This window comes from Amycolatopsis stemonae, from assembly GCF_054781455.1.
Map to the genome: position 1 here is coordinate 54,569 of NZ_BAAGUJ010000019.1, position 55,617 is coordinate 110,185.

The window sequence follows — 55,617 nt, forward strand, 5'->3', positions numbered from 1 at the left end:
ACAAACCAGGCGGGCGGCAACCACCCCGGCGTTCCCGCGCACCATTCGCGGGACAAATCAAGCGGGCGGCCACCGACCCGGCATGGGCGTCAGGGCGTCAGGGCGTCAGCGGGCGCACGTCCCAAACCCACACCCCGCCGACGAACTCCGCCGGCTTGCGGAGCAGCAGCTCCACAGTGGACTTGAGCGCTTCCTGGTTCTGCCGCGGGCCGACCACCAGCACGTCGGCGTTCCAGTACCGCAGGTCCGCCAAGGCCTGCGTGCGATCGGCTTCCGTGACCTCCGCGGCCTGGCCCGTCTTCTCCACCTCGGCGAACAGGTCCGAGGTCGGGCGCGGCACGGCGCCGTAGCGGCCGCGGCGGTCGTCCGGGGAGGTCGGGCCGACGAAGTAGCCCTCCGGCATCGGGTAGCCGAGGCCGGCGTCGACCTGCCAGTGCAGGGGCTCGGCCTCACCCGTGCTCGGGAGCGGCACCGGCACCAGCGAGCCGCCCGGGGCGACGTACTGGCGCCAGATGCCGTCGGCGAAAAACGGCGGCGAGAGCGGGCGTTCGTGCGTCACCAGGGCGGTCGGCGCGATCGGGAGGAGCACCGCCACCACCGCGCCGATCCAGATCATGCGCAGCGGGAAGCGTTGCTTGCCTTCGAGGAGCTCCGGCTGCTCGGCCGCCGCCGTCCAGACGCGGTGCGTCGCGATCGCCAGGAGCCCGCCCACCACCGGGATGCAGCCCATCGCGAGCCGGGACTCGAGCAACGAGTCCAGCAGCGGCAGCTGCCCGAGCCACTTCCACGGCCCCGGGATGCCGGTGTCGTCGTGCGCCACCGTGATTTCGATGCCCAGCGAAAGGAGCGCCATCACGTACATCGTGATCGCCAGCGCTCGCGAGACGACGTCGCGCCAGAGCCAGATCGTGAGCATCACCATCAGCACGATCAGCGGCCAGCCGAAGAACGCGTTCTCCTCCGTGCGGTTCATCGACACGTCGGCGGCCGCCTCGGGCGAGCCGGCGATCGACTGCGTCGCGAAGCGCGTGAACGCCGCCGTGTCGTTGCCCGCCGAGCCGTGCAGCAGCGAGTGGAAGCTCTGCGGGCCGAAGAACTGCCAGTACAGCGGGAACCCGGCGATCAGCAGAGCGACGACCGCACCGACGCCGACCCCCTTGGCCAGCGGCGCCAGCATGCCGCGGATCTCGGCGCGGTGCGGGATCAGGTAGGCGATCGCGAAGACGAGGAACGTCAGCGCGAAGATCGCCAGCGGCTCTTCCCCGAGGAGGATCTGCCACGCGACGAGCACGCCGAGCACGATGCCGTTGCGCACCGGGCGCTCGCCGTGCGCGATCTGGATCGTCTTCAGCGCGATGAACGGCAGCACGAACAGCACGACGAAGTTCGGGTGCGCGTTGCCGTGCGAGATCATCGGCGGCGCGAAGCCGCAGAACGCGCCGCCGATCGCGGCCGCCGTGCGGTTGGGCACCAGGTGGCGGGAGAACACCCAGTACCAGCCGGTCGCGGTGCCCGCGAGGCCCGCGGTGAGCACGATGGCCCAGGTCAGCGTCGCGCCGAAGGTCAGCGTGATCGGCGCGAGCGGGATGTTCAGGCCGAACATCGCCGCGTTCGCCGCCATGTTCACGCCGAGTGGGTAGTTCTGCAGGTCCGTCGTGAACGGGTTCTGGAAGTGCAGGACGGCCTTCGCGACGACCGTCGAGTACCACTCCCACTGGCTCTGGTCGGAGGCGCCGTTCCAGAGGTAGCCGCGCTTGAGGTCGAACCACAGCCCGTTGTAGAGCAGGATCGTGAACAGCAGGAACCCGCCGGTGATCGCGGAGTCCTGCCACGCCCAGCGCTTCGGGCCTTCGGGTGGTTCGGGGGCGGGCGGCACCAGTTCGGGAATCGCTTCGGACTTCAAGCTCACGGTTCGACCACCCTGGCGACGAAGTGGAGGGCCCCGGTGCCGGCGTGCCGGACCAGCAGCAGGAACGGCCGGTCGACCGTGACGGTGACCGGTTCGTCGATGACCATCGAGGTGAGGCGCATGGTCAGCGCGGTCGCCGCGGCGCCCTCGAAGCCCTGCTCGTCCACCCGCAGCACGGCCTGGTGCAGCACCTCGGACACGGTGAGCCGCGGGTCCGGGGAGAGCCCGCTCAGGTCGGCCTCGTCGGTGAACATCGTGGTGACGCCGAGGCCGCGCAGCACGCCGGTGAGCGAGCTCGGGACGTCGAGCGAAATCTTGGGCAGCGCGAGCTCCACGGCTTTCGCGCCGATCCCGTCGAGCAGGCTCGTCAGCGCGGCCTGGTCGAGGGCCGCCTCGGCGTCGGCGAGGTCGCCGTCGGGCAGCAGCACGACGGCCTGCAGCCCGCCCGCCGCGACGAGCTGCACGGCCTGCCAGCCCGCGGCGTGCGCGTAGCCGACGCGCTCGCTGAGCCACATCGTCGGGACGTCCCGGGTCCCGGACGGCGCGTGGAACGGCGCGTCGGCGGTGTTGGCCTCGCGGAAGGGCAGCTTCCACGCCGCCTTGAGGTAGAGCGCGTTGACCAGCACGGCCGCGACGTCCGGGTCGATCGAGCCGGACGGCAGCAGCTCGGGGATGAGCCCGCGCGTGGTGCGCTCGACGTCCTCGTTGATCAGGGTGCGGGCGGCTTCGGGATCCTTCTCGAAGGGCGCGCTCGCGACGGCCGCGCCGGGCCACTCGGCCAGCTCGGTCTTGAAGGAGTCTTCGAGCGGGAGCCGGTCGTCGGCCCAGAGCGTGTTGGCGACGGCGAGCTCGGCTTGTTCGCCCCGGCCCTCTTCGACGAGCTGCGCGGCGTCCCGGAGCAGGGTGGTCTGCTCGTCGGGGTCACCGAGCAGGGCGACGAGCTCCTCGCGGGTCCGTCCCCGGGCGGCCCGCGCGGCCAGGGTCAGCGCACTGGCCACCGAATAAGGCGAGAAACAGGAGTTCGCGCCCCCGGCGCCGAGGGCCGCGTGGACGGCGAGGGCGAACCGGAGGTGGCTGTCCGTGGCCATGCGGGCGAGAGTACCGGAACGGTTCACCCCGCCGGGCGGCCACGCGGAACTCCGCCCACGGGTGACAAATCCCCCACCGCACAGCCCACCACCGAATGCCAGAACCACCACACAACCAGGTCCGCCCCGATCACCTCCCCACGACGGTCGGCCCGCGTGTCTGGAGAGGCATCACCCGTGATTGAGCGGGCATCACGCGTGATCAGCGGGGCATCAAGCGTGATTGAGCGGGCATCACCGCGATGCCCCTCCAGACACGCGTGATGCCCCTCCAATCACGGGTGATGCCCCCACGCACGCGAGAAGACGGGGTTAGCCGTGGTGGAGGCGGGTTACGTGCCAGGAGTACCAGACGTGGGCCTGTGCGTCGGTGAGGGAAGCCACCTGGTCGACCACCACGCGGAGCAGGCCGGCGTCGTCGGGGGCGGTGTTCCAGGCCGGGACGAACAGCGGGTCCAGGGACTCCGGGGCCCGGCGGGCCAGCGCGTGCACCAGCTCCACCAGCAGCTCCCGCTGGCCCTCCTGCATCGCCAGGCGGCGGCGGTCGCTCATCACGTACCGCAGTGCCAGCGCCTTCAGCAGCGCCACCTCGGCCGCGACCTGCTCCGGCACGCACAGCCGGGCCCGGTAGCGCCCCAGCGGGCCCTCGCCGAACTCCGCGCGCGTGCCCGTGACCGCCGCCGTCGTGAAGCGGCCCACCAGCTCGCTCGTCAGGCGCTTCAGCGCGACCTGGGCGCCCGGTGAGCCGTCGGGCTCCGCCGACGCCAGCTCCGCCACCACCGGCAGGGCCAGCAGCTCCTTCGCCGCATCCTCCAATGTGGACACCGACTGGGCCGAGAAGTGCTTGGCCGCCGCCTCGGCGACGGCGGCGCGCTCGTCCGCGTGGGCGAGCACGCGCAGCTTGATCCGGCCGGCCAGCACGCCGTCCTCGACGTCGTGCACCGAATAGGCGACGTCGTCCGCCCAGTCCATGATCTGCGCTTCCAGGCAGATCTGCTCCGCCGGTGCGCCCTCGCGGAACCACGCGAAGACCTCCGCGTCGTCGGGGTAGACGCCGTACTTGGCCATACCGGGCTTGCGCGGCCACGGGTACTTGGTGGTCGCGTCGAGGCACGCGCGGGTCAGGTTGAGCCCGCCGGTCTCGCCGCCGGGACCGAGGAGCTTCGGCTCGAGCCGGGTGAGGATGCGCAACGTCTGCGCGTTGCCCTCGAACCCGCCGCACGCGGCCGCCACCGAGTCGAGCGCGCGTTCGCCGTTGTGCCCGAACGGCGGGTGCCCGATGTCGTGCGCCAGCCCCGCGGTGTCGGCCAGGTCCGGGTCGGCGCCCAGCTCCTCGGCGATGCCACGGCCGATCTGCGCGACCTCCAGGGAGTGCGTCAGCCGGGTGCGCGGGACGCCGGTGACCTCGGCGCCTTCCCCCGGCCCGACCACCTGGGTCTTGCCGGCGAGCCGCCGCAGCGCGGCCGAATGCAGCACACGGGCCCGGTCGCGCGAGAAGGCGCTTCGCCCGTCTTCGCGCGTGCCGGGCAGCGCCGCGCCCTTCGCCGGTTCCGGCAGCAGGCGGGCGGTGTCGTGCTCGGTGTAGTCCACCCGACCAGCCTAAACGCCGCCACTGACAAAAAACTCAACCCAGGAAGGTGGCGAACAGGTCGTCGGCCGGGGTCTTCGTCACCCGGTAGAACAGCAGGGCGCCCGTCTCGCGGACGATGTAGCGGATCTGGGTGACGCGCTCCTGCACGATCGGCCCGCTGTGCGTCGGCGCGGTCCAGGCGTCGAGGCCCAGGTCGTCGGCCATGGTCCGGGCGCGGAAGGAGTGCCACGGGTCGCTGACCAGCACCGCGGTGTGCCAGCTGCGCGCTTCCACCTGCTCGGCGACCGCGCGGAGGCTGCGCAGCGTGTCGCTGCCTTCCCCGACCGCCAAGGTCGCCGACGCCGGCACGCCGTGCCGGGTCAGCCACAGCTGGCCGGCCCGCGCCTCGGTGAAGTTGTCCTCGGCCTTCTTGCCGCCCGTGGTGACGATCGTCTTCGCGACGCCCGAGTCGTAGAGCTGCTTCGCCTTGACCAGCCGCGCCGCGTAGATGTCCGACGGCTTGCCGTTGTACTGGGCCGCGCCGAGCACCACGATCACGTCCGCGTGCGTGCGGTCGTTCACCCGCGCGACCTGCCAGACGCGGAACGCGGTGCCGCCGACGAGCGCGAGCACCATGAGGACCGTGCCGAAGGCGATGCGACGCGCCCAGTTCGCGCGCGTCGGCTTCCTGCGTTCAGCGGTACCCACGGCGCCCATTCTGTCAGAGCCAGCCGCGCTCCTCCGCGACGCGCACGGCTTCGGCGCGCGTCCGGGCGCCGGTCTTGCCGATCGCGGCGGACAGGTGGTTGCGCACGGTGCCCTCGGAAAGGTGCAACGCGCGCGCGACGTCGGCCACCGTGCTGCCGTCCTTGGCCTCCCGCAACACGTCCCGTTCGCGCCCGGTGAGCGGGCTGGCCCCGGTGGCCAGCGACTCGGCGGCCAGCGCCGGGTCCACCACCCGGAGTCCACTGTGGACTCGGCGGACGGCTTCGACGAGCTGCTCGGGCGGGGCGTCCTTGACGACGAACCCGGCCGCGCCGGCCGCCATCGCGCGGGCCAGGTAGCCGGGCCGCCCGAACGTGGTGCAGATGATCACCCGGCACGACGGGAGCGCGGCCCGCAGGTCGGCGGCGGCTTCCAGGCCGTCCTTGCCCGGCATCTGGACGTCGAGCAGGGCGACGTCCGGCTTGGTCTCACGCGCGGCGGCCATCACCTCGTCGCCCGAGCCGACCTGCCCGACGACCTCGATGTCCGGTTCGAGGCCGAGCACGGTGGCCAGCGCGCCGCGCACCATGGCCTGGTCGTCGGCCAGCAACACCCGGATCAAGCGAGTCCTCCCGCGGGTTCGGCGCGCACGGCCGGGGCGGCCGCGCGGGGTTCCGGCAGCGGGATCTCCGCCCGCACCAGCAATCCTCCCCCGGGCCGGGCCGACGCCCGCAGGGTGCCCCCGACCGCGTCCAGCCGCTCGGTGAGCCCGCGCAGGCCGTTGCCCGGGACGACCCCGGTGGCCGTGCCGTCGTCCTCGATCTCCAGCCAGGTGTCGCCCAGCTTGACCGTCACCTGCTTGGCCCCGGAGTGGCGCAGCACGTTCGTCACGGCCTCGCGCAGGACGTATCCGAAGACGCTCTGGAACTCCGGCCGCACGTTGTCGACCGCGTGCGGCAGGTCGGCGTCGATCTCCGCCGCCCGCAACGCCGCCCGCGCGCCGGCGACCTCGGCCGACAGCGACACCTCGCGGTACTCCGAGACGGTGGCGCGGACGTCGGACAGCGCGCTGCGGGTGAGGCTTTCGATCTCGCGGATCTCCTCGACCGTGCGCGGGATGTCGCCCGAGCTCTCCAGCACCCGCCGGGCCAGCCCCGCCTTGACGGTGATCGTGGTGAGGCTGTGCCCGAGCAGGTCGTGCAGATCGCGGGCGACGCGCTGGCGCTCGTTGGTGACGGCGAGGGTGGCGATCTCCTTGTTGGCCAGCTCCAGCCGCCGGATGGCGCGGATGAGGTTGGCCATGAAGAACATCGCCAGCGTCACCGAAGCGACGGTGATCAGGTCGCCGTAGTCGTCCAGGAACTTGCCTTCGACGAGCAGCAGCACCGCCCCGACGAGCAGCGTCGCGACGTCGACGATCACCGCCCACGCGGCCGGGGTCAGGAAGACCATCACCGCGGTGCCGTAGAGCAGGATGAACGGGCTCGCCGAAGTCGCCGCGACCACGCCGAGCCCCAGGACGTTCATCCCGATCCCGAACGCCAGCTTCGCGGTCCGCGGCCGACGGAAGGCGAACGGGAACAGCAGGTAGCAGAGCGCGTAGGCGTAGACCAGCACCCAGATGAGCACCACCCCGGCGTCCAGCTCGGGCCGGGCGGCCAGCGACTTCGTGACCGGGATCAGGAAGGGCAGGAGGAACACCACGCCGGCGATCGGCCAGCGCGTACGGTCCGGGCCGCCGCTGTCCGGGTCGGAGAGCGGGTCCTCCCACCAGGCTTCCTTGCTGTTCAGCCCGAACCGGCGCTGCTCCGACTCCGCCATCCCTCGTCCCCTCCGGCCCTCAAACGCGGGCGCTGTCCTTACGGTAACGCCTGATCACCAGCGCCCCCAGCACGACCGTCCACGCCGCGAGCACGCCCACGGCCGTCGGCAGCGAGACCACCATGTCGGTCGTCACCGCGGGCCGCGCCACCTGCAGCACCCAGTACGTCGGCATGATCTGCGCGACGTCGTGCATCCAGGCCGGCATGCCTTCGAGCGGGATCCACAGACCGCCGAGGAAGCCCATACCGAGGGTGACGATCATGCTGATCGGCTGCATCGTCTCGGGGGTGCCGAACTGCCCGATCAGCAGGCCGAGCAGGACCAGGGGGATGGTGCCGAGCCAGACGCCGGCGAAGATCCGGAACCAGCCCGCCGCGTCGAGGTGCACGCCTTCGACGGTGATGGCCAGCAGCGGCACGAGGACGAGCGCGGGCAGCCCGACGAGCATGCCGGAGATGCCCTTGCCCGCCAGGTAGCCGGTGCCGGTGAGCGGCGTCAGACGCAGCTGCCGCTGCCAGCCGAGCGCGCGTTCCAGGGCGAGCCGGCCGCCGCTGGTGTTGGCCGCGGCGAACGTCCCGAACGTCATCATGTTGATCATGATCACCGCGGCGATCGCGGCGTGGTCCGGCGCGTCCGCCTTGGTGAAGACGTTGGCCTGCAACAGGAACATCAGCACCGGGAACGCGACGACGAAGACCAGGAACCGCGGCTGCCGGAAGTTGCGGCGGATCTCGGTGAACAGGTAGGTGGTCATCGCACGGTCTCCGCGGGCTCGTCGGCGGTCAGGGACAGGAAGGCGCCTTCGAGACCGACAGCGCCGATTTCGACGTCGTGCACGCCCGGGACGGCGGCCTTGAGCGCCCACAGCGTCGCGTCGGAGTCGCCGCTGGAGATGGCGACGCGATCGCCGCGCAGCTCGAACTCCTTGACGCCGGGCAGGGCCGCGATCACGGCTTCGGTGGCGCCCGGGACGGCGGCGCGCAGCGTGCGGCCCCCGGCCAGCGCCCGGACCTCGGCGACCGAACCGTCGGCGACGACGTGCCCCCGCCGCATCAGCACGACGCGGTCGGCGAACTCCTCGGCCTCTTCGAGGTAGTGCGTGGCGAACAGGACCGTGCGGCCGGACTCGGTGAACGAGTACATCGACTGCCAGAACTCGCGCCGCGTCCCGACGTCCATCGCGGCGGTCGGCTCGTCGAGGACCAGCAGGTCGGGGTTGCTGACCAGGGCGACGGCGAAGCGCACGCGCTGCTTCTGGCCCCCGGAGAGCTTGTTCGCGCGACGGCCGGCCAGCTCCTCGACGCCCGCGGCGCGCAGGGCCTGCGCCAGGGGCATCGGCTTGCGGTGCAGGGCCGCGACCATGCCGACGGTCTCCGCGACCGTCAGGTCGTCCATCAGCGCGCCGCCCTGCAGCATCGCGCCGATCAGGCCGGCGCGGACGGCGTCGATCGGCTTCCGCCCGAACACGCGGACGTCGCCGGCGTCGGGCTTGGTCAGCCCGAGGATCATGTCGACGGTGGTGGACTTGCCGGCGCCGTTCGGGCCGAGCAGGGCGACCACCTCGCCCGGGGCGATCGTGAGGTCGACGCCGTCGACCGCGGCCACGTCGCCGTAGTGCTTGCGCAGGCCGGTGAGGTGGACCGCGGCCCCCGCCGCCACCGCCTGGGAGTCTGTTTCTCGCATGCCCCCAGGCTGCCGCCCCGGCGGCCCGGATCCCCAGACCGTGCGTCACCACCTGACCGTGACAGGTGTCAGGGGTATCCGGGCCCCGGGGTGTTCAGCAGCCGATCAGGCGCGCGGCCAGGTACGACTCCAGCTTGTCGATCGCGATGCGCTCCTGCGACATCGAGTCGCGCTCGCGCACCGTCACGGCCTGGTCCTCGAGCGAATCGAAGTCCACCGTGACGCAGTACGGCGTGCCGATCTCGTCCTGGCGGCGGTAGCGGCGGCCGATCGCCTGGGCGTCGTCGAAGTCGACGTTCCAGTGCTTGCGCAGCGTCGCCGCGACGTCCTTCGCCTTCGGGGTCAGGTCGGCGTTGCGCGAGAGCGGCAGCACCGCGACCTTGAACGGCGAAAGCCGCGGGTCGAGCTTAAGCACCACGCGGGTCTCGACCGTGCCCTTGGCCGTCGGCGCCTCTTCCTCGTGGTAGGCGTCGACGAGGAAGGCCATCATCGACCGGCCGACACCCGCCGCGGGCTCGATCACGAACGGGCGGTAGCGCTGCCCGGCCGCCTGGTCGAAGTACGACAGGTCCACGCCCGAGTGGTTCGAGTGCGTCGTCAGGTCGAAGTCGGTCCGGTTGGCGATGCCTTCCAGCTCGCCCCACTCCTGGCCCGCGTTGAACGCGAACCGGTACTCGATGTCGACGGTGCGCTTCGAGTAGTGGGAGAGCTTCTCCTTCGGGTGCTCGTAGTGGCGCAGGTTCTCGGCCTTGATGCCGAGGTCCGTGTACCACTCCGTGCGCTGGTCGATCCAGTACTGGTGCCAGGTCTCGTCCTCGCCCGGCTCGACGAAGAACTCCATCTCCATCTGCTCGAACTCGCGCGTCCGGAAGATGAAGTTGCCCGGCGTGATCTCGTTGCGGAACGACTTGCCGATCTGGCCGATACCGAACGGCGGCTTCTTCCGCGACGTCGTCTGGACGTTGAGGAAGTTCACGAAGATGCCCTGCGCCGTCTCCGGGCGGAGGTAGGCCAGGCCCTCTTCGGACTCCACCGGGCCGAGGTAGGTCTTCAGCATCATGTTGAAGTCCCGCGGCTCGGTGTACTTGCCGCGCGTGCCGCAGTTCGGGCAGGGGACGTCGGACAGGTCGTCCTCGGTCGTCTGCTTGCCGCTGCGCGCTTCGTACTCCTCGGCCAGCTGGTCGGCGCGGAAGCGCTTGTGGCACGACAGGCACTCGATCAGCGGGTCGGTGAACACGTTGACGTGCCCCGAAGCCACCCACACCTGGCGCGGCAGGATCACCGACGAGTCGAGGCCGACGACGTCGTCCCGGCCCTGCACGACCGTCTTCCACCACTGGCGCTTGATGTTGTCCTTGAGTTCGACCCCGAGCGGCCCGTAGTCCCACGCCGAGCGGGTACCGCCGTAGATCTCCCCGCTGGGGAAGACGAAACCACGGCGCTTGCACAGGCTGACTACGGTATCGATGGTGTTCGTGGGCACTCCACGCTCCGGAAGCATGCGGGGACGGTTATCGGACTAGAACCTCAAGGGTATCCGCCGGTGCCCACGTCTTTTCGCGCAGGTTACGGCCGGGACACCAGCGACGCCGTGACGACCCGGTTGTCCTCGTAGCCCTCGCTGCCGCCGACGTACTCGCCACCGCAGGTGACCAGGAGCAGCTTGTGCGGCCCGTCCGGGTCGAACAGCTGCGCCGAGCGCCCGGCCAGCTCCGACTTGTGGATCGTCTCCGTCGCGTCGACGCGGTAGACCCAGGCGCCGCCCGCGGCGTCGGTCAGCTTGACCTCCTGCCCCTGCTTGACCTGCCAAAGCTCGGTGAACGGGCCCTTCTTGCCCTTCCAGTTCACGTGCCCGGACAGCAGCGCGACGCCGTGGTCCGCGCCGAGCTTCGCACCCCACCAGGCGGCCTCGTCGAGGCCTTCGGGGATCTTGAGCGCGCCGGCCTGGTCGAGGTCCTCCTGGACCAGCTCGGCGGTGCCGCCGCCGGGCAGGCTCAGCCGCACGGGCGCCTGCCCGGTGTCCTGCCGCGCCGGCCGGTCCGCGGCGGCGACGGGCGTGGTCGTGCCGTTCGCGACCGCGGGTTCATCCTTTCCGGTGAAGATGAGCAGCGTCGCGACGATCGCCGCGACCACGAACGCGCCGGCGACCCCGACGATCCACCAGCGGCCGGAGCCCTTCTTCCGCTCCGCCGGGTTCCGCTCCTGCATGCGCCTGTGCTCCTTCGCTGGTCGTGCCGTTGCGAAGACAGACATGCGGCGGCGGGCGCGGGAGGTTGCACCGAACCCGGCGCCGCGGCTGGTTCAGGCGGTGGGGCGGGTCACCAGCTTCGCGGTGACCAGGCGGTTCTCGTCGTAGCCCTCGGTGCCGCCGACGTAGTCGCCGCCGCAGGTCACCAGGACCAGGCGGTGCGGGCCGTCCTGGCCGAACCACTTCGCGGCCTGCGCCGGCAGCGCCTCCTTCGGCAGCGTCACGACGTCGTACACGCGGTAGAGCCAGCGGCCGCCGCGCGCGTCGACCACGCTGATGTCGTCGCCGTCGCGCATGCGCCAGAGCTCGTCGAACGGCCCTCGGCGCCCTTCCCAGTTCACGTGCCCCGACAGCAGCGACGCCCCGTGCGCCGCGCCCAGCTTGGCGCCCCACCAGGCGGCGTCGCCGAGGCCGCGCGGGATCGGCAGCACGCCCTGGTCGGTCAGCTCGGTGCGGACCAGGCGGGCGGTGGCGCCGTCGGGCAGCCGGACCGTGCCCGGACGCTGCTGCGCGGCCGATTCGCTGTCCGCGGGCAGCACGGCCGGGGCCGCGTTCTCCCCCGGCAGCGAACCGGGCGCCGGGGCCGCGAGCGACGGCTGCTTGGGCGGCAGCCAGGTCAGCAGGATGACGCCGGCCGAGAAGGCGGCCACGGCCAGCGCCGCCGCGACAGCGGCCAGCCCGGTGCGCAGCACCTAGTCCGTCCCGGACTTGCGCCGCCTGCCGAGCAGCAGCGCGACGGCGGCGAAGAACACCCCGCCGAACAGCAGGCCGATGCCGAGCGGGACGCGCGAGCCGTCACTGCCGGTGTCGGGCTCGGCCGCGCCGAGGTAGCCGGCCGGGACCTGCGTCGGCACCGCGGCCTGCGTCGCGCTCGTGCCGCCGCCGGTGCCGCCGGCGGCCTTCGCGACGAAGCCCTTCGGGATCGAGCAGCTGACCCCGCCGAGCACGATGTTCGTCACGACGTCCTGCAGCGCGGTGCCCGCCGCGTCCTTGACGTGCGTGGTGATCTCGACGTGCCAGCCGGCGACGGCGGTGTAGTCGCCGCCGCGCCAGCCGTCCTGGCGGATCAGCTGGTCGAACGCGGAGACGCGGGTCAGCCTGAGGTCGGACACCGAGGTGTCCTTGGACGCGTTCGTGATGTCGCCGGGCGGCCCCAGGCGCAGGTTCTTCAGCTCCAGGCCCGCGGTGCCGCCGGGCATCGGGACGATGCCGAGGCCGCCGCCCTGGCGCACCCACAGCCGGGTCACCGTCGAGGTACCCGTGAGCTTCGACGGCGCGGTGCAGTCGACCGACGTCTTCGCGCCCTCGAGCACGAGCACGGTGTTGTCGATCGCGTTCGCCCCGCCGCGCGAGTTGTCGCGCAGCGCGTAGTTCGTCTCGGCGACGGCGGTGGGCACAGTGGTCGCCTGCAGCGCGGCGACGACGTTGTGGTCACGGATCGCGACGCCCGGCGGGTATGGGTTCCCGTTGGTGTAGTGGCCGAGGTCGATCTGGTAGTGCCCGCCGAAGGTGGCGCGCTCGCCGTCGTCCTTGGGAACCGAGACGCGGTCCGCGCCGAGCTTCGACTGGCCGGGCAGCAGCGGCGAGCGTTGCGTCTCGGTGATCAGGGCCCCGCCGGGCTGGCCCGCGCTCGAGATCCGGACGGACGCGACGTTCGCGAACGAAACCGGTCCGGTCTTCTCGTCGACCCCTTGCGCTTGGGCACCGGCCACCCCGGCTCCGACCAGCGGGAACAGCACGGCCGTCAGGACAGCCGCCTTCGTCACGAAACGGGTCATGTCTCCCCACTGCTCTGCTCGGGCGGGTCGTCAGCGTACGAGAAGCGACGAAACGCTCCGCGACAACCTTGCACCGTCGGCCACGACATGCGAAGCCGAAGAGGCAATTCCCCACGAACTCACCCGAATGGAGTAATACGACCGGCCGTAGCCCGTAGCCCCGGTGACGGAGCGGGGCGCGTCCCGGGGGAACACTAGGATGGGTGGCGCCGTTATCGGCAATGACTACGGAATTCATGTCGCGGCGACGAGGGTGGAGGCGGGTATGGCGACGGTGACCGGGGGCGGCGCCCAGCCGGGTCTCGCGGAGTGCGCGCCGGCGGTGGCCGCGGCACCGGCCCACCCGCCGTCGGCGGTCCTGAGCGACGCCGGCGACCTGCTGCGCGCGCTGGCGGCGCCGGTCCGGATCGCGATCGTGCTGCAGCTGCGCGCGGCCGACCGGTGCGTGCACGAGCTGGTGGACGCCCTCGACGTCGCGCAGCCGCTGATCTCCCAGCACCTGCGGGTGCTGAAGACGGCCGGCGTGGTCCAGGGCGAGCGGCGCGGCCGCGAGGTCGTCTACCGGCTCGCCGACGACCACCTGGCGCACATCGTCGTCGACGCCGTCGCCCACGTGCAGGAAGGAAAGTGATGACCCCCGCCGCCCAGCCCGCCGCACACCGCGGCCAGGCCCCGGTGCCCGGGCGCCGATCGACCCGCCAGCGGGCCGCGGTCGTCGAGCTGCTGAGCACCGTCGACGACTTCCGGTCGGCCCAGGAGCTGCACGACGAGCTGCGCAAGCGCGGCGACGGCATCGGCCTGACGACGGTGTACCGCACGCTGCAGTCCCTCTCGGAGGCCGGCGAAATCGACGTCCTGCGCACGGATTCGGGCGAAGCGATCTACCGCCGCTGCTCCGCGCACCACCACCATCACCTGGTGTGCCGCGTGTGCGGCCGCACGGTGGAGGTCGAGGGGCCCGCGGTCGAGCGGTGGGCCGAGAAGATCGCCGCCGAGAACGGCTTTTCGCAGATCTCGCACACGGTGGAGATCACCGGGACCTGCGCCGAGCACTGAGCCGCGGAGGCTCAGTATTCGTAAGGGTCCTTCGGCGTGGGGACCGTCTCGATCGAAGACAGCGTGAAGTCCGGCGTGTAGCTGTTGTTCCTCGTCGCCGTTCCCGGCACCACCTGGCCGGTCACCTGGATCCACGCGTCGGTCGCCAAGTGGTCGGCTTCGCCGCCGCGGAGGTGGACCGTCACCGGGAACGCGTCCGCCGCGCAGCAGCTGATCACCAAGCGCGCCAACAACGTTGTGCCGTTCGTGTGCACGACGAAGCCGGTCAGGGAGATCGTGCGGCCGTTGAGCGTGCCCGCCGCGTCCCAGCCCGCGCGCGTGACGAACTCGTTGACCGACAGCGGCACCACGGCGCCCGCCGGCAGCGGCGGGAAGGCCGCCGCGTTGGCCGCCGCCGCGCTCGCCGGGACCCGGGCCTCGGTGCGGATCACCGAGTCCGCGCCCAGCGCGGGCGGGGCCACCAGGAACACCGCCAGCACCGGCACCAGCAGCAGCCACGCGGGCCGGGCCGAGTGCGAGTGGCCGTGGTCCGGCCCGTCCGGCGCCGTCCCCGGCTCCGCCCCCGCCGCGACCTTCGCCCGCGCCGCCCGCAGGTCACGCGCGATCGCCACCACACCCAGCACCACCATCACCGCGCCACCCGCGATGACCCACGGCTGCTGCGCGGGCTTGACGTAGCGCAGGTAGTCGCCGTTCACCGCGATCTTGACCAGCGCGCCGCCGAGCAGGACCAGCAGGATGTTCTGCGTCTCGCGCCTCATACCAGCCCCACCACGAGCCCGGCCGCCACCGCGCACACCGCCGCCACCACGAAGGTCACCGGGGCGAACCGGATCGCGAACGACCGGCCGAACGTGCCCGCCTGCAACGCGAACAGCTTCACGTCCACCGCCGGCCCCACCACCAGGAACACCAGCTTCGGCAGCAGCGGCAACGCCGTCAGCGACGCCGCCACGAACGCGTCCGCCTCGCTGCACAGCGCCAGCACCACCGCGAGCACCGCCATCACCACGATGCCCAGCACCAGCTGGTCGCCGAGGACGCCGAACCAGCGCGCCGGCACCAGCACGTTCAGCGCCGACGAGATCAGCGCCCCCAGCACCAGGAAACCGCCTGCCTCCACCAGATCCGTGCGGGCCGTCTCCGCGAAGACGCGCCAGCGGTGGCCGTCGGAAACGTCCGGCAAGCGCCGCAGCGCGCGCTCGGTGATCCACTCGAGCTTGCCCCACCGGGCCCACAGCCAGCCCATCACCATCGCCGTCGCGAGCGAACCCGCGAAGCGCGCCACGACCATCTCCGGCTTGCCCGGGAACGCCACCGCCGTGGCCACCAGCACCACCGGGTTCACCGCCGGCGCCGCCAGCAGGAACGTCAGCGCCGCCGCCGGGGCCACACCCTGGCCCATCAGCCGCCGCGCCACCGGCACCGAAGCGCATTCGCAGCCCGGCAACGCGACGCCGGCCAGCCCGGCGACGCCGACCGCCGCCCCGGCCCGCCGCGGCAGCACCTTCTCCAGCACGCGGGCCGGCACGAACGCCGCGATCGCGCCGCTGATCAGCACGCCCAGCACCAGGAAGGGCAGCGCCTGCACGCAGACGGCGACGAACACGGTCGAGCCGGTGCGCAGCGCGGGCACGTCGAACGCCTGCTGCAGCCAGCCCTGGCCGAGGATCGCGACCAGCAGGATCGCGCACAGCACCTCGACCGAGCTGACCCGGAACCGCCGGGTCCGCCGCGGGTTGTCGGAAACGATGTTCACGACGGCGATGATGCCAGCCGGGTCCGACAGCGAGAGCACCGCACAGCCGCGAACGGTCGAAAAGCGCCGGATTCCGGCGGGAATTCGCCGTTCGCGGCGAACAGGACAGCCCGTGTGGGTTACTCGGCGGGGGCGATTCCGGGCAGATCGGTCCGCAGCTGCGACGCCGTCGACACCACGAGCATCAGCAACGTGCCGAGCGCCGCCTCGTCCAGCCCGGCCGCGGGGAAGGCGTACCGCAGCGTCACGTCGAGGCCGTTGTCCGAGTGGCCCACCCCGAGCGTGCCGAAGAGCCCCTGGCCCGCGCGCTCGGCGACCGCGACCGACAGCTCCGGGCGGTCCGGCAGGTCCCAGCCGACCACGCAGGTCAGCGAGAGCACGGTGAGCCCCTCCCCGAGCCGGGTGGCCTGGATGACGCACGGGACGTCGCCGTGCGAGAACGTCAGCGCACCGTCGTCGTCGACGCGTACTTCAAGGTAACGCTCGAGAGCGTCCTTCGCCTGCGTCAGCAGCTCCGCGGTCTCGGCCGCTTCGGTCGCGCTCATGACGACGCCTGGTCGACAGCGCCGCCGAAGCGGCGGTCCCGCTTCGCGAACTCCAGGCAGGCGCGCCACAGGTGCGTCCGGTCGAAGTCCGGGAACAGCGTGTCCTGGTAGACCATCTCGGCGTAGGCCGACTGCCACAGCAGGAAGTTCGACGTCCGCTGCTCGCCGGAGGGCCGCAGGAACAGGTCCACGTCCGGCATTTCGGGCTGGTACAGGTACTTCCCGATGGTCTTCTCGGTGACCTTGCCGGGATCGAGCTTGCCGTCGGCGACGTCCCGCGCGATCCGCTGCATCGCGTCGCCCAGCTCGGCGCGGCCGCCGTAGTTGACGCACATCGTCATGTTCAGGGCGGTGTTGTGCTTGGTCTTCTCTTCGGCCGCCTGCAGTTCCTTGATCACCGACGCCCACAGCTTCGGCCGCCGCCCGGCCCAGCGGATGCGGACGCCGATCGAGCCCAGGTAGTCGACCTGACGGCGGATCGTGTCGCGGTTGAAGCCCATCAGGAACCGCACCTCTTCGGGGCTGCGCTTCCAGTTCTCGGTCGAGAACGCGTACACCGAGAGCCACTTGACGCCCAGCTCCACGGCGCCGCTCGCGACGTCGATCATCACCGCTTCGCCGCGCTTGTGGCCTTCGATCCGCGGCAGGCCGCGCTGGTTGGCCCAGCGGCCGTTGCCGTCCATGACCAGCGCGACGTGCTTCGGGACCAGCTCTCGCGGGATCTCCGGGGGCTTCGCGCCCGAGGGATGCGGATCCGGGGCCCGCAGCTCGTATCGCGACGCCTTGTTCTCGCGTCCCCTGCGCAGCACTGGGCGCCTCCCTGGGTGGTTGACCGATCAGGCCGACCCTACTGCCCGGGCTGCACCGCTTCCCGGGCGCGTCGCTCGACCAGAGGAAGCGAGCGGAGCTGGCGCTCCAGATGCCACTGCAGGTGGGCCGCGACCAGGCCGCTCGCGTCGCGGCGGGTGCCGGCCAGGGTCGCCTCGGCCAGCGGCCATTCGCCGTGCAGGAGGGCGGTGAGCAGGTCCAGGACCTCGGGGGCGGGGTGCACGCAGCCGGGCACGCGGCAGTCCTGGCACATCGAGCCGCCGGCGGCGACGCTGAACGCGTTGTGCGGGCCGGGCAGGCCGCAGCGGGCGCATTCGGTGAGCGCGGGCGCCCAGCCGGCGTAGGACATCGCGCGGAGGAAGAAGGCGTCGAGCACCAGGGAGGAGTCGCGCTCCCCCGCGGCGAGCGCGCGCAGCGCCCCGACGACGAGGAGGTACAGCTTGAGCACCGGCTCGCCCTCTTCGGCCGAGAGCCGGTCCGCGGTTTCGGCGATCGCGCTGGCCGCGGTGTAGGCCTGGTAGTCGGCGACCAGCGGCAGCTGGAACGCGTCGACGGTCTCGACCTGGGTGATGACGTCGAGCGTGCGGCCGGTGTAGAACTGCACGTCGACGTGGCCGAACGGCTCCAGCCGGGCCCCGAAGCGCGACGACGTGCGCCGCACGCCCTTCGCCACGGCACGGACCTTGCCGTGCCGCCGCGTGAGGAGGGTGACGATCCGGTCGGCCTCACCCAGTTTGTGCGTCCGCAGCACCACGCCGGTGTCGCGGTAGAGGTTCACCACCCCGACATCGTCCCACTCTCGGGCGATGCCGGGGTGGAGCGCCCCGCGGAACCGCGAGGATCAGCAGTAGTACCCGGAGCAGTAGCTGACGCTCGAGGCCGCCACGACCGCGATGATGATCCAGATGATCGCGAACACGCAGCCGAGCGCGCCGATGATGGAGGCGATGAGGCAGAGCGTCTTGGTCGTCTTCGACGCCTGCTCCGCCATCATGTAGTTGCCCTGCATCTTGTACGTCTGGACCTCGTTGGACTTCATGATCGCGAAGATCGCGAGGATCCAGCAGAGGAAGATGCAGCCGATCGCCCAGCCCTTGTAGTCCTTGATGGCGTTGATGTCGCCGCCACCACCGGGCATGCCGTAGCCCGGGGAGCCGAAGCCACCGGTGGCCGGCTGGCCGTACGGCGCGGGCTGGCCGTAGGGCGCGGGCATGCCGCCGGACGGCGTGCCGTAGCCGGGCTGCTGCGGCTGCTGGAAACCGCCGGACTGCGGCTGCTGGCCGTAAGGCGGCTGCTGCTGGCCGTAGGGATTGGTCATGAACTTGTACCCCAACTATTCGTGAACGTCCGCCGGGTCACCCGGCGGTGGTGCGCGGAAACGGCTTACTGCTGGTGCGGCGGCTGGTCGTTCGGCGGCTGACCGAACTGGCCCGGCTGGATCTTCTGGGTCGCACCGGCGTCGCCCTGGCCTTCGGGACGCAGCATCTGGGTGCGCTCGGCCTGCTCGTCGAACGCGGACCCGCCCCCGGCGGGGGCGTCCGGGCGGAGCATCTGGGTGCGCTCGACCTCGTCGAAGGGCGACCCGCCCGGCGGCGGGGCGAGCGGCTGGCCCGGCTGCTGGCCGAACCCGCCCGGCTGCGGCGGCTGACCCCCGGCCGGCGGCTGGCCGAAGCCCTGCGGCTGCTGCGGGAAGCCACCCGGCGCGGGCTGGCCGAACCCGCCGGACTGCGGCTGCTGCTGCGGGAAACCACCGGACGGCGGCTGGCCGAACTGGCCGGGCTGCTGCCCCGGCGGCGGGTAGCCGCCGGGCTGGCCGAACGGCGCCTGGCCGGGCACCGGCGAGGCTTCGCCGACCACGACGACCGAGTTGACGATCTTGTCGGCGAAGGTCTGGCTCTTGTCGTCCCACAGCGGCCACAGGTAGCCGATGTAGCAGGGCAGGCCGTCGACGATGTGGCAGATGTCGCGCAGGATGGCCGTGCCGACGCCGACCGGCTGCCCGGTCTGCTCGGCGACGAGCTTGATCCCGACGACGCGCTTGCCGAGCGACTGGCCGGTGTTGCCCTGCTGGATCCACCGGTTGTAGATGGTCCAGCCGAGGCCGACCAGGCCGCCGAGCCCGTAGAGGAGGAAGCCGATGCCCCGCGCGCCGGTGAACATGAGGATCACCGCGAGGAGGTAGATGACGAGCACCGGTGCCTGGTCGATGATCAGGGCGCCGGCGCGCTGGCCCCAGTTCGCGTAGTTCTGCGGTGCGCCGAAGGGAGTGCCAGGCTGGCCGAACGGAGCCGGCTGCCCGAACGGCGCGGGCTGCCCGTACGGGGGCGGCGCCTGGCCCGGCTGCGGCTGTCCGAACGGCTGCTGGCCACCGGGCGGCTGCCCGAAGGACTGCTGGCCGTAGGGATCGGTCATGTGGGTCTCCCCCTCGCTGGTCACTTCCCCGACGTCGCGGAACGGATCCGCCCTCATCGGTCCGGTCCGCGGGAGCGTACTCGCTCCGGTGACGGTCGCGCCTCCCAGGCATCCGCTGTCCGGGTGACCCGACCGCGGGTCCGACGCGAGGGGCGCGTTTCCGGTTCCCCTGCGTGATCGTTCAGACGCGCAGACCGGTGAACGGCGCGAACGGCAGGTTGCGGATGACGAACCAGACGACGAACACGACCGAAAACGCCAGCGGCGTCCAGCGCCAGTGCAGCCAGCTCGCGACGGCCCGGCCGCGCAGGCGTCCGACGGTCCACGCCGCGATGCTCCACACGAACAGGAGCACGACGACGAAGGACACGGCGTTGTAGTGGACGGCCGCGGGGATGTCGCCGTGCATCAGGCTGTAGGCCATCCGCAGGCCGCCGCAGCCCGGGCAGTCGATGCCGAGCAGGGCCTTGGTCGGGCAGACCGGCAGGAACCCGCCCGGCGTGGTCGGGTCGCCCGCCCAGACGACCGCGCAGCACACGCCGAGCCCGGCCACCACGGCGAGCGGCGGGCCCAGCGCCCGCAGCTTCGCCTTGGTGCCGTGCGCGGGGAATCCCGTGTAGACGGTCGTCGCCGTCACGGCGTGATCCGATCGGCGCTGACCCCGACGACCACGAGCATGACCACGATGAAGATGACGTAGAGCAGCAGGAGGATCCCGATCGAGATGGCCGACCACATCGCCCACTTGCGGGCGTCGTCCGCGGCCTTCTGCGCCTCGGCGTGGTAGCCCTGGAACCACAGCGAGCTCACCTGGCTGGACTTCACGATGGCGACGATGCCCAGCGGCAGGCAGCAGAGCACCGTGCTCAGGATCGCCCACACCATGTTGTTGTCCGGGGGCGGCCCGTAGTTCGGCGGTCCATAGCCGTAGCCGTAGCCGTAACCGGGAGGCGGCGGCCCGCCCGGGGGCGGGTACGGCGGCGGGTACTGGTCGGTCACCGGAATCCTCCTGCTGCTCGGCTACGTCAGTATGACGACGTGCTGAAGCCGAAGGTGAAGGCCCCGGCGACCACCAGGATGATGTACAGCACGCTGAGCGCGACACCCACGATCGCCGAGATGATCGCCCACTTCTTGGCGGCTTCGGACGCTTCCTGCGCGGCGGCCGTCTGCCCCTGCGCCCACAGGCTGTTGACCTGGGTCGACTTCACGATCGACACGATGCCGAACGGGAGGCAGCAGAAGATCGTGGTGAGGATGGCCCACACGAGGTAGTTGCTGGGCGGCGGGCCCGGCTGGTAGCCACCCGGCTGGCCGCCGGGGTAGTTCGGCTGCCCACCGGGGTAGTTCGGCTGGCCGCCGGGCTGGTTCGGCTGGTCGCCGGGGTAGTTGGGCATGCCCTGGCTGTCGGTCATGGTCGGTCGTTCCCCTTCGTCGTGCTCCCTGGACGACCACCGGGTTCGCCGCCGCCCCGATCGGCTGCGGTGTGGTCGAAGCCGCGACTGTAGGGGGCCGGAACGTCGCGTGCCCGGCGTTTGCTCCCGCCGCGACCGAATCGAGACCAGGAATTCGGCTGACGCTCCCCGGCCGGGGTCAGAAACCCAGCCGGCGCAGCTGGCGCGGGTCGCGCTGCCAGTCCTTGGCCACCTTGACGTGCAGGTCGAGATACACCTTCGAGCCGAGCAGCCGCTCGATGTGCCCGCGCGCGGTGGCGCCGACCTCGCGCAGCCGTTCGCCCTTGTGCCCGAGGATGATCCCCTTCTGGCTGGGGCGTTCGACGTAGAGGAAGGCGTGCACGTCGATGAGGTCGTCGCGGCCTTCGCGGGGCAGCATCTCCTCGACGGTGACGGCGATCGAGTGCGGCAGCTCGTCGCGGACGCCTTCCAGCGCCGCCTCGCGGATCAGCTCCGCGACCAGGGTCTGCTCGGGTTCGTCGGTGAGCTCGCCGCCCGGGTAGAGCTGCGGGCCCTCGGGCAGCCGCTCGACGAGCAGCTTCGCCAGCGTGTCGACCTGGAAACCGTCCACTGCGGACACCGGGACGAGCTCGGCGAAGTCCATCACTTGCTGCAGGGCAAGCAACTGTTCGGCGACCTGCTGCGGCTGCACGAGGTCCGTCTTCGTGACGATGCCGACGACGGGGGTGCGCTTCGCGATCTTCTGCAGCTCGGCGGCGATGAACCTGTCGCCGGGGCCGATCTTTTCGTTCGCCGGCACGCAGAGCCCGATGACGTCCACTTCGGACCACGTGGCGTGCACGACGTCGTTGAGCCGCTCGCCGAGCAGCGTGCGCGGGCGGTGCAGGCCGGGGGTGTCGATGAGGACGAGCTGGGCGTCCTCGCGGTGCACGATGCCGCGGATGGCGTGGCGCGTGGTCTGCGGCTTGCTGGAGGTGATCGCGACCTTGGTGCCGACGAGGGCGTTGGTCAGCGTCGACTTGCCCGCGTTGGGACGGCCGACGAAGCAGGCGAAGCCGGAGCGGTGCTCGGTCATCGCTCGAGCACCTTGAGGACTTCGCCGTCCGGGGCGGCGAGGATGATCGGCGCGTACTTCGCGATGTCGCGAACGGCGTGCACCGACGCCTCCTTGAGCAGGCCCTCCTCGGAGACGACGGCGGCGGCCTCGATGCCTTCGGCACCGCTGGAGAGCGCGGCGGCGACCGCGGCCTGGAGCGCGGTGAGCTTGAACGACGGCTGGTCGACCGTGCCCGCGGCGTAGGTGCGGCCGTCGGTGTCGCGGACCGCGGCGCCCTCGGGGGCCTGGATGCGGGCGCGCGAGGACCGCGCGAGGGTGACCAGCTTCTGGTCCTCCGCCTCGAGGTCAGGCATGTTCGACGCTCCTGTCGCGTTCGTCGGGGTGGGGCGGGCGCGTGCGGCGGCGCGCGGTCCGGTCGGCCGGGTCGGTCATCGCCTCGGCGTCGGCCGGGTGCACGACCACGGACGTGATCCGCATGCGGCCCCGCCGGTCCTTGCCCCCTTCGGCGAACAGCCGAAGGCCGGCGACCTCGGCTTCGGCCCCCGGTAGCGGGACCCTACCCAGTCGTTCCGCGAGCAGCCCGCCCACGGTCTCCACGTCGTGGTCTTCGAGGTCGAGGCCGAACAGTTCGCCCAGGTCGTCGACGCTCATCCGGGACGAGACGCGGACCGCGCCGTCGTCGAGCTCCTCGACCTCGGGGCGCTCGTCGGCGTCGGACTCGTCGGTGATCTCGCCGACGATCTCCTCGAGCACGTCCTCGATGGTGAGCAGGCCCGCGGTGCCGCCGTACTCGTCGACGGCGATCGCCATGTGGTTGTGCGAGCGCTGCATTTCCTTGAGCAGCTCGTCGAGGCGCTTCGAGTCGGGGACGAAGGACGCCTCGTTCATCAGCGTGTCGACGATCGTGCTCGACCCGTCCGGGTCCATGTACGCCGACATCAGGTCCTTGATGTTGACGACGCCGACGATGTCGTCGACGGACTCGTCGATCACCGGGAGCCGGGTGAAGCCGGTGCGCAGGGCGAGCGCGAGGGCCTGCCGGACGGTCTTGGTGCGCTCGATCCAGACGATCTCGGTGCGCGGCACCATGACCTCGCGGGCGACGGTGTCGCCGAGCTCGAACACCGAGTGGATCATCTCGCGCTCGGAGTCCTCGACGACGCCGCGTTCCTGGGCGAGGTCGACGAGCTCCCGCAGCTCGACTTCGGAGGTGAACGGGCCTTCGCGGAAGCCCTGGCCGGGCGTGATCGCGTTACCGATCAGGATCAGCAGCCGGGACAGCGGGCCGAGGACCGAGCCGAGGACGCGGACGGGCCCGGCGACGTAGCGGCCGATGCGGTACGGGTGCTGGCGGCCGAGGGTGCGGGGGCCGACGCCGATGAGGACGTAGCTGACCACGACCATGACGACCGCGGCGACCAGCACGGCGAGCCCGAGGGGCCGGATGCGGGTGCCGAGGGCCACGGTGACGAGCACCGTCGCGGTGAGCTCGCAGCCGAGGCGCAGCAGGAGCAGCAGGTTGATGTGCCGCCGTCGTTCGGCGACGACGGCGGAAAGGTGGCGCGCGCCGGGCAGCCCGAGCCGGGCGAGGCCGTCGGCCCGGGCCTGCGAGACGGTGCTGATGGCGGCGTCGGCCGCGGCGAACACGCCCGCGAGGAGCACGAGCGCGATCGCGAAGAGGAGCTGGACCATGGCTCGCGCCTAAGGCGTTTCCCCGGCGGGTGGTTGTTCGCCGGCGTCGAGCCCGGCGAAGCCGAGGACACGGTCGTCGGAGCTGCGCTGGGCGTCGCGCTTCTGCAGGGCCGCGACGGCTTCCTGGTACTCGCCGAGGATCCGCTTCTGGAGGGCGAACATCTCGCGTTCCTCGGCGGGCTCGGCGTGGTCGTAGCCGAGGAGGTGAAGGCAGCCGTGCACGGTGAGCAGGTGCAGCTCGTCGATCAGGGCGTGACCCGCGGTCTTGGCCTGGTCCTTGGCGAACGCCGGGCAGAGCACGATGTCCCCGAGCAGCGCGGGCGACGCGTCGGGCGCGTCCGGGCGGCGGGAGGAGTCGAGCTCGTCCATCGGGAAGGCCATGACGTCGGTGGGGCCGGGCAGGTCCATCCAGCGTTCGTGGAGGTCTTCCATGACGTCGAGCGTGACGAGCAGGATGGACAGCTCGGCGAGCGGGCTGACCTCCATCTTGTCGAGGGCGTAGCGGGCGGCCGAGACGATGGACGTCTCGTCGACGTTGACGCCGGACTCGTTGGCGATCTCGATGCTCACCGCCGGTTGCCCTTCCAGCCGTTGCCCTGCTGTTGCTGCGCGTCCTGCACGGCCTGCCACTTCTCGTAGGCGTCGACGATGTCGCCGACGAGCTTGTGCCGGACGACGTCCTGGCTGGTCAGCTCGGCGAAGTGGAGGTCCTCGACGCCGTGGAGGATGTCGCGGACGACCCGGAGGCCGCTGCGCTGCCCGCTGGGCAGGTCGACCTGGGTGATGTCGCCGGTGACGACGATCTTGGAGCCGAAGCCGAGGCGGGTGAGGAACATCTTCATCTGCTCGGGCGTGGTGTTCTGCGCCTCGTCGAGGATGATGAAGGCGTCATTGAGCGTACGGCCGCGCATGTAGGCGAGCGGCGCGATCTCGATGGTGCCGGCCTGCATGAGCCGCGGGATGGACTCGGGTTCGACCATGTCGTGCAGCGCGTCGTAGAGCGGCCGCAGGTAGGGGTCGATCTTCTCGTTGAGCGTGCCGGGCAGGTAGCCGAGGCGCTCGCCGGCTTCGACGGCCGGGCGGGTCAGCACGATGCGGGTGACCTGCTTGGCCTGCAGCGCCTGGACGGCCTTGGCCATCGCGAGGTACGTCTTGCCGGTGCCGGCGGGGCCGATGCCGAAGACGACGGTGTGCTTGTCGATGGCGTCGACGTAGCGCTTCTGGTTGAGCGTCTTGGGCCGGATGGTCTTGCCGCGGCGGGAGACGATGTTGAGGCTGAGCACCTCGGCCGGGGACGCGTCTCCGCTGGAGAGCATGGAGACGGTGCGGCGGACGGTGTCGGGCCCGACCTGCTGCCCGCCCCCGGCGAGCTGGACGAGCTCGGCGAAGACGCGCTCGGCGAACGCGACGTCGGCGGGGGTGCCGGTGAGGGTGACCTCGTTGCCGCGCACGTGCACGTCGGCGGCCAGGAGCTCTTCGGCGACGCGCAGGTTCTCGTCGCGGGACCCGAGCAGGCTCAGGGCGGCGGCGTCGGGAATGGGGAACCGGGACTGCGCGGCCTGGGTGGCGGCATCCTCGGTCTTCGGGACGTCCCCGGGGACGTCGGGTCGGGCGGCTCCACCCGGTACGGTTCCGGCCACGTGGCCTCGGCCCTGCTTTCTGCATGAGGGACTGCGGACCCCTCCGATGCTACTGGCACCCCCCGACAGAACGCAGGCCGGTTTACCGGTCAGCCGCCGTGCGCGCCGAAGAACCCCAGCTGTTCCCCGCCCAGCACATGGGCATGAACGTGAAACACGGTCTGCCCGGCATCCCCATCAGTGTTGAAGACCACGCGATACCCACTCTCAAGGATCCCCTCAAGCTCGGCAACCTTACGAGCAGTGGCAACAAGATCACTCAGCAGCTGCGGGTCGGCTGCGGCAAGCTCTCCGACGTTCCGATACCGCTTCTTGGGCACGACAAGCACATGAACCTTCGCCTGCGGCCGAATATCCCGAAAGGCGAAGGTGGAGTCATCCTGGTAGACGACATCGGCAGGAATCTCCCCACCGATGATCCGCTCGAAGAGAGTCTCGGCATCACTGTCGCTCATAGGAGCACCCTAGCGACAGCAAGCAAGCCGCCATCGCCCCCAACCACACCCGCCAACGCCCCCCAACCACACGAGAACCCACGCGGGGGTCCGGGGCTCGCCCCGGCGGGGGCCTGGGGGTCCGACCCCCAGAAAACACAACGAACGCAAAGCGGCCCCCGACCGAGCGAAGCGAGGAAGGGGGCCGCGGCGCGGTAGACCCTGGGGGTCGATCTACCGCAGCCGCGGCGGCCGCCGGACCGAGGGGGGAGGTGCCCGGCGGGGTCTGTGCTTTCCCAGTGGCGCGCCGAAACGGTGGGTGGCGCGTTAGTAAACGAGAGTAACGGGTCGGAGTGTGATCGCGCCATAACTGGGCGCAAAATCGGGGGGCTTTTTTCCGGTGATCTTTTCACCGCCACCGGGTGGTGAGGGCGCCGAGCGCGCCGAGGGCGACGGCCGCGGCGGTGGAGGTGCGCAGGACGGTCGTGCCGAGGCGAACGGCCTGAGCACCGGCTTCGCACAGGGTGCGAAGCTCGGCGTCGGTGATGCCGCCCTCGGGGCCGACCACGAGGAGGATGTCGCCGGTGTCGGGGAGGGCGAGGTCGGTGAGGCGGGCCGGGGTGCCGGATTCGAGCACGATCGCGAGGCTCGTGGTGGCGACCAGCTCGGCGAGCTCGCCGGTGGTGACGGGTTCGGTGACGTCGGGGACGTGGGCGCGGCGGGCTTGTTTGGCGGCCGCGCGGGCGGTGGCGCGCCAGCGGGCGAGGGCCTTGCCGCCGCGGTTGCCGTCTTCCCACTTGGCGACGCTGCGGGCGGCGCGCCAGGGCACGACGGCGTCGACGCCGGCCTCGGTGGCCAGCTCGACCGCCAGCTCGCCGCGGTCGCCTTTGGCGAGGGCCTGGGCGACCACGACGCGCAGGGCGGGTGGTTCCTCGGTCCAGTGTTCCTCGACCGACAGCGTGACCGCGGCGTCGCGGCCCGGCTGGACGGCCTCGACGACGCAGCGGGCCATCGCGCCGGCGCCGTCGGAGAGCACCAGCCGCTCCCCCGCGCGCAGGCGGCGGACCGTGGCCGCGTGCCGGGCTTCCTCGCCGTCGAGGACCGTGCGCCCGGAGGCGGGCACGGACGCGGCGAGGAAGACCGGCAGGGTGGTGTCGGGCACGGGTCAGCGGTGGTTCTTGGCGCGCAGCTTGGAGAACAGGCCGCCGTGCTTGTTCCCGTTGGACGACAGCGTCGGAGCTTCTTCGCCGCGCTGTTGGGCCAGCTCGACCAGCAGGTCGCGCTGGGCTTCGTCGAGCTTGGTCGGCACCTGGACGTCGATGTGGACGTGCAGGTCGCCGCGGCCGTCGACGCGGCCGGAGGACCGCAGCCGCGGCATGCCCTTGCCGGTGAGGACGAGCTCGGCGTTGGGCTGGGTGCCGGGCTCGATGTCGAGCTCGTAGTCGCCGTCGACGAGCGTCGCGATGGGCACGGTGGCGCCGAGGGCGGCGGTGGTCATCGGGATGCGGAAGTTGCAGTGGAGGTCGTGGCCCTGCCGGACGAAGACCTCGTGCGGGGTCTCGTCGATCTCGACGTACAGGTCGCCCGCCGGGCCGCCGCCGGGGCCGACCTCGCCCTGGCCGGACAGCCGGATGCGCATGCCGTCGCCGACGCCCGGCGGGATCTTGGCCGTGACGTTGCGGCGGGCGCGGATGCGGCCGTCGCCGCCGCACTGGCGGCAGGGGTCGGGGATGACCTCGCCGAAGCCGCGGCAGACCGGGCACGGGCGGGCCGTGACGACCTGGCCGAGGAAGGACCGCTGGACGGACTGGACCTCGCCGGCGCCACCGCAGGTGTCGCAGGTCTTGACCGAGGTGCCTTCCGACGTGCCGGCGCCGCGGCAGAGGTCGCAGACGATCGCGGTGTCGACGGCGATCTCCTTGTCGACACCGGTGGCGCACTCCTCCAGGCTCAGGCCGAGCCGGATGAGGGCGTCGGAGCCGGGCTGGACCCGGCTGCGAGGCCCGCGGCCCCGCCCGCCACCGCCGCCGGCCGCGCCGAAGAAGGCGTCCATGATGTCGCCGAGGCCGCCGAACCCGGCGAACGGGTCGCCGCCCCCGCCGCGCCCGGCCCCGTTGTCCATGGGGTCGCCGCCGAGGTCGACGATCTTGCGCTTCTGCGGGTCGGACAGCACCTCGTAGGCCGTGGTGACCTCGCCGAAGCGGTGCTGCGCGTCCTCCGACGGGTTGACGTCGGGGTGCAGCTCCCGGGCCAGCTTCCGGTACGCGCGCTTGATGTCCTGATCGCTCGCGTTCTTCGCCACCCCGAGGATGCCGTAGTAGTCCCTCGCCACCGTCTCTGCTTCTCCTTCTGCTCTGCCCGGCTCAGCGGCCGGCCAGGATCTGCCCCACGTAGTTGGCGACCGCGCGCACCGCGGCGATCGTGCCGGGGTAGTCCATCCGGGTCGGTCCGACCACCCCCATGCCGCCGAGCACCACGTCGTCGCGGCCGTAGCCGATCGAGACGACCGAGGTGCTGCGCATCTGCTCGTCTTCATTTTCCTCACCGATGCGCACCGTGATCGCACCGGGGTTGCGCGCGGCGGCCAGCAGCTTGAGCACGACGACCTGCTCCTCGAGGGCTTCGAGGACCTGGCGCAGGGAGCCGGGGAAGTCGGCGACGTTGCGGGTGAGGTTGGCGGTACCGCCCAGGACCAGGCGTTCCTCGGGGTGTTCGGCCAGGGACTCGACCAGGACCGTCGAGACGCGGATGAGCGCGTCCCGCAGCTCGCCGGGCGCCTTGTCGGGCAGCTCGGCGACGCGGGCGGCGGCCTCGTTGAGCCGCCGTCCGGCCATGGCCGTGTTGAGCACGGTCCGGAGCCGGGCCACGTCCTCCTCGGTGACGACGTCGCCGAGGTCGACCGTGCGCTGGTCGACGCGCCCGGAGTCGGTGATCAGCACGAGCATGAGCCGCGCCGGGGTGAGCGGCACCACTTCGAGGTGCCGCACGGCGGCGTTGGTCAGCATCGGGTACTGGACGACGGCGACCTGCCGGGTCAGCTGCGCGAGCAGCCGGACCGAGCGGCGGAGGACGTCGTCGAGGTCGGTGCCGCTGTCGAGGAAGGTGGTGATGGCCTTGCGTTCGGCCGTGGAGAGCGGCTTGATCTCCGAGAGCCGGTCGACGAAGAGGCGGTAGCCCTTGTCGGTCGGCACGCGGCCGGCGCTGGTGTGCGGCTGGGTGATGTAGCCCTCTTCTTCGAGGGTCGCCATGTCGTTGCGCACGGTCGCGCTGGAAACGCCCAGGTTGTGCCGCTCGACGATCGCCTTGGACCCGACGGGCTCCTGGTTGGACACGTAGTCGGCCACGATCGCGCGCAGCACGTCGAAGCGGCGCTCATCCGCGTTGGCCACCGGTTCCTCACCTACCTCGCTCGCTGCTCACCCCGAGTTTACGGAAGCCTGAGCCGGTCGTGCTCAACCCCGGCCCGCCCGGCGGCGGGCCACGTCCGGGTAAAGGCCCGACAAACGAATTCCCATGCATTCTTCCCGAAATAATTTCCCGGGTTGTCGGGGGAACCGAAAAGCGGTTTGCTGCCTCTGATCCGCATGCCCTTCCCCGACTTCCGAGGTCGCCGTGAACCCCACTGAACCCGCTTCGGCCGGAATGCCCGACATCGCCCGGCGGGCGGCGGAGGCGAAGGCGCGCCTCGAGCACATCGCCGCGACCGCCACGAGTGCCGACGGTGCCGTCACCGTCACCGTCAACACCGGCGGTGCGCTGCAGGAACTCTCCTTCGGCCCGCGTGCGGACGAGCTGTCGCGCACCCGGCTGGCGGCCGAGATCCTGGCGACGGCCAAGCGCGCCCAGGTCGACGCCGCCCAGCAGCTGACCGCCGTGATGGCGCCCGTCATCGGCGCCGACAGCGACGCGATGAAATTCCTGCAGGAACAGATCCCGGCGCCCGAACTGCCGGAAGAAGAAGCGGCGCCGCCGCGCTGGGAATTCGCCGAGAAGCCGCAGGAAAATCCGCCGCCCCCGCGCCCGGCCCGGCCGTCGCGCCCGGACGACGACGAAGACTTCGGCGGCCCGATCCTGCGCCGGGGGCTGTGATGGCGGGCGAAGGGATGAAGGTCGACTTCGACGTCCTCGGCGGGCACGAGGACGAGATCCGCGAGATCGCCGACCGCGTGCAGCAGGCGGTCGACGCCGCGGGCACCGCACAGGCGCTCGACTTCGACGCGTTCGGGCTGGTCGGGCAGGTGTTCGCGATCCCGATCCAGGTGTGGCTGACCACCGCCGACGGCTTCCTGAACGCGGCCGTCGAGGCCGGGCACGACGTGGCCGACCGCGTGAAGAAGGCGCACACGGCCTTCCGCGAGCACGAAGAGAACACGAAGTGCCTGCTCGAAGGCATCGGCAAGGAGCTGCCCGCATGACCGAGAACTCCCTGGTCGCGACGGCCGAGTCGCCCGGCGGCCTCACCACCGGCATGGGCGACCCGGCCAAGGGCGAGCTGGACAACCTCAACGCCCAGACCGGCGGCGCCGGCATCTTCAGCGACGCCGCGTCCACGCTCACCGACGCCCGCAACGGCGACTGGGGCAACCTCGCGATGGACGTCGGCACCGACGCCCTCGACCTGCTCGGCGCGGCGATGGACCCGCTCGGCACGCTCGCCGGCGCCGGAGTCGGCTGGCTGATCGAGCACATCAGCTTCCTCAAGGACGGGCTCGACAAGCTCGCGGGCAAGCCCGAGGCGATCACGGCCAAGGCCGTGACCTGGACGAACATCGCGAAGCAGCTCAATGAGACCGCCGAGGAGTACGAGCAGAAGGCGAAGAAGGTCCAGGAGTCCTTCAGCGACTGCGGCTCGGCCGAGGCCTACCAGCGGACGGCGGAGAGCTACGTCGGCGTCCTGCGCGGTGCCGCGTCGCACGCCGAAGGCGCGTCGACGGCCATGAACATCGGCGCGGCCCTGGTCGGCACCGAGCGCGGGCTGATCCGCGACATGATCTCGTCGTTCGTGGGCGAGCTGATCATCAAGGCCCTGGCCGCGCTCGCCGCGTCCTGGTGCACCTTCGGCGGGACGATCGCGGCGTTCATCGCCGACACCGTCGTCGAGGGCGGGGTGCTGGCCGAGAAGATCAGCACGCGCATCACGAAGGTCGTCGAGAAGCTGGAGAGCCTGGCGAAGGGGGCCGGCAAGTCGAAGGCGGCCCTCGAAGGCGCGGCGAACGCGCTGAAGAAGGCCGGGAAGAGCGTCGACAAGATCGTGGACAAGAGCGTCGACACGGCCGCGAAGATCGAGCAGAAGGCCAACGAGCTCAAGCAGGCCGGCAAAGAGGCGAAGTCCGCCGAGGAGACGGCGAAGGGCTGGAGCGACGCCGCTGAGTCCCATGTCCCCGGCCGCGAAAAGGTCGAAGGCCTCGGCGACAAGTACTCGGAGGACGGCCGCAGCGCGCTCAAGCCGGCGGAGTGGCAGAAGGCCGGCGGCTATCCGGGGTGGGGCACGGCGGACACCGTCGGTGTCGTGACCGAAGGCCGCCGTCAGGAGAACGAACAGATCGACCGCTATCACGAAGGCCGGGAGGCCTACGAGAAGGAACACCCCGAAGGCGGGGCCGAGTGATCGAGCAGGCCGAGGTGGAGCTGGCCAACCGCCACGGCCGGCTCCACCCCTCGCAACGGGGAAAGCTGCTCGACTTCACCTTCTGGGTCGCGGCCGTCCTGGTCGTCGCCGGCCTCGTGGTGGCGGTGCTGGTCTCCGCCGCGGCGGAGACCGCCGCCGAAGTCCTCGGCACCCTCGTCCCGATCCTGGCGATCACCGCGTGGTTCGCGTTCGTCTGCTGGCGCCGGCTGGCGGACGTGCGGAGCGGTCAGCTGGTCGCGACCACGGGCTGGACCCACGACTTCGGCAGGCAACGGCCCGGCGACGACCACCCGATCGCGCTCTCCACCCGGCTCAGCCAGGGCTACAACGAGCACTACTACCTGAAGACGGGCGGCCGGACCTACCCGCTGGAACGGAAGCTCCGCGAGCGGATCCGGCCGGACCGCGTCAACACGGTGCTGATCGCCCCGCGGTCGAAGCTGCTGATCAACGTCCTGCCCGCTTAGACCGCTCGGTCAGGGCGTCGAACTCGGCGTCGGTCAGCTCGATGTCCGCCGCCGCGACGTTGTCCTCGAGGTGCGCGACCGACGACGTCCCGGGGATCGGCAGCACCACCGGCGACCGCTTGAGCAGCCACGCCAGCGCGAGCTGCGACGGCGTCGCCTGGTGCTCCTTCGCCAGCGCGCTCAGCGGGCTGTCCTCGCCGGCCAGCGCGCCCGTGGCCAGCGGGAACCACGGGATGAACGCGATGCCGTGCGCGGCCGCGTGCTCCAGCAGCGGCTCGGCGTCGCGCTTGGCCAGGTTGAACAGGTTCTGCACCGAAACGATCTCGGCCGTCTTCTGCGCCTCCTGCAGGTCGGCCACGCTCACCTCGGACAGGCCGATGTGCCGGATCTTGCCTTCCTCCTGGAGCTTCTTCAGCTCGCCGACCTGCTCGGCCACCGGCACCTTCGGGTCGATCCGGTGCAGCTGCAGCAGGTCGATCCGCTCGAGGCCGAGGTTCCGCAGGCTCAGCTCGACCTGCTGGCGCAGGTACTCGGGGCGGCCGACCGGGACCCACTGGTTCGGGCCCTGCCGGGTGAAACCGGCCTTCGTCGCGATGACGAGGTCGTCGGTGTACGGGTGCAGCGCCTTCTTGATGAGCAGGTCGGCGACGAACGGGCCGTAGGCGTCGGCCGTGTCGATCAGGTTCACGCCCAGCTCGACGGCGCGCCGCAGCACGCGGACCGCTTCCTCGGGGTCCTTCGGGTCACCCCAGACACCGGGGCCGGTGAGCTGCATGGTGCCGTAGCCGAGGCGGTGCACCGGCAGGTCGCCGCCGAGGGTGAAGGTGCCGGAGTTCTTCGCGCTCATTCTTCTCCTGACGTCGTCCGCGGGTCCCCTCTCCGGTGCCAACCCGGCGGACCCGCGGACGATTCCCGTTCAGGAGTTGCGCGGGAAGCCCAGGTTGACCCCGGCGTGCGAGCGGTCCGGCCAGCGCGACGTCACGACCTTCGTCCGGGTGAAGAAGTGGAAGCCCTCCGGCCCGTACGCGTGGCTGTCGCCGAACAGCGAGTCCTTCCAGCCGCCGAAGGAGTAGTAGCCGACCGGGACGGGGATCGGGACGTTGACCCCGACCATGCCGACCTCGACCTCGTTCTGGAACCGCCGGGCCGCCGCGCCGTCGCCGGTGAAGATCGCCACGCCGTTGCCGTACGGGTTGGCGTTGATCAGGTCCAGCGCGTCGTCGTAGGACGCGCTGCGCGCCACCGACAGCACCGGGCCGAAGATTTCGTCGGTGTAGATGGACATTTCGGGGCGGACGTGGTCGAACAGCGTCGGGCCGAGCCAGAAGCCGTCGCCGTCGACCTCGATGCCGCGGCCGTCCACGACGAGCGACGCGCCCGACTCGACGCCGGCGTCCACATAGGACGCCACCCGCGCGTGGTGCGCCTTGGTGACGAGCGGGCCCATCTCCGACTCGGGGTCCCGGCCGTCGCCGACGCGCAGGCGCGCCATCCGCTCGCTGATCTTGCGCACCAGTTCGTCGCCGACCGGGTCCACGGCCACGACCACCGACACCGCCATGCAGCGCTCCCCCGCCGAGCCGAACCCGGCCGACACCGCGGCGTCCGCGGCGAGGTCGAGGTCCGCGTCGGGCAGCACGACCATGTGGTTCTTCGCCCCGCCGAGGGCCTGGACGCGCTTGCCGTGCCGGGTGCCGGTTTCGTAGACGTACCGCGCGATCGGCGTCGACCCGACGAACGAGATCGCCTTGACGTCGTCGTGTTCGAGGAGCCCGTCCACCGCCACCTTGTCGCCGTGCAGCACGTTGAGCGCGCCCGCGGGCAGCCCGGCCTCGGCCAGCAGCTCGGCGATGAACACCGCGGCCGACGGGTCCTTCTCGCTCGGCTTGAGCACGACGGTGTTGCCGCACGCCAGGGCGTTGGGCACGAACCAGAGCGGCACCATGGCCGGGAAGTTGAACGGCGAGATCACGCCGACCACGCCGAGCGGCTGCGCGATCGAGTAGACGTCGACGCCGGTCGAGGCGTTCTCGCTGAATCCGCCCTTGAGCAGCTGCGCGGCGCCGCACGCGTACTCGACGTTCTCGATCGCGCGCGCGACCTCGCCCGCCGCGTCGGACTCGACCTTGCCGTGCTCGCTCGTGACGATCTTCGCCAGCTCGTGCTTGCGCGCGGAGAGCAGCTCGCGGAAGGCGAACAGCACCCGCGTCCGGCCGGCCAGCGACGTCCCGCGCCAGCCCGGCAGCGCCGCTTTGGCCGCGGCGACGGCGGCCTCGACCTCGGCGTCGCCCGCGAAGTCGACGTGCGCGCGGACCTGCCCGGTCGCGGGGTCGAACACCTCGCCGGAGCGCCCGGCGGTCCCGGTGAACGGCTTGCCGTCGATCCAGTGGCTGATGCGGTCGGTCACGGCAGGCGCTCCTTCGCTCGGGGACGTCCTCCCGAGTCTCGGGGCGGGCGCCACGCCAACGCCATCGGCAACGTGTACGTCAGTTGACTCCCGGCCGTACAGTCTGTCCCTGCCGATCAGACCGCGAGGAGCCATGTACCCGACCGTCGCCGAGGTGCTCGCGCTGCCGGTGCTGCGCCAGGGCCGCCCGCACGTCGTCGCCGGCACGGCCGGGCTCGACGCCCCGGTGCGCTGGGCGCACGTCGCCGAGGTCGCCGACATCGCGCACCTGCTGCGCGGCGGCGAACTCGTGCTGACGACCGGTGTCGCGCTGCCCGACGACGGCCCGGCGCTGGCCCGCTACGTCGCCGACCTGGCCGGGGTCGGCGCCGCCGGCCTGGTGATCGAGCTGGTCCGGCACTGGAACGACAAGCTGCCGGCCGCCCTGGTCGAGGCCGCGGAGAAGCACGGGCTGCCGCTGGTGACGCTGTCGCGGGAGACGCGGTACGTGAGCGTCACCGAGGCGGTGAACGGCCAGATCGTCGACGCCCAGGTCGCCGAGCTGCGCGCCGCCGAACGCGTGCACGAGACGTTCACCGCGCTCACGGTCGCGGGCGCCGAGCCCGGCGTCGTCCTCGGCGAGGTCGCGCGGCTGACCGAGCAGCCGGTGGTGCTGGAGACCCTTTCGCACGAGGTGCTCGCCTACGACGCGGCCGGCACCGATCCGGCGGAGCTGCTCACCGGCTGGCCCGCCCGGTCGCGGGTGGTCCAGCTCGGCGAGCGGACCGGCTACCACCCGGCGTCCGGCTGGCTGGTGACGGTGGTCGGCGCCCGCGGGCACGACTGGGGCCGGCTCGTCGTGGTGTGCGCCGACCCGCCGCCGCACCGCCACCGCGTGGTCGCCGAGCGGGCCGCGTCCGCGCTGGCCGTGCACCGGCTCGTCGCGAAGGACACCGACGGCCTCGAGCGGCAGGCGCACCGCGCCGTCCTGACTGAGCTGCTCGCGTCGCCGGCGCCGTCGGCGGAGCTGCTGGCGCGTGCTTCGGCGCTGGCCGTGCCGCTGACCGGGCGGCAGCTGGTCGGGCTGGCGGCGCGGCCCCGGCTGGCCGGCACCCGGCCCGCGCTGTCCACGCCGCCGGTGCTGCGCGAACTGGCCGAGGCGACGGTCCTGGCGGCGCGCCGCGCGAAGGTGTCGGCGCTGGTCGCGACGGACGACCTGGGCGTGCGGGCGCTGATCGCGCTGTCACCGGAGGCGAACGCCGACGCGGTGCTGCACCGGCTGGCCACCGACGTCCACGAGGCCCGCGGCAGCGCGCCGGGTGTGCTGGCCGTCGGCACGACGGTGCTCTCCCCGGCCGAAGCGGGCCGGACGCTGCTGGAGGCCGGCCAGGTCGCGGCGGCGGCGCTCGGGACGGGCGACACGCGCGTGCTGCACCGCCTTTCCGACGTCCGCCTGCGCGGCCTGCTGCACCTGCTCTCGGGCGACGAGCGCGTGACGGCGTTCGCGCACCGGGAACTGGGCCCGCTGCTCCAGCGGGACGCGGCGTCCGGCAGCCGGCTCGTGCAGGCCCTGCGGCACTACTGCGAGCAGGGCGGCAACAAGTCCGCGGCGGCCGCGGCGGCGCACACCTCGCGGACGGCGTACTACCAGCAGCTCGCCCGGATCGAGCAGGTGCTGGGCGTCCGGCTGGAGGACCCGGAGTCGATGCTCTCCCTCTACGTCGCGCTGCTGGCGGGGGACCTCACCCGGACGAGCGAAGAAGAGTCACCCGGACGAGGAGCACAGTGATCGGTCCCGGGCTGCCGATGGAACCGATATGGCCATCCTTCCCTTCGCAGCCTGCCTGATGAGCTTGAGCTGCCTCGCGCCCGCGCACCCGCCGGCGTCGACGTTGCAGCTCACCAGCCACGACACCGCGAACCGCGTCAGCTCGGTGGTGCTCACGTGCGACCCGACCGGCGGCACGCACCCCAAGCGCGACAAGGCGTGCTCGGTGCTCTCCAGCGCCGGCGGCGACTTCTCGAAGATCAACGCCCGGCACCAGATGTGCACGCTGATCTACGCCCCGGTGGACGTCACGGTGGTCGGCAGCTGGCGCGGAAAGCCGGTGTCGTACCAGACGACGTTCCCGAACCGCTGCGCGGCGGACCGCGACTCGGACGACGTCTTCGCGTTCTGACGCGGGCGCGCCCGGCGCGGAAGCCGCCGGGCCGCCCCCACGACGGTCCGGTGGCTTCCGCGCAACTCTCTTAACCACGCAAGACCGGGGCGCCCGGTTCAGCCGCAGCGGCCGAGAGGCACGTCACGTGCCGCGGCGCGGCTGAGGTTCCAGGCGGGCCAGCCGTCGGGGGTGTCGCCGGCGAGGACTTCGCGCAGCACGCACGTCCGCAACGGCTCGGGCAGCCGGGCCGACACGACCGGGACGACGTCGGCCGAAAAGCCCGCGAGGTACCGGTGGTCGAGCGGTTTCCCGGCGGCCGCGCGGTCGAGGTTGGCGTCGGCGATCAGGCGTTCCGGGTCGAGGACGGCGAGCACCAGCAGCGCCCCGGCGGCGGCCCCGATCGCGGCGCGCGGCAGCCACGTCGAGCGGAGCTTGACCAGCGAGACCAGCACCAGGACGAACACGGCGCCGAACCAGAGTTCGCAGACCTCGACGAGCAGCCGCAGGACGGTGAAGCCGTAGGCCTCCTGGTAGGTCCACATGCGACTCAACGCCGACCCGACGAGCACCAGGCTCAACGCGCTCAAGGCGCCCAGCAGGACCCGCTGCCGAAGCCGGTCGGCCCTGGTCGCGTTCGGCGCCCAGCGCAAGGCCGCGGCGACGATGGCGAGCGTCAGGACCGTGACGGCGCACAGCTGCCAGAAGCCGCTGCGGGCGTACTCGGCCGACGTCAAGCCGCTGGTGCGCAGGACGTACCCGGTCCCGCCGAACAGCACGACCAGCCGCACGCCGACGAACACGCTGAAGAGCAGCACGAGGACGCCGAGCGGGACCGTCCACTCCAGACCGTTCTTCGTCCGGTGAGGACGGTCCGCCGTCGCGCGGTGCGGTGGGGCGGCGAGGAAGTAGCAGGCCCCGGCGACGACCGACGTGACGACCGCGAAGACACCACACCACCGGACGAGCACGTCGACGCCGAGATCCGGGATCACGGCGCTGACGACGGCGGCGAAGGCGGCATCGGCACTGGCGAGCAGCGGAACGAAGACGGCCACGAGCACGGCGGCGGCCAGCACGGCGAGCGCGATCCGCCGGGCGACGCCGTCGCGGCGGGCGGCGAACCGTCCCACGCCGCGGCCCGCCCACGGAATGGCGCGCACGGCCTCGAGGGGAACGGCGAGCATGTCGTAGACGACGGAGTTGACGGTCCGCGCCCCGACGACGGCCAGCGACCCGGTGACCACGGCGGCGAGCACGCAGAGGACGAACAACCACCCCGACGCCCGCACGGCGCCCATCCCGAGAAGGGCGAGGGTGAGGGCGGCCCAGCCGGCATTGCCCCAGGTGAAGCCGGTTTCCCCCGCGGGTCTCGACCGCCGGTCGGCGACGAAGACGGCTGCGGCGACGGCGAGTCCGGCGAGCAGCCAGCCGATCCCGGGCCGGTCGACGGGCAGGACGAGAGCGGCGGCGATCCCGGCGAGGACGGCCGCGGGCAGAACGGCGGGAGGAAGCGGAACGACGGCCGACTTGGGCGGCGGGACCGGCCGGGAGAGGACCGGAACAGCGGGCCGCTCGGCGACCGCCACACCACCGGGACCCGGCCCTGCAACAGCCCCGCCCACCGAACCACCGGCTGTTCGCTCGGCGGCGCCGACCGCACTCGCCGAACCTCGCCCCGCCGCCCCGCCAGCTCGCTCGGCAGCCCCGTCCGCTCGAGCCGTACTCGCCGGTTCCCGCGCCGCCTCCCCGCCAACTCGCCCGGCAGCCGCATCCGCTCGCGCCGCACTCGCCGGTTCTCGCCCCGCCGCCCCGCCAGCCACCCGGTCGGCAGCCCCGTCCGCTCGGGCCGCACCTCGCCCCGCCGCCCCGGGTGCGCCACCCTCAGCCTCGTCTGCCGGGACACCCGTGGCCACCTGCCGCTTCCCCCGTGGCACGCGGTCTCCCGCGCCGGAGCCGCCCGTTCTGTTCTTCGGCATCTCGCCCGCTTCCTTCCGTGCCTCACCCACCGGGCGACACACGAGTCGATGTTCGCTTTTGCGAATCCGCGGCGCGAGGCCCGCCGCCGCGGTCTTCGGACAACTTCAGCTCGTCGGCAACGTCACCCGGATCCGGCTGCCCACTCCGGTGGCCGGTTCGACCACCCCGATCGTTCCGCCGTGCAGTTCCACCGCCCACCGGGCGATCGCCAGCCCGAGGCCCGTTCCGCCACCGGACGGACGCTCGCCCCGGGTGAACCGCTCGAACACCCGCTCGCGGTCGGCTGGGGCGATCCCGGGCCCCTCGTCGCAGACGTCGATGCGGACCTCGCCCGGCCGGACCTCCGCGAGGACCCGGACCGAGCCGCCCGCCGGGCCGTGGCGGGCCGCGTTCTCCAGCAGGTTGGCCACCACCTGGAACAGCCGGCCGCGGTCCGCCGTCACCACGGCGTCGGGCGGCGAAACCGACACCGAGAACGTCACCCCGCGCACCAGCGCCGCTTCGGAGACCGCCGAGGAAAGCAACGACGCCAACGGAAAGGAAGTCCTGTGCAGCGGGATCGCCCCCGCGTCGAGCCGGGACAGGTCCAGGAGCTCGTCCACCAGCGTCGCCAGGCGCTCGGTCTGCTGCAGCGCCGTCTTCAACGTCGCGGGATCGGCGTCCTCGACGCCGTCCACCAGGTTCTCCAGCACGCCGTTCAGCGCCGTGATCGGCGTGCGCAGCTCGTGGGAGACGTTCGCGACCAGCTCGCGGCGCTGCCGGTCCGCGTCGCCGAGGTCGGCGGCCATCTGGTTGAACGCCCGGGCCAGCGAGCCCACTTCGTCGCGGGTCGTCGCGCGGATCCGGCGGGTGTAGTCGCCCTTCGCCATCGCGCGGGCCGCCGCCGTCATCTCGCGCAGCGGGCGCGTCATCCCGTGGGCCAGCACCTGGGAGAGCACCAGCGCCAGGACCATCGCCGTGATCGTCGTCCGGGGTGGCAGCCAGCCGATCTGCCAGTTGAAGAACGCGAACGCGATGCCGCCCGAGGCGACCATCAGGATGGCGAGCTTGAGCTTGATCGACCGGATCCGGTCGAGGGGCCGCGGCACGAGGTTCACGATCCCGCCTCCAGTGCGTAGCCGACTCCGTGCACGGTCCGGATCAGGTCGGCCCCGAGCTTCCGCCGCAGCGCCTTGATGTGGCTGTCGACCGCCCGGGTGCCCGCGGAAGTGCCGTGGACGTCCCAGTCCCACACCTCCGACAGCAGCCGTTCCCGCGGCTGCACCGCCCGCGGCCGCCGCGCGAAGTGCACCAGCAGGTCGAACTCGATCGGCGTCAGCTGCGCCGCGACCCCGGCCCGGGCGACGCGCCGCTGGTCGACGTCGATCTCGAGGTCGCCGAGCACGATCCGGGTGCCCGGGACCGCGGCCGAGCGGTCGACCCGCCGCAGCAGCGCGTGCACCCGCGCGGTCAGCACCCGCATCGAGAACGGCTTCGTCAGGTAGTCGTCGGCGCCGACGCCCAGGCCGACCAGCAGGTCCGTCTCGTCGGCGCGCGCGGTCAGCATGAGCACCGGCACCGGCCGCCGCCCCTGGATGCGGCGGCAGACCTCCAGGCCGTCGAACCCCGGGATCATCACGTCCAGCACCACGAGATCCGGCTCGAAAGCGCTGTCCGCTTCGACGGCGGCCGGCCCGTCGTGGGCGACCTCCACGCTGAACCCTTCGGCCCGCAGCCGGGCCGCGATCGACGCGGCGATCGTGACGTCGTCCTCGACGACCAGCACCCGCCGCCCACCCAGTTCCATGGCCACGACCCTATGCACCCCCGGTGGAGACGGTTCGCGTGAAGTGTGGAGATCCTGTGGAGACGTTTCACCCGCTTTGCCGGTTGATGACGGGGAGATGTGTGACACAGGTCATGCACTCCGGCGCCCGTTCGCGCAATCGACAGACTGCACTCCTGATCAGCGAAGAGTGAACAGACTGCCGTTGCCCTCGTCACAACCGGACGCGCAGGATTCCGCAATGGCGCCGACACCCGCAGACCAGCGCGTGCACGACGACGGCCGGGTCGAACTGGACCCCGCCGACGTCGGGTCTCTCGAAGGCAGCCGGTTCTTCAACTCCGAACTGGCACCCGTTCCCGTCGAAAAACGGACCTGGACCACTTACAACTACTTCGCGCTCTGGATGGGGATGGCGCACAACATCCCCAGCTACGCCCTGGCCGCGTCGCTGATCGCGCTCGGCATGAACTGGGTGCAGGCGCTGATCACGATCACCATCGGCAACATCGTCGTGCTCGCGCCGATGCTGCTCAACAGCCACGCCGGCACGAAGTACGGCATCCCGTTCCCGGTGTTCGCCCGCGCGTTCTACGGCCTGCGCGGCGCCAACCTGGCCGCGCTGCTGCGGGCGTTCATCGCGTGCGGCTGGTTCGGCATCCAGACCTGGGTCGGCGGCGAAGCGATCTACGTCATCCTGGGCCGGCTGCTCGGCTCGTGGTGGCGCGACTCGCCGGTGGTCGCCGGCCAGCACTGGACACTGTGGCTGTCCTTCGTGGTCTTCTGGATCGGCCAGATGCTCATCATCTGGCGCGGCATGGAGGCGGTCCGCCGGTTCGAGAACTGGACGGCGCCGCTGGTGTCGGTCGGCTTCCTCATCCTGCTCGGCTACGTGCTGGTCAAGGCGGGCGGGCTCGGCCCGATCCTGTCCGACGGCGGCAAGCTCGGCTGGGGCCCGGACTTCTGGAAGGTGTTCGCGCCGTCGCTGATGGCGATGATCGCGTTCTGGTCGACGCTCTCGCTGAACATGCCGGACTTCACCCGCTTCGGCGGCAGCCAGCGCAAGCAGGTCCGCGGCCAGATCCTCGGCCTGCCGACGACCATGACGTTCATCGCGATCGTGGCCATCCTGACGACGTCGGGCGGGCACGTGCTCTACGGCGAGGACATCTGGGACCCGGCGCAGCTGGCGGACAAGTTCTCCAGCCCGGTCGTGGTCGTCGTCGCCCTGATCGCGCTCGTGCTGGCGACGATTTCGGCGAACCTCGCGGCCAACGTCGTCAGCCCGTCCTACGACTTCTCGAACGCCTTCCCGAAGAAGATCACGTTCGCGGTCGGCGGCGGCATCACCGGCGTCATCGGCATCCTGATCCAGCCGTGGCGGCTCTACTCCGACCCGAACATCTACATCTTCGCGTGGCTCGGCTTCTACGGCGGCCTGCTCGGCGCCGTCGCGGGCGTGCTCGTCGCCGGGTACTGGGTGATCGCCCGCACCAAGCTGAAGCTGAAGGACCTCTACACACCCGATGGGGTGTATTGGTTCAGCGGCGGCTGGAACTGGCGCGCGCTGGTCGCCACGCTGGTGGGAGCCGTGCTGGCCGTCGGCGGCGCCTACGGCGGGCCGTTCCCCGACGGCGGCCTGATCCCGTTCCTCAAGCCCCTTTACGACTACAACTGGGTGGTCGGCTTCGTCGGCGCGTTCGTCGTCTTCGCCGCCCTGTCGGTATCCGCTAACAAGGAGGAAGCAAGTGAGCGTCGTCCGAGCCGGATTGATCCAGCAGCGGTGGACGGGTGACAAGGAGTCCATGATCAAGGCGGCGGTCGACCACATCGCCACCGCCGCCTCGCAGGGCGCCCAGGTCGTCTGCCTGCAGGAGCTGTTCTACGGGCCGTACTTCTGCCAGGTGCAGGACACCGAGTTCTACTCCTACACCGAAGGCATCCCGGACGGCCCGACGACCCAGCTCATGCAGGAGGTCGCCGAGCGCCACGGCGTGGTGCTCGTCGTGCCGATGTACGAGGTCGAGCAGCCCGGCGTCTACTACAACACCGCCGCGGTGATCGACGCCGACGGCACCTACCTCGGCAAGCACCGCAAGAACCACATCCCGCAGGTCAAGGGCTTCTGGGAGAAGTTCTACTTCCGGCCCGGCAACCTGGGCTACCCGGTGTTCGACACCGCCGTGGGCCGCATCGGCGTCTACATCTGCTACGAGCGGCACTTCCCCGAGGGCTGGCGCGCGCTGGGCCTGGCCGGGGCGAAGATCGTGTTCAACCCGTCGGCGACCAGCCGCGGGCTGTCGCAGTACCTGTGGCGGCTGGAGCAGCCGGCGGCCGCGGTGGCCAACGAGTACTTCGTCGGCGCGATCAACCGCGTCGGCGTGGAACCGCTGGGGGAGAACGACTTCTACGGCCAGACGTACTTCGCCGACCCGCGCGGGCAGCTGATCGGCGACGCCGCGTCCGACACCGAGGACGAGGTGGTGGTGCGCGACCTCGACATGGCGCAGCTCGACGAGGTCCGGGACCTGTGGGCGTTCTACCGCGACCGCCGCCCGGACACCTACGGCCCGCTCACGGAGGCCTGATGACCACGCTCATCTCGGGCGGTCAGGTCGTCTCCCCGTCGGGCGCGCTGCTCGCGGACGTCCTCGTCGACGGCGAGACCATCGCCGCCGTCGGGGCGCCCGGGACGCTGACCGGCGACGAGACGATCGACGCAGGAGGCAAGTACGTGCTGCCCGGCGGCATCGACGCGCACACGCACATGGAGATGCCCTTCGGCGGGACGCACTCGGTCGACACGTTCTCGACCGGCACCACGGCGGCGGCCTGGGGCGGCACCACGACGATCATCGACTTCGCCGTCCAGGCCAAGGGCACGTCCCTGCTGTCCACACTGGACAAGTGGCACGCCAAGGCGGACGGCAACTGCGCGATCGACTACGGCTTCCACATGATCGTCAGCGACGTCAACGACCAGTCGCTGAAGGAGATGGAAGCCTGCGTCGACGGCGGCGTCGGCAGCTTCAAGATGTTCATGGCCTACCCGGGCGTGTTCTACTCCACCGACGGCGAAATCCTGCTGGCCATGCAGAAGGCGCGCGAGATCGGCGCGACGATCATGATGCACGCCGAGAACGGCATCGCGATCGACCAGCTGGCCGCGCAGGCGTTCGAGGCCGGGAACATCGACCCGGTGCAGCACGGGTACACGCGTCCACCCGAGCTGGAGGGCGAAGCGACATCGCGGGCGATCCAGCTCGCGAAGGTGACCGGCTCACCGCTGTACATCGTGCACCTCTCGGCGTCGCAAGCGCTTGCGGCGGTCGCGGAGGCACGCAACGACGGCCAGAACGTCTTCGCCGAGACGTGCCCGCAGTACCTGTACCTGTCCATTGAGGACCTGGCGAAGCCGGACTTCGAGGGCGCCAAGTACGTCGCCTCCCCGCCGCTGCGGGAGAAGTCGCACCAGGCCGACCTGTGGCGGGGGCTGCGGACGAACGACCTGTCCGTGGTGTCCACCGACCACTGCCCGTTCTGCTTCAAGGACCAGAAGGAGCTGGGGCGCGGCGACTTCCGGGCCATCCCGAACGGCATGCCGGGTGTGGAGCACCGGATGGACCTGCTGCACCAGGGCGTCGTCGCGGGCGAGCTGACGCTCGGGCGCTGGGTCGAGACGTGCTCGGCGACGCCGGCGCGGATGTTCGGGCTGTACCCGCGCAAGGGTGTCATCGCGGCGGGTTCGGACGCGGACATCGTGATCTACGACCCGTCGGCGACGCAGACCCTGTCCGCCGAGACGCACCACATGAACGTGGACTACTCGGCGTACGAAGGGTTCGAGCTGACCGGCCGCGTGCACACCGTGCTGTCGCGGGGACGCGTGGTCGTCTCCCCGGACGGGTTCACCGGGTCGACGTCGCACGGCAAGTTCCTGTCCCGTGAGCTGAACCAGTACCTGAACTGAGGTAGTCATGGACTTCGGGATCGTGCTGCAGACGGACCCGCCCGCGCGGGACGTCGTGCGGCTGATGAAGGACGCCGAGGACGCCGGGTTCCGCTACGGCTGGACGTTCGACTCCTGCGTGCTGTGGCAGGAGCCGTTCGTCATCTACTCGGCGATCCTGGCGGCGACGTCGTCGCTGGTCGTCGGGCCGATGGTGACCAGCCCGGGCACGCGGGACTGGTCGGTGATGGCCTCGACGTTCGCCACGCTCAACGACATGTACGGCAACCGGACGGTCTGCGGCATCGGCCGCGGCGACTCCGCGCACCGGGTCGTGGGCAAGCCACCGTCCACTTTGGCCACCGTCCGCGACTGCATGCGCGTGGTCAAGGACCTCGCCGAAGGTCGCGCGGTGGAAATGAACGAGACGGCCGTGCGGATCCCGTGGATCCGCAACGGCCGCCTGGAGATGTGGATGGCCGGGTACGGGCCGAAGGCGCTGAAGACGGTCGGCGAGCACGCCGACGGCTTCATCCTGCAGTGCGCGGACCCGGCGATCGCGCGCTGGACGATCGGCGCGGTGCGCGACGCCGCCCGCGCGGCCGGCCGTGACCCAGGCGGCATCACGATCTGCGTCGCGGCCCCGGCGTACGTCGGCGACGACCTGCCGCACCAGCGCGAACAGCTGCGCTGGTTCGGCGGGATGGTCGGCAACCACGTCGCGGACCTGGTCGCGCGCTACGGCTCGACGGGCGCGGTGCCGCGAGAGCTGACGGACTACATCCGCGAGCGGGAGGGCTACGACTACAGCCACCACGGCAAGGCGGGCAACCCGTCGACGGAGTTCGTGCCGGACGAGATCGTCGACCGGTTCTGCCTCCTGGGCCCGGCATCGTCCCACGTCGAACGGCTGCAGGAACTGGCGGAGCTGGGCGTCGACCAGTTCTCGCTGTACCTGATGCACGACGACCGCGAGACGACGCTGGCGTCGTACGGGGCGCAGATCATCCCGAAGCTCACCGCGTAGGGCTCGCCCTACTCCGCTTCCGGGGGTGCGCACCAGCGCGCCCCCGGTCCCGGTGACGGGACGATCGGGGCCATGAACGCTCCGAAACTCCGCGCCGCGCTGGCTTTGGGGGCCGCCGCGCTCGCCGTGGGCGCACTCGCGCCCGCGGCCGCGGCGAGCCCGGCCGGAATCGTCTGGGAAGCCGCGTGCGCCGCCGGATACCAATGCGGCCACCTCGACGTCCCGCTGTCCTATCAGGACCCTTCGCTGGGAACCGTGTCCATCGCCGTCGGCCGGCTCCCGGCCACCGACCAGGCCCGCAAACTGGGCACCGTCTTCTACAACCCCGGCGGGCCGGGCTCGTCCGGCCGCTTCGCGCCCGCGTTGACGCCTTTCCTGCACGAGCGCTACGACATCGTCGGGGTCGACCCGCGCGGTGTCGGCGCCAGCTCGAAGATCCACTGCTTCACCGAACCTTCGCAGCTCGAGGTGCTCCAGCGGGCGCTCGGCACGTTCCCGCTGACCCGCGACGCCGAGCAGCGGCAGATCGCGGACACCCGCACGGTCACCGATCTCTGCGAGCGGAACGCGGGTCCCCTGGCCAACCACCTGTCGACCGGCACGATCGCCCGCGACCTCGACCGGTTGCGGGCGGCGTTCGGCGAGCGGAAACTGCGCTTCTACGGCAAGTCGTACGGCACCTACCTCGGCGAGACCTACGCCAACCTGTTTCCCGGCCGGGTCGGAACTTTGGCGCTCGACGCCGTCGACGACCCGACGCGCTGGGCGACCGGCCCCGGTCCGATGAGCTACCGCCTGCGCGGTTACGAAGACGGCCCGCGGGCCGTACAGTCCTTTTTGGACGCCTGCGCGTCGCGCTGTGCCTTCGACTACGACACCATCCTCGACCGGCTCCAAACCGGACCCATCACGGTGACGGACACGACGGGCAAGCAGGTCGTCGTCACCTACCCGAGCGCGATCGCCACGATCCACAACTACCTGACCGACGCCCAGGCCGCGCCGCGGCTGGCGTTATTCCTGCAGGCTCTGGCGGACCCAGCGGCACGCGCCCCGGCCTCGGCGGGCGGCCCACCGGACGTCGACTCCCTGCTGGGTGGCGGCGCGACCCTCTGCTCGGACGCGGACAACCCGCGCGACCCGGCGGTGTGGTGGGACTACGCCCGGCGTGCCGACGAGGCCGGGCGCGGCTTCGGCCCGTACGACGTCTACAAGACGCTCCCGTGCGCGAGCTGGGACGTCTCGGACACCGGCCGCTACACCGGCCCGTGGAACCGCCCGACGGCGCCGATTCTTTTGCTGGCCAACCGAAAGGGCGACCTCGAGACGCCCTATGCGGGGGCGCGGCGCACGGAACGCCTGCTGGGCAACGCGCATCTGCTGAGCCTCGACACGTACGGCCACGGCTCGCGCGGCAAGAGCGCGTGTGTCGACGGCTGGCTCGACCGCTACTTCGCGACCGGCGCCGTCCCGGCGCCCGGCACGGTCTGCGCGCCGGACAAGGGCCCCTTCGACTGAAGGTAGGCCATCGCCGCGTCGGGGTCGCCCAGCCAGCTTTCGTAGCCGGCCGGGTCCTCGAAGAGGTGCGCGAACCGGTGCGCCACTTCGGGTACCCGCTGCGCGGCGTCCAAAGTGGCCAGGACGTGGGGCGGCGGCGGGGCCAGGAGGGCGTTGTTGAAGAGTGTGGCGTGCCGGGCGTGCTGCCAGTAGCGCGCGAAGGCGTCGTGCATGAACTCTTCGTCGAACGGCCGGTCGGCGCGCTCGACGATGGCTTCCTGGTACGCCCGGGCCGCACGGGCGGCCATGTTGGCGCCCTGACCGCCGACCGGGTCGTTGGTCACCGCGGTGTCACCCATCGCGAGGACCTTCGCCCCGGACGGCAGGGTGCCCACCGGGTGCCGCACGACCGGCGTGATCCGGCCGTGCAGCATCTCGGTGGGCGCCGCCGGGCGGGCGTCGTCGAGCAGCTTCGCCTGCCACGGGTAGTGCGCGCGCAGCAGGTTCCGCGCGGTCTCGTAGTGCTGGTCGACGTCGGTGACGTCGGTCCAGACGTCCATCGGGCCGCCGGGCAGGCCGAAGAACCCGATGCCGTGCACCGGGCCGTGCACGGAAAGCACCGGCAGCAGGAAGAACTCGCCGACCGGCGCCAGGCCGAACGTCAGGCCCGGCACCGCATCCAGCGTCCCCTCGACGTACAGCACGCCGATCGCGCGCTGCGGCTCGCGGTACGGCGAACGTTCGTCGTCGCGCGGGAACAGCGCGTCGAACTGCGGACCGCGGCCGGCCGCCACGATGAGCAGGTCGCATTCCCGGGCACACTCGTCGAGGGCGTCCGGCGTGACACGGCCGATGCGCATGTCACCACCGAGGCGCTCGAACTCGGCCATCCAGCCGGAAACCTTGACGCGCTGGTCGACCGACCGCGCGGGCCGGTCGAGCCCGACGCGCCAGGAAATCGCGGGCTCGGCACCATTGCCCGCGGCCGCGAACGCGACTTCGCGGATGGGCGGCGCGTCCCAGAAGTCGATGCCCAGCTCGTGTTCCCGCTGCAGGGCGGGAGCGAAGACGCATTGGTTGGAGACGAGCCGGCCGGCGCGCACGTCTTCCGCGGTGCGTTCGGCGAACACCGTCACGGCATAGCCCGATTGGCGTAAACCAATGGCCAGGACCAGCCCGGCTTGCCCCGCTCCGACGATCCCGATCCGCCGCATGGCCGCCCCTCCCCCGAAAGCCCTTGCCTGCCAACGTACTCGTTCTGCCGAAAACCGCCCTGCCCGAAGGGGCGGCCGCTAGGGTGGCGCGGTGACGCAGCCGCCGACGGGATACGACCGCACGATCCGCCTCCGCGACAACCGGTGGGTGCGCGTCCGGCCGCTCACCCCGGCGGACGCGCCCGAGCTGGGCGAAGCCATCCGCACCGCGGACCCGGAGACGTTGCGGCGCCGCTTCTGCGGCTCGGCCCCGAGGGTGACACCCCGGCTGCTGGAGCGGCTGACGGTGCTGGACTACCAGCGCCGGTTCGCCCTGGTGGCGCGCTGCCTCGAAGGCCCGGGCGTGGCGGTCGCCCGGTACGAGGCCACGAGCAGGCGGGTGGCGGAGATCGCGGTGGCGGTCGCGCCCGCGTGGCGCCGGGTCGGGCTGGCTACAGCGCTGCTGCACATGCTCGGGCTGGCGGCGCTGGAGCGCGGCTTCGACCGCTTCACGGCGGTGTACTTCGCCGACAACAAGCCGGTGGCGGAGCTGCTCGACTGGGCGGGCGGGAAGCACGTGATCGCGGAAGGTCTCGCGGAGGCCGAGGTCCGGCTGCCCCGCTGAGTCAGCGCGCGGTGAGGTTGTCGATCATCAGACCGAGCATGAAGTCGAACCGCTCGTGCGCGGTGCCGGACGTCAGTTCGGCCGCGTGGCGCCGGGTGTTCGGGAAGCGGTCGGCGGGCAGGGCGGTGAACCGCTCGACGAGCTCGTCGCGGCTGAGGACCCAGTCGCCGTCGTGGTGCTGCTCGACGAGCGACCGCTCGAGGGCGTACGCGCTGACGTAGAGGGTGAGCCCGTCGCGCACCCACGCGGCGGTCCGCGGTTCGACGCCCCCGGCGAGCAGGATCGCCAGGATCCCCTCGCCGACGCGCAACGTCTCGAGGTGGGTCGGCACCATGGCCAGCGCGGCCCGCGGGATGCCCGGGTACTTCAGGTACTGGTCGCGGATCCGCGCGTAGACGTCGATCAGCTGCGCGCGCCACGAAGCCGGGTCGGGCTCGGGCAGTTCGACCTCGGCGAAGAGCCGGCCGATGAGCAGGTCGTCGAGGTCCTCCTTGTTGACGATGTGCGCGTACAGCGACGAGGGCCCACTGCCGAGCACGGCCGCGACCCGGCGGATCGTCAGCGCGTCATAGCCCTCGGTGGCGATGACCTGCAGCGCGGCGTCGGTGATCCGCTCGGCCGTGATGGGCGTCTTCCGCGGCACGGGCGCGGCGTCCGGGTGCGGCTGGGCGTGCCGAGCCGCGCGGCGCTGCTTCGGGTCGAGGGGCATGTCGGTCACTATACGGAACTTAGTTCGAGCGAAGGAACTTAGTTCGCGGTTGCTCTCGGCGCGGCCCTCTTCAAACGGTTCGGCCCGACCTCGCTGTACTTCGCTACGCTGATCTGGTTTCGACCTCGCGCTGGGGTGCACCTGCTGGCATCGGCGCTGGTCGAGTTGCCGCCCAAGCATTCCCAGCGGGCCGGTCATTGACCACCGGGCAACACACGCCCTGTACAACTGTTGGAAAGTAACATCATAACGGTTGATTCATCGCCGCTTTTCTTTCGGCCTGGTCAGTAACGGACGGAACGAGGCGACCGATCCCAGCTGCGCACCTCGTTGATCGAAGAGAACGGCACCGGCATGGACATCGCGGAGCGCGCGCAAGCACTGGCCCTGAAGATCCGCAAGCACAAGGACGGCATCGAGACCGAAGAGGCGACCAAGAACGCCTTCGTGATGCCGTTCATCAGCACCGTCCTCGGTTACGACGTGTTCAACCCGGCCGAGGTGATCCCGGAATTCACCGCCGACGTGGGCACGAAGCGAGGCGAGAAGATCGACTACGCGATCGTCCACAACGGCCAGGTCCAGGTTCTCGTCGAAGCGAAGAAGATCAACGATCCGCTCCGCATCGAGCACGCCTCCCAGCTCTTCCGCTACTTCGCGGTGACAAACGCCCGGATCGCGATTCTGACGAACGGCCAGGTCTACGAGTTCTACACCGATCTCGACGCACCGAACCGGATGGACGCGAAGCCGTTCCTCGTCCTGGATTTCGCCGATATCGACGAGACCCTGCTGCCCGAACTCGCCAAGCTGACGAAGGAGTCCTTCGACCTCGATTCGGTCATCAGCGCCGCCGGCGAGCTGAAGTACATCGGGCAGCTGAAGCGCATTCTCGCAGCGCAGTTCAAGGAGCCCGAGGACGAGTGGGTGAAGTTCCTGACGACGAGGGTGTACGAAGGCCCTTTCACACAGCGCGTTCGTGAGCAGTTCGGGCCGCTGGTGGCCAAGGCGACGAGCCAGTTCCTCAACGAGCAGGTCAACGACCGGCTGAAGAACGCGCTCGGCGGGCCCGATTCCTACGTGAGCGTGTCGAGCGGGAACACCGCGCAGCCCGAGCCCGCACCGGCCGCCGAGACGCCGGCCGAGGAACCCGAGCGGGTCGTCACCACCGAAGAAGAGCTCGAGGGGTACCGGATCGTCCGGGCCATCGTCTGCGCCGAGGTACCCGCCTCACGGGTCGCCGCGCGGGACACCCAGACCTACTTCGGGGTCCTTCTCGACGACAACAACCGGAAGCCGATCGCGCGGCTGTGGTTCAACCGGGCGAAGAAGTACCTCGGCGTGTTCGACGAGAACAAGGTCGAGACGCGGCTGCCGATCGACGCCGTCGAGGACATCTACCAGCACGCGGACCACCTGCGGAGCACGGTCGCGAGATACCTCGGCACCGCCCGTCCGCAGGTGGCCGACACCCCTCAGTCCACCAGCGCCTGGTAGACCAGCTGCCGCAGCTGGGAGCGCAGCCGGTAGGTGCTCGACGGCAGCAGCTGCGTGTAGAAGCCGACCGTCAGGTCCTCGTCGGGGTCCACCCAGAACGCCGTCGAAGCCGCGCCGCCCCAGGCGAACTCTCCCGCCGACGACAGGGTTCGGGCCTTCACCGGGTCTTCCAGCACCGAGAAGCCCAGGCCGAACCCGTGCCCGTGGAACGGCATCTCGGCGAACAGCGGGCGGCCGAACTCCTCGAGGTCCACGTGACCGGGCAGGTGGTTGCTGGCCATCAGGGAAACCGTCCGCGGGGACAACAGCCGCACGTCCTCGAACGAGCCGCCGCGCAGCAGCATTTCCGTGAAGCGCCAGTAGTCCGAAGCGGACGACACCAGGCCGCCACCGCCGGACAGGCAGTCGGGCCGGGAGGTGCCCAAGCGGCCGAAGGCTTCGTTGCGGACGGCCCGGCCCGTCGCGGGATCCGGGACGTACAACGCCGCCAAGCGCGAGGGGGACGCCGCCACGAACCCCGTCTCCGTCATGCCCAGCGGGCCGAAGATGCGGGAGGAGAAGAACTCGTCCAGGGCCAGCCCGGACACGACCTCGACCAGCCGCCCGAGGACGTCCGTCGCCACCGAGTAGTTCCACTCCGATCCCGGCTGGAACACCAGCGGCAGCGCCGCCCACTGCTCGGAGCACGCGGCCAGGTCCGCGCCCGGCGGCGTGCCCCACTCGAAGCCCGCCGCGCGGTAGATCGCGTCCACCGGGTGCCCGTGGTGGAAGCCGTAGGTCAGGCCCGCCGTGTGCGTCAGCAGGTGCCAGACGCGGATCGGCTCGGTGGCCGGCTCGGTCAGGGGACGAAGCGCCGACCCCTTGACGTACACCCGCGGCGACGCGAACTCCGGCAGCCACCGCGAGATCGGGTCGTCCAGCTCCAGCAGGCCCTCTTCGGCGAGCATCATCGCCGCGACCGACGTGACCGGCTTCGACATCGAGAAGATCCGCCACAGCGTGTCGGTCTCGACCGGCGTGCCCGCCTCGACGTCGCTGTACCCACCACTGCCGACGTGCACGATCCGGCCGTGCCGGCTCACCACCGCGAGCCAGCCGGGCAACCGTCCATCCTCGACATAGCGGTCGAAATGGGTGTCGATCCGGGAAAGCCGCGCCGCGTCGAAGCCGGCTTCGGCCGGGTCGACGTCCACCTTGAGGTCCATGCAGCGAGACTACTGCGCCGATGGCCACCAAACCGGCCACAGCCACGGCCGAACGGCTTCGTGGCCACGGTTGCTCGCCCGTGCGGGTGTCGACCTACTTTTGGCCGGGTTGGTGGCTTTCGCGAGCCCGTTCGGCCGCTTTCTCCTCACGCCAGGCTTCGTCGTTCTTCCCGAGGCGCCAGTACCCCGAGATGGACAGCAGCTCGCGCCGCACGCCGCGCTCGTCGAGCAGGTAGCGCCGCAGCTCGCGCACGAACCCGGCCTCGCCGTGGACGAACGCCTGGACGACGCCCGCGCGCCACGGCAGGGCCCGCACCGCCTCCGCGACGTCGCCGCCCGACGACCGGTGCAGCCACGTGATCTGCGCGTCCGCCTTCGTCACCAGGACCTGCTCTTCGCCGGCGTTCTCGACCAGGATCACCGCGTGCGCCGGGACGCCCGCCGGGAGCGCTTCGAGGGACGCCGCGATGGCCGGCAACGCGCTTTCGTCGCCGGCCAGCAGGTGCCAGTCGGCCTCGGCGCCCGGCGCGTACGCGCCGCCGGGGCCGGACAGCAGCAGCTCGTCGCCCGGCTGCGCGGACGCGGCCCACGGGCCGGCGATGCCTTCGTCGCCGTGGTGGACGAAATCGAAGGTCAGCTCGCCGGCCTGCGGGTCGAACGCCCGGACCGTGTAGGAGCGCATCCGCGGCCAGTGCTCACGCGGCAGCGTCGCGCGGCATTCCTGCACGTCGAACGGCTCCGGGTACTCGACGCCCGGCACCTTGAACAGCACCTTCACGTACGCGTCGGTGAACGCGTTGGGCGTGAAGCCGGCGATGCCCTCGCCGCCCGCGACGATCCGGATCATGTGCGGGGTGATCCGCTCGGTGCGCAGCACCCGCAGCCGCACCGCGGGACGCCCGGACCGCCGGGGTGCTTCAGCCATCGACAACTCCTCGCAAGAACTAAGGGTTACCTAAGCAACCGTACGCGCCCAGTCCGGTTCCTGGCCATCGGGCCGCCCCAGTTCTTCGAGCACCCGGGCAAATCCGGCGGCCGTCTTCGCGCGGAACCCGAGGAAGAGCCGGTTGGCCAGCGGCACCCCCCATCGCCCCCGCGAAGCCGCGTTGACCACGCGGTGTTCGACGCGCGCACCGGCCGGATCGGGCGTGACGCGGTATTCGCCGCGGTACCACCAGCCGCCCTGCACCGCGAGGAACCCCCGCTCGCGGTCGACGTCCATCCGCATCGGGTACGCGCCCCCGCTCAGCATGCGCCGCAGGCGGTCGAACACCTCGTCCGGCGGCCGCGCGACGACCCCCGACGCCTCCGCAAGCGCTTTCACCCGCGCGGGTCCGAGACGCGCGTGTTCTGGAACGCCGTGATCAGCCATTCGCCGCCTTCCTCGACGAGCACGAAGCCGACGGTGGACTCGCGGCCTTCGTCGGTGGTGTCGGCGCCAGTGACCGACGAGCCACCGCCGGCGACGACCACGGCGACGTCAGGGCGGACGAACCGCACCTTCGCCGTCTCGCCGAGTCTGGCGGTCAGCTTCGAGCCCTTGAGCGGCCCTTCGAACAGCGCGCGGTGCGAACTTTCGATCGCTTCGCGGCCCGGGAAGTTCATCCCGAAGAACGTCACGTAGTCGGCGTCCTCGGTGAAGAGCCGGCCGTACGCGGTGGCGTCGCCGGCGTTCCAGGCCTCCGTGAGGCGGCCGAGCACGGCGCGGACGGCGGCATCGGCAGTGGTGGTGGTCATGGGATCCCCTTTCGCGAACGGCGTTCGTTCGACGAACACAGTTCTACTTACGAACAGCGTTCGCGTCAAGTACAGTGTTCGCGTGACCGTTCCCCCGCCGCCGTGGCGCAGCGCCCCGCGCCGCCGAGCCGCGAAACCCGCGCTCTCCCAGGGCCTGATCGTGAAGACGGCCCTGGAAATCCTGGCGAAGGAGGGGCTCGAGGCGGTGACCATGCGACGGGTCGCCCAGGCGCTCGAAACCGGGCCCGCGTCGCTCTACGCGCACGTGGCCAACAAGGACGAGCTGGCGGAGCTGATGCTCGACGCCGTGCTCGCGGAAGCCGTGCTGCCGGAACCGGACCCGGCGCGCTGGGACGAACAGGTCAAGGAACAGGTCCGCGACCAGATCCGGGTGATGGTCGCCCACCCCGGCATCGCGCGGGTCGCGTGGGACATCGCCGTGCCGGTCACGCCCAGCTCGCTGCGGCAGGGCGAAGCGATGCTGGCCTTGCTGCGCGCGGGCGGCCTCACGCTCAAGCAGGCGACTTTCGCGGGCGACGCGCTGGCGTTGTACGCCAAGGCGTACGCCTACGAAGCGAGCGGCTGGACCTGGGGCGACATCGACGAAGCCGAGACGGCGAAACGCGGCGAGCAGATGGTGGCGTACATGCGGTCGCTGCCGCCCGAGGCGTTCCCGAACATGCTGCACGTCGGCGAGTTCTTCTCCGCCGAGACGGCGCAGGAACGCCTCGAGTTCGCGCTCGATACGTACCTGGCCGGCTTGAAGGTCCTCGCGGCGAAGAACTAGGGCCGCAGCACGATCTTGCCGCGCGTGTGCCGCTGCTCCAGGTCGCGGTAGGCCTCGCGGACCTCGTCCAGCGGGTAGACGCGCGCGACCGGGACCTCGAGCAATCCCTTGCCCACCAGCAGGCTCAGCTCGCGCAGTACCTCGGCCGACGCCGCGGCCGCGTTGCCTTCGGCTTTCACGTTGTACTTCTGGGCCGCCTCGAAGTCGATGATCGTGTCGATGCGGCCGGGGTGGATGCCCAGGTGCAGCGCCAGATCCACGTAGCCGTCGCCGAACGTGTCGACGAACGCGTGCACGCCGTCCGGGGCGGCTTCCTTGATCCGCTCGAGGACGCCGTCGCCGTAGGCCACCGGGACCACGCCGAGCTCGCGCAGCCAGTCGTGGTTCGCGGGACCGGCCAGGCCGATCACCGTCGCGCCGGACAGCAGCGCCAGCTGCACGGCGAGCGACCCCACGCCGCCCGCGGCCCCCGAGACGACGACGGTCTCGCCCTCGCGTGGGCACACCGCGCGCACCGCGGCGTAGGCGGTGGTGCCGGCGACGAACAGCCCGCCGGCGACCTCCCACGAGACGCCGTCGGGCTTGGGCGTGAGGTCCGAGGCCGCCGCCACGACGAACTCCGCGTGGCTGGACCGCGTCTCGACGAAGCCGATCACCTCGTCGCCGACGGCGATCTCCTCGACGCCCTCGCCGAGCTCGGCCACGACCCCCGCGAAGTCGCTGCCCTGCCCGGACGGGAACATCGCCGGGAAGCGCTCGTGCATGAGGCCCCGGCGGATGGCCGCCTCGCCGGGGTTGATCCCGGCCGCGCGCACCTCGACGAGCACCTGCCCCCGTCCCGGTGCCGGCCGCGGGACGTCCTCGACCCGGAGGACCTCCACGTCGCCGTACTCGTCGAACCTGATCGCGCGCGCCATGGGGCCTCCTCAAAGTCGTTGCTCGATACAAGCAACGACCGGGGCCCCGGTTTTAATTCCCGTCAGCCCGCGAGGCGCCGGACGACCCCGTCGGCCAGCAGCCGCCCGCGGTCGGTGAGCACCGCGCGGCCGCGGGTGTCCAAAGCGGACGGATCGAGCAGCCCTTCGGCCGCCGCCGCCCGGGCTTCGGCCAGGCCGGGCTCGTCGAGGACGTCCAGCGGGAGCCCTTCGGCGACGCGCAGTTCGAGCATGATCCGCTCGAGGTGCTGGTCGTCGTCGGTGAGCACCTCGAGGCCGCCCGCGGGCGAGTCGCCGGCCGCGAGGAGCGCGGTGTAGCGCGCCGGGTGCTTGACGTTCCACCAGCGGACGCCGCCGACGTGGCTGTGCGCGCCCGGCCCGGCGCCCCACCAGTCGTCGCCACGCCAGTAGCCGAGGTTGTGCCGGC

The 55,617-nt window shown here is 71.4% G+C and carries 60 protein-coding genes (1 of these 60 running past the window's edge); 16 read left to right on the plus strand and 44 right to left on the minus strand.

All coding sequences use genetic code 11. From position 1 onward, the window contains the following. Positions 1-97 precede the first annotated feature (97 nt). From ACYVLJ_RS41845 to ACYVLJ_RS41900, 12 genes are all read right to left on the minus strand, one after another. Positions 98-1,909, minus strand: a complete 1,812-nt coding sequence (locus tag ACYVLJ_RS41845; protein WP_451978833.1) for a glycosyl transferase — start codon at positions 1,907-1,909, stop codon at positions 98-100. Beyond that, a complete protein-coding gene (locus tag ACYVLJ_RS41850) occupies positions 1,906-2,997 on the minus strand; it encodes a serpin family protein (RefSeq protein WP_460442870.1) in 1,092 nt (363 codons plus the stop codon). The genes ACYVLJ_RS41845 and ACYVLJ_RS41850 overlap by 4 nt, the downstream gene beginning before the upstream one ends. A 312-nt stretch (positions 2,998-3,309) precedes the next feature. Beyond that, positions 3,310-4,587, minus strand: coding sequence for a deoxyguanosinetriphosphate triphosphohydrolase family protein (locus ACYVLJ_RS41855; RefSeq protein ID WP_460442871.1), 1,278 nt, complete (start codon positions 4,585-4,587; stop codon positions 3,310-3,312). 34 nt (positions 4,588-4,621) lie between these two features. Beyond that, positions 4,622-5,275, minus strand: a complete 654-nt coding sequence (locus ACYVLJ_RS41860; protein ID WP_460442872.1) for a YdcF family protein — start codon at positions 5,273-5,275, stop codon at positions 4,622-4,624. A gap of 13 nt (positions 5,276-5,288) precedes the next feature. Further along, entirely contained in the window at positions 5,289-5,894 is a 606-nt protein-coding gene (locus ACYVLJ_RS41865; protein ID WP_460442873.1) for a response regulator transcription factor, read from the minus strand. Continuing rightward, positions 5,891-7,093, minus strand: a complete 1,203-nt coding sequence (locus tag ACYVLJ_RS41870) for a sensor histidine kinase (RefSeq protein WP_451978818.1) — start codon at positions 7,091-7,093, stop codon at positions 5,891-5,893. The genes ACYVLJ_RS41865 and ACYVLJ_RS41870 overlap by 4 nt, the downstream gene beginning before the upstream one ends. Positions 7,094-7,112: 19 nt before the next feature. Next, a complete protein-coding gene (locus ACYVLJ_RS41875) occupies positions 7,113-7,850 on the minus strand; it encodes an ABC transporter permease (protein WP_460442874.1) in 738 nt (245 codons plus the stop codon). Then, positions 7,847-8,779: an ABC transporter ATP-binding protein gene (locus ACYVLJ_RS41880; protein WP_451978812.1), complete on the minus strand. Its 933-nt coding sequence runs from the start codon at positions 8,777-8,779 to the stop codon at positions 7,847-7,849. Before ACYVLJ_RS41880 ends, ACYVLJ_RS41875 begins: the two co-directional genes overlap by 4 nt. 94 nt (positions 8,780-8,873) lie before the next feature. Beyond that, on the minus strand, positions 8,874-10,262 hold the full coding sequence (locus tag ACYVLJ_RS41885; protein WP_451978809.1) for a glycine--tRNA ligase: 1,389 nt from the start codon (positions 10,260-10,262) through the stop codon (positions 8,874-8,876). An 83-nt stretch (positions 10,263-10,345) separates the two neighbouring features. After that, entirely contained in the window at positions 10,346-10,987 is a 642-nt protein-coding gene (locus ACYVLJ_RS41890) for a class F sortase (RefSeq protein WP_460442875.1), read from the minus strand. Between the two features lie 93 nt (positions 10,988-11,080). Beyond that, a complete protein-coding gene (locus ACYVLJ_RS41895) occupies positions 11,081-11,719 on the minus strand; it encodes a class F sortase (protein WP_460442876.1) in 639 nt (212 codons plus the stop codon). Beyond that, positions 11,720-12,805: an LPXTG cell wall anchor domain-containing protein gene (locus tag ACYVLJ_RS41900; RefSeq protein ID WP_460442877.1), complete on the minus strand. Its 1,086-nt coding sequence runs from the start codon at positions 12,803-12,805 to the stop codon at positions 11,720-11,722. It lies immediately after the preceding gene. A 265-nt stretch (positions 12,806-13,070) separates the two neighbouring features. Here ACYVLJ_RS41900 and ACYVLJ_RS41905 point away from each other — a divergent pair, with 265 nt between their 5' ends. Both ACYVLJ_RS41905 and ACYVLJ_RS41910 read left to right on the plus strand, forming a co-directional pair. Continuing rightward, entirely contained in the window at positions 13,071-13,436 is a 366-nt protein-coding gene (locus ACYVLJ_RS41905; protein ID WP_451978798.1) for an ArsR/SmtB family transcription factor, read from the plus strand. Continuing rightward, entirely contained in the window at positions 13,436-13,861 is a 426-nt protein-coding gene (locus ACYVLJ_RS41910) for a Fur family transcriptional regulator (RefSeq protein WP_451978795.1), read from the plus strand. The genes ACYVLJ_RS41905 and ACYVLJ_RS41910 overlap by 1 nt, the downstream gene beginning before the upstream one ends. Before the next feature lie 11 nt (positions 13,862-13,872). Here ACYVLJ_RS41910 and ACYVLJ_RS41915 read toward each other — a convergent pair whose 3' ends face one another. From ACYVLJ_RS41915 to hrcA, 19 genes are all read right to left on the minus strand, one after another. Beyond that, the gene (locus tag ACYVLJ_RS41915; protein WP_460442878.1) at positions 13,873-14,622 is read right to left on the minus strand and encodes a TIGR03943 family putative permease subunit; all 750 of its coding nucleotides are present in this window, start codon (positions 14,620-14,622) and stop codon (positions 13,873-13,875) included. After that, a complete protein-coding gene (locus tag ACYVLJ_RS41920; protein ID WP_460442879.1) occupies positions 14,619-15,620 on the minus strand; it encodes a permease in 1,002 nt (333 codons plus the stop codon). The genes ACYVLJ_RS41915 and ACYVLJ_RS41920 overlap by 4 nt, the downstream gene beginning before the upstream one ends. Positions 15,621-15,739: 119 nt before the next feature. Continuing rightward, positions 15,740-16,165, minus strand: a complete 426-nt coding sequence (locus ACYVLJ_RS41925; protein WP_460442880.1) for a YbjN domain-containing protein — start codon at positions 16,163-16,165, stop codon at positions 15,740-15,742. After that, positions 16,162-16,974, minus strand: a complete 813-nt coding sequence (locus tag ACYVLJ_RS41930; RefSeq protein WP_451978783.1) for an isoprenyl transferase — start codon at positions 16,972-16,974, stop codon at positions 16,162-16,164. Before ACYVLJ_RS41930 ends, ACYVLJ_RS41925 begins: the two co-directional genes overlap by 4 nt. Before the next feature lie 38 nt (positions 16,975-17,012). Next, positions 17,013-17,774, minus strand: a complete 762-nt coding sequence (gene recO / locus ACYVLJ_RS41935; protein ID WP_451978780.1) for a DNA repair protein RecO — start codon at positions 17,772-17,774, stop codon at positions 17,013-17,015. A gap of 60 nt (positions 17,775-17,834) precedes the next feature. Next, a complete protein-coding gene (locus ACYVLJ_RS41940; RefSeq protein ID WP_451978777.1) occupies positions 17,835-18,311 on the minus strand; it encodes a CD225/dispanin family protein in 477 nt (158 codons plus the stop codon). 65 nt (positions 18,312-18,376) lie between these two features. Next, entirely contained in the window at positions 18,377-19,405 is a 1,029-nt protein-coding gene (locus ACYVLJ_RS41945) for an RDD family protein (RefSeq protein WP_460442881.1), read from the minus strand. A 181-nt stretch (positions 19,406-19,586) separates the two neighbouring features. Then, positions 19,587-20,042, minus strand: coding sequence for a DUF2752 domain-containing protein (locus ACYVLJ_RS41950; RefSeq protein WP_451978771.1), 456 nt, complete (start codon positions 20,040-20,042; stop codon positions 19,587-19,589). Further along, the gene (locus tag ACYVLJ_RS41955; protein WP_451978768.1) at positions 20,039-20,404 is read right to left on the minus strand and encodes a CD225/dispanin family protein; all 366 of its coding nucleotides are present in this window, start codon (positions 20,402-20,404) and stop codon (positions 20,039-20,041) included. The genes ACYVLJ_RS41950 and ACYVLJ_RS41955 overlap by 4 nt, the downstream gene beginning before the upstream one ends. Positions 20,405-20,430: 26 nt before the next feature. Beyond that, positions 20,431-20,820 (minus strand): CD225/dispanin family protein, encoded by a 390-nt coding sequence (locus ACYVLJ_RS41960; protein ID WP_451978765.1) that lies wholly within the window; start codon positions 20,818-20,820, stop codon positions 20,431-20,433. A gap of 178 nt (positions 20,821-20,998) precedes the next feature. Further along, the gene (gene era / locus ACYVLJ_RS41965; protein WP_451978762.1) at positions 20,999-21,895 is read right to left on the minus strand and encodes a GTPase Era; all 897 of its coding nucleotides are present in this window, start codon (positions 21,893-21,895) and stop codon (positions 20,999-21,001) included. After that, positions 21,892-22,230, minus strand: a complete 339-nt coding sequence (locus tag ACYVLJ_RS41970; protein ID WP_451978759.1) for a cytidine deaminase — start codon at positions 22,228-22,230, stop codon at positions 21,892-21,894. Before ACYVLJ_RS41970 ends, era begins: the two co-directional genes overlap by 4 nt. Next, positions 22,223-23,569, minus strand: a complete 1,347-nt coding sequence (locus tag ACYVLJ_RS41975) for a hemolysin family protein (RefSeq protein ID WP_460442882.1) — start codon at positions 23,567-23,569, stop codon at positions 22,223-22,225. Before ACYVLJ_RS41975 ends, ACYVLJ_RS41970 begins: the two co-directional genes overlap by 8 nt. Positions 23,570-23,578: 9 nt before the next feature. After that, positions 23,579-24,139, minus strand: a complete 561-nt coding sequence (gene ybeY / locus ACYVLJ_RS41980) for an rRNA maturation RNase YbeY (RefSeq protein ID WP_451978753.1) — start codon at positions 24,137-24,139, stop codon at positions 23,579-23,581. Continuing rightward, positions 24,136-25,209, minus strand: coding sequence for a PhoH family protein (locus ACYVLJ_RS41985; RefSeq protein WP_451978750.1), 1,074 nt, complete (start codon positions 25,207-25,209; stop codon positions 24,136-24,138). Before ACYVLJ_RS41985 ends, ybeY begins: the two co-directional genes overlap by 4 nt. 89 nt (positions 25,210-25,298) lie before the next feature. Then, positions 25,299-25,664, minus strand: coding sequence for a histidine triad nucleotide-binding protein (locus tag ACYVLJ_RS41990; protein ID WP_451978747.1), 366 nt, complete (start codon positions 25,662-25,664; stop codon positions 25,299-25,301). A 388-nt stretch (positions 25,665-26,052) separates the two neighbouring features. Continuing rightward, a complete protein-coding gene (locus tag ACYVLJ_RS41995; RefSeq protein WP_460442883.1) occupies positions 26,053-26,805 on the minus strand; it encodes an RsmE family RNA methyltransferase in 753 nt (250 codons plus the stop codon). Positions 26,806-26,808: 3 nt separating this feature from the next. Beyond that, a complete protein-coding gene (gene dnaJ, locus ACYVLJ_RS42000) occupies positions 26,809-27,975 on the minus strand; it encodes a molecular chaperone DnaJ (RefSeq protein WP_451978741.1) in 1,167 nt (388 codons plus the stop codon). Between the two features lie 31 nt (positions 27,976-28,006). Continuing rightward, the gene (hrcA, locus tag ACYVLJ_RS42005) at positions 28,007-29,032 is read right to left on the minus strand and encodes a heat-inducible transcriptional repressor HrcA (RefSeq protein ID WP_451978738.1); all 1,026 of its coding nucleotides are present in this window, start codon (positions 29,030-29,032) and stop codon (positions 28,007-28,009) included. A gap of 223 nt (positions 29,033-29,255) precedes the next feature. Here hrcA and ACYVLJ_RS42010 point away from each other — a divergent pair, with 223 nt between their 5' ends. Genes ACYVLJ_RS42010 through ACYVLJ_RS42025 form a run of 4 tightly spaced genes read left to right on the plus strand, consistent with a single transcriptional unit; the run spans position 29,256 to position 31,739 of the window. Continuing rightward, positions 29,256-29,732, plus strand: a complete 477-nt coding sequence (locus ACYVLJ_RS42010) for a YbaB/EbfC family nucleoid-associated protein (protein ID WP_460442884.1) — start codon at positions 29,256-29,258, stop codon at positions 29,730-29,732. Further along, the gene (locus ACYVLJ_RS42015; protein WP_460442885.1) at positions 29,732-30,058 is read left to right on the plus strand and encodes a type VII secretion target; all 327 of its coding nucleotides are present in this window, start codon (positions 29,732-29,734) and stop codon (positions 30,056-30,058) included. Before ACYVLJ_RS42010 ends, ACYVLJ_RS42015 begins: the two co-directional genes overlap by 1 nt. Continuing rightward, positions 30,055-31,251, plus strand: a complete 1,197-nt coding sequence (locus tag ACYVLJ_RS42020) for a PPE domain-containing protein (RefSeq protein ID WP_460442886.1) — start codon at positions 30,055-30,057, stop codon at positions 31,249-31,251. Before ACYVLJ_RS42015 ends, ACYVLJ_RS42020 begins: the two co-directional genes overlap by 4 nt. Beyond that, positions 31,248-31,739 (plus strand): hypothetical protein, encoded by a 492-nt coding sequence (locus ACYVLJ_RS42025; protein WP_460442887.1) that lies wholly within the window; start codon positions 31,248-31,250, stop codon positions 31,737-31,739. The genes ACYVLJ_RS42020 and ACYVLJ_RS42025 overlap by 4 nt, the downstream gene beginning before the upstream one ends. Here ACYVLJ_RS42025 and ACYVLJ_RS42030 read toward each other — a convergent pair. After that, positions 31,720-32,586: an aldo/keto reductase gene (locus ACYVLJ_RS42030; RefSeq protein WP_460442888.1), complete on the minus strand. Its 867-nt coding sequence runs from the start codon at positions 32,584-32,586 to the stop codon at positions 31,720-31,722. The genes ACYVLJ_RS42025 and ACYVLJ_RS42030 overlap by 20 nt on opposite strands. Before the next feature lie 69 nt (positions 32,587-32,655). Further along, on the minus strand, positions 32,656-34,146 hold the full coding sequence (locus tag ACYVLJ_RS42035; RefSeq protein ID WP_460442889.1) for a CoA-acylating methylmalonate-semialdehyde dehydrogenase: 1,491 nt from the start codon (positions 34,144-34,146) through the stop codon (positions 32,656-32,658). A 133-nt stretch (positions 34,147-34,279) separates the two neighbouring features. Here ACYVLJ_RS42035 and ACYVLJ_RS42040 point away from each other — a divergent pair, with 133 nt between their 5' ends. Together ACYVLJ_RS42040 and ACYVLJ_RS42045 are read left to right on the plus strand one after the other, a co-directional pair. Then, on the plus strand, positions 34,280-35,914 hold the full coding sequence (locus tag ACYVLJ_RS42040) for a PucR family transcriptional regulator (protein ID WP_460442890.1): 1,635 nt from the start codon (positions 34,280-34,282) through the stop codon (positions 35,912-35,914). 28 nt (positions 35,915-35,942) lie between these two features. Further along, positions 35,943-36,305: an SSI family serine proteinase inhibitor gene (locus tag ACYVLJ_RS42045; RefSeq protein ID WP_451978714.1), complete on the plus strand. Its 363-nt coding sequence runs from the start codon at positions 35,943-35,945 to the stop codon at positions 36,303-36,305. A 98-nt stretch (positions 36,306-36,403) separates the two neighbouring features. On the opposite strand, the gene ACYVLJ_RS42050 is transcribed toward ACYVLJ_RS42045, so the two are convergent. The 3 genes from ACYVLJ_RS42050 to ACYVLJ_RS42060 all read right to left on the minus strand — a co-directional run bounded on the left by ACYVLJ_RS42050 (position 36,404) and on the right by ACYVLJ_RS42060 (position 40,029). Continuing rightward, the gene (locus tag ACYVLJ_RS42050; protein WP_460442891.1) at positions 36,404-37,873 is read right to left on the minus strand and encodes a DUF4153 domain-containing protein; all 1,470 of its coding nucleotides are present in this window, start codon (positions 37,871-37,873) and stop codon (positions 36,404-36,406) included. Between the two features lie 495 nt (positions 37,874-38,368). Then, positions 38,369-39,361, minus strand: a complete 993-nt coding sequence (locus ACYVLJ_RS42055) for a HAMP domain-containing sensor histidine kinase (protein WP_451978708.1) — start codon at positions 39,359-39,361, stop codon at positions 38,369-38,371. Next, positions 39,358-40,029, minus strand: a complete 672-nt coding sequence (locus ACYVLJ_RS42060) for a response regulator transcription factor (protein WP_451979045.1) — start codon at positions 40,027-40,029, stop codon at positions 39,358-39,360. The genes ACYVLJ_RS42055 and ACYVLJ_RS42060 overlap by 4 nt, the downstream gene beginning before the upstream one ends. 241 nt (positions 40,030-40,270) lie before the next feature. On the opposite strand from ACYVLJ_RS42060, the gene ACYVLJ_RS42065 reads away from it, so the two are divergent. The 5 genes from ACYVLJ_RS42065 to ACYVLJ_RS42085 all read left to right on the plus strand — a co-directional run bounded on the left by ACYVLJ_RS42065 (position 40,271) and on the right by ACYVLJ_RS42085 (position 46,523). Continuing rightward, on the plus strand, positions 40,271-41,824 hold the full coding sequence (locus ACYVLJ_RS42065; protein ID WP_460442892.1) for an NCS1 family nucleobase:cation symporter-1: 1,554 nt from the start codon (positions 40,271-40,273) through the stop codon (positions 41,822-41,824). Positions 41,825-41,834: 10 nt separating this feature from the next. Beyond that, a complete protein-coding gene (locus tag ACYVLJ_RS42070) occupies positions 41,835-42,617 on the plus strand; it encodes a nitrilase-related carbon-nitrogen hydrolase (RefSeq protein ID WP_451979042.1) in 783 nt (260 codons plus the stop codon). Further along, entirely contained in the window at positions 42,617-43,999 is a 1,383-nt protein-coding gene (gene hydA / locus ACYVLJ_RS42075) for a dihydropyrimidinase (RefSeq protein ID WP_460442893.1), read from the plus strand. Before ACYVLJ_RS42070 ends, hydA begins: the two co-directional genes overlap by 1 nt. Positions 44,000-44,006: 7 nt before the next feature. Next, positions 44,007-45,005 carry an LLM class F420-dependent oxidoreductase gene (locus ACYVLJ_RS42080; RefSeq protein ID WP_460442894.1) on the plus strand — a complete coding sequence of 333 codons (999 nt, stop codon included), beginning with the start codon at positions 44,007-44,009 and terminating at the stop codon, positions 45,003-45,005. A 72-nt stretch (positions 45,006-45,077) separates the two neighbouring features. Further along, complete coding sequence (locus ACYVLJ_RS42085; RefSeq protein WP_460442895.1) at positions 45,078-46,523, plus strand: alpha/beta hydrolase; 1,446 nt, start codon at positions 45,078-45,080, stop codon at positions 46,521-46,523. Here ACYVLJ_RS42085 and ACYVLJ_RS42090 read toward each other — a convergent pair. Then, positions 46,454-47,632, minus strand: a complete 1,179-nt coding sequence (locus ACYVLJ_RS42090; RefSeq protein WP_460442896.1) for a styrene monooxygenase/indole monooxygenase family protein — start codon at positions 47,630-47,632, stop codon at positions 46,454-46,456. The two genes, ACYVLJ_RS42085 and ACYVLJ_RS42090, sit on opposite strands and share 70 nt — an antisense overlap. A gap of 175 nt (positions 47,633-47,807) precedes the next feature. Between ACYVLJ_RS42090 and ACYVLJ_RS42095 the strand changes: the two genes are divergently transcribed. Then, positions 47,808-48,320 (plus strand): GNAT family N-acetyltransferase, encoded by a 513-nt coding sequence (locus tag ACYVLJ_RS42095; protein WP_460442897.1) that lies wholly within the window; start codon positions 47,808-47,810, stop codon positions 48,318-48,320. Between the two features lies 1 nt (position 48,321). Here ACYVLJ_RS42095 and ACYVLJ_RS42100 read toward each other — a convergent pair whose 3' ends face one another. Then, positions 48,322-49,038 carry a TetR/AcrR family transcriptional regulator gene (locus ACYVLJ_RS42100; protein ID WP_460442898.1) on the minus strand — a complete coding sequence of 239 codons (717 nt, stop codon included), beginning with the start codon at positions 49,036-49,038 and terminating at the stop codon, positions 48,322-48,324. A 321-nt stretch (positions 49,039-49,359) separates the two neighbouring features. Here ACYVLJ_RS42100 and ACYVLJ_RS42105 point away from each other — a divergent pair, with 321 nt between their 5' ends. Then, positions 49,360-50,526 carry a type I restriction endonuclease gene (locus tag ACYVLJ_RS42105; protein ID WP_460442899.1) on the plus strand — a complete coding sequence of 389 codons (1,167 nt, stop codon included), beginning with the start codon at positions 49,360-49,362 and terminating at the stop codon, positions 50,524-50,526. Here the strand turns inward: ACYVLJ_RS42105 and ACYVLJ_RS42110 are convergent. The 4 genes from ACYVLJ_RS42110 to ACYVLJ_RS42125 form a co-directional block, all read right to left on the minus strand. Continuing rightward, a complete protein-coding gene (locus tag ACYVLJ_RS42110) occupies positions 50,505-51,731 on the minus strand; it encodes a serine hydrolase domain-containing protein (RefSeq protein WP_451978685.1) in 1,227 nt (408 codons plus the stop codon). The genes ACYVLJ_RS42105 and ACYVLJ_RS42110 overlap by 22 nt on opposite strands. 94 nt (positions 51,732-51,825) lie before the next feature. Continuing rightward, positions 51,826-52,656 (minus strand): siderophore-interacting protein, encoded by an 831-nt coding sequence (locus tag ACYVLJ_RS42115; protein ID WP_460442900.1) that lies wholly within the window; start codon positions 52,654-52,656, stop codon positions 51,826-51,828. 30 nt (positions 52,657-52,686) lie between these two features. Beyond that, the gene (locus ACYVLJ_RS42120; protein WP_451978680.1) at positions 52,687-53,055 is read right to left on the minus strand and encodes a hypothetical protein; all 369 of its coding nucleotides are present in this window, start codon (positions 53,053-53,055) and stop codon (positions 52,687-52,689) included. Further along, positions 53,052-53,468: a nuclear transport factor 2 family protein gene (locus tag ACYVLJ_RS42125; RefSeq protein WP_460442901.1), complete on the minus strand. Its 417-nt coding sequence runs from the start codon at positions 53,466-53,468 to the stop codon at positions 53,052-53,054. The genes ACYVLJ_RS42120 and ACYVLJ_RS42125 overlap by 4 nt, the downstream gene beginning before the upstream one ends. An 82-nt stretch (positions 53,469-53,550) precedes the next feature. On the opposite strand from ACYVLJ_RS42125, the gene ACYVLJ_RS42130 reads away from it, so the two are divergent. Further along, positions 53,551-54,255 carry a TetR/AcrR family transcriptional regulator gene (locus ACYVLJ_RS42130; protein WP_460442902.1) on the plus strand — a complete coding sequence of 235 codons (705 nt, stop codon included), beginning with the start codon at positions 53,551-53,553 and terminating at the stop codon, positions 54,253-54,255. On the opposite strand, the gene ACYVLJ_RS42135 is transcribed toward ACYVLJ_RS42130, so the two are convergent. Next, positions 54,252-55,172 carry an NADP-dependent oxidoreductase gene (locus ACYVLJ_RS42135; RefSeq protein ID WP_460442903.1) on the minus strand — a complete coding sequence of 307 codons (921 nt, stop codon included), beginning with the start codon at positions 55,170-55,172 and terminating at the stop codon, positions 54,252-54,254. The two genes, ACYVLJ_RS42130 and ACYVLJ_RS42135, sit on opposite strands and share 4 nt — an antisense overlap. A gap of 62 nt (positions 55,173-55,234) precedes the next feature. Beyond that, positions 55,235-55,617 carry the end of a coproporphyrinogen-III oxidase family protein gene (gene hemW / locus ACYVLJ_RS42140; RefSeq protein WP_460442904.1) on the minus strand. It continues 817 nt past the right edge of the window, so the window shows 383 of its 1,200 coding nt (coding positions 818-1,200); its start codon lies off the right edge, out of view; it ends in the stop codon at positions 55,235-55,237.

Excerpts from the sequence above, each read along its gene's own strand:
- ACYVLJ_RS41850 (WP_460442870.1), bottom strand. The coding sequence starts at position 2,997 with ATGGCCACGGACAGCCACCTCCGGTTCGCCCTCGCCGTCCACGCGGCC.
- ACYVLJ_RS41870 (WP_451978818.1), bottom strand. The coding sequence starts at position 7,093 with ATGGCGGAGTCGGAGCAGCGCCGGTTCGGGCTGAACAGCAAGGAAGCC.
- ACYVLJ_RS41875 (WP_460442874.1), bottom strand. The coding sequence starts at position 7,850 with ATGACCACCTACCTGTTCACCGAGATCCGCCGCAACTTCCGGCAGCCG.
- ACYVLJ_RS41880 (WP_451978812.1), bottom strand. The coding sequence starts at position 8,779 with ATGCGAGAAACAGACTCCCAGGCGGTGGCGGCGGGGGCCGCGGTCCAC.
- ACYVLJ_RS41890 (WP_460442875.1), bottom strand. The coding sequence starts at position 10,987 with ATGCAGGAGCGGAACCCGGCGGAGCGGAAGAAGGGCTCCGGCCGCTGG.
- ACYVLJ_RS41900 (WP_460442877.1), bottom strand. The coding sequence starts at position 12,805 with ATGACCCGTTTCGTGACGAAGGCGGCTGTCCTGACGGCCGTGCTGTTC.
- ACYVLJ_RS41905 (WP_451978798.1), top strand. The coding sequence starts at position 13,071 with ATGGCGACGGTGACCGGGGGCGGCGCCCAGCCGGGTCTCGCGGAGTGC.
- ACYVLJ_RS41910 (WP_451978795.1), top strand. The coding sequence starts at position 13,436 with ATGACCCCCGCCGCCCAGCCCGCCGCACACCGCGGCCAGGCCCCGGTG.
- ACYVLJ_RS41915 (WP_460442878.1), bottom strand. The coding sequence starts at position 14,622 with ATGAGGCGCGAGACGCAGAACATCCTGCTGGTCCTGCTCGGCGGCGCG.
- ACYVLJ_RS41925 (WP_460442880.1), bottom strand. The coding sequence starts at position 16,165 with ATGAGCGCGACCGAAGCGGCCGAGACCGCGGAGCTGCTGACGCAGGCG.
- ACYVLJ_RS41940 (WP_451978777.1), bottom strand. The coding sequence starts at position 18,311 with ATGACCAATCCCTACGGCCAGCAGCAGCCGCCTTACGGCCAGCAGCCG.
- ACYVLJ_RS41945 (WP_460442881.1), bottom strand. The coding sequence starts at position 19,405 with ATGACCGATCCCTACGGCCAGCAGTCCTTCGGGCAGCCGCCCGGTGGC.
- ACYVLJ_RS41960 (WP_451978765.1), bottom strand. The coding sequence starts at position 20,820 with ATGACCGACAGCCAGGGCATGCCCAACTACCCCGGCGACCAGCCGAAC.
- era (WP_451978762.1), bottom strand. The coding sequence starts at position 21,895 with ATGACCGAGCACCGCTCCGGCTTCGCCTGCTTCGTCGGCCGTCCCAAC.
- ACYVLJ_RS41970 (WP_451978759.1), bottom strand. The coding sequence starts at position 22,230 with ATGCCTGACCTCGAGGCGGAGGACCAGAAGCTGGTCACCCTCGCGCGG.
- ACYVLJ_RS41975 (WP_460442882.1), bottom strand. The coding sequence starts at position 23,569 with ATGGTCCAGCTCCTCTTCGCGATCGCGCTCGTGCTCCTCGCGGGCGTG.
- ACYVLJ_RS41990 (WP_451978747.1), bottom strand. The coding sequence starts at position 25,664 with ATGAGCGACAGTGATGCCGAGACTCTCTTCGAGCGGATCATCGGTGGG.
- ACYVLJ_RS42015 (WP_460442885.1), top strand. The coding sequence starts at position 29,732 with ATGGCGGGCGAAGGGATGAAGGTCGACTTCGACGTCCTCGGCGGGCAC.
- ACYVLJ_RS42020 (WP_460442886.1), top strand. The coding sequence starts at position 30,055 with ATGACCGAGAACTCCCTGGTCGCGACGGCCGAGTCGCCCGGCGGCCTC.
- ACYVLJ_RS42030 (WP_460442888.1), bottom strand. The coding sequence starts at position 32,586 with ATGAGCGCGAAGAACTCCGGCACCTTCACCCTCGGCGGCGACCTGCCG.
- ACYVLJ_RS42040 (WP_460442890.1), top strand. The coding sequence starts at position 34,280 with ATGTACCCGACCGTCGCCGAGGTGCTCGCGCTGCCGGTGCTGCGCCAG.
- ACYVLJ_RS42045 (WP_451978714.1), top strand. The coding sequence starts at position 35,943 with ATGGCCATCCTTCCCTTCGCAGCCTGCCTGATGAGCTTGAGCTGCCTC.
- ACYVLJ_RS42065 (WP_460442892.1), top strand. The coding sequence starts at position 40,271 with ATGGCGCCGACACCCGCAGACCAGCGCGTGCACGACGACGGCCGGGTC.
- ACYVLJ_RS42070 (WP_451979042.1), top strand. The coding sequence starts at position 41,835 with ATGATCAAGGCGGCGGTCGACCACATCGCCACCGCCGCCTCGCAGGGC.
- hydA (WP_460442893.1), top strand. The coding sequence starts at position 42,617 with ATGACCACGCTCATCTCGGGCGGTCAGGTCGTCTCCCCGTCGGGCGCG.
- ACYVLJ_RS42080 (WP_460442894.1), top strand. The coding sequence starts at position 44,007 with ATGGACTTCGGGATCGTGCTGCAGACGGACCCGCCCGCGCGGGACGTC.
- ACYVLJ_RS42085 (WP_460442895.1), top strand. The coding sequence starts at position 45,078 with ATGAACGCTCCGAAACTCCGCGCCGCGCTGGCTTTGGGGGCCGCCGCG.
- ACYVLJ_RS42110 (WP_451978685.1), bottom strand. The coding sequence starts at position 51,731 with ATGGACCTCAAGGTGGACGTCGACCCGGCCGAAGCCGGCTTCGACGCG.
- ACYVLJ_RS42115 (WP_460442900.1), bottom strand. The coding sequence starts at position 52,656 with ATGGCTGAAGCACCCCGGCGGTCCGGGCGTCCCGCGGTGCGGCTGCGG.
- ACYVLJ_RS42125 (WP_460442901.1), bottom strand. The coding sequence starts at position 53,468 with ATGACCACCACCACTGCCGATGCCGCCGTCCGCGCCGTGCTCGGCCGC.
- ACYVLJ_RS42135 (WP_460442903.1), bottom strand. The coding sequence starts at position 55,172 with ATGGCGCGCGCGATCAGGTTCGACGAGTACGGCGACGTGGAGGTCCTC.